The organism is Mesobacillus sp. AQ2, from assembly GCF_030122805.1.
Taxonomy (GTDB): Bacteria; Bacillota; Bacilli; order Bacillales; family Cytobacillaceae; genus Mesobacillus; species Mesobacillus oceanisediminis_A.
Genome location: NZ_CP126080.1, coordinates 252,501 through 305,000, shown reverse-complemented (window position 1 = coordinate 305,000; position 52,500 = coordinate 252,501). Strand labels below are relative to the sequence as shown.

Genomic DNA, 52,500 nt, shown 5'->3' with positions numbered 1-52,500 from the left:
GGCGGTGTGTACAAGGCCCGGGAACGTATTCACCGCGGCATGCTGATCCGCGATTACTAGCGATTCCGGCTTCATGCAGGCGAGTTGCAGCCTGCAATCCGAACTGAGAATGGATTTATGGGATTGGCTTCACCTCGCGGCTTCGCGACCCTTTGTTCCATCCATTGTAGCACGTGTGTAGCCCAGGTCATAAGGGGCATGATGATTTGACGTCATCCCCACCTTCCTCCGGTTTGTCACCGGCAGTCACCTTAGAGTGCCCAACTGAATGCTGGCAACTAAGATCAAGGGTTGCGCTCGTTGCGGGACTTAACCCAACATCTCACGACACGAGCTGACGACAACCATGCACCACCTGTCACTCTGTCCCCCGAAGGGGAACGCCCTATCTCTAGGGTTGTCAGAGGATGTCAAGACCTGGTAAGGTTCTTCGCGTTGCTTCGAATTAAACCACATGCTCCACCGCTTGTGCGGGCCCCCGTCAATTCCTTTGAGTTTCAGCCTTGCGGCCGTACTCCCCAGGCGGAGTGCTTAATGCGTTTGCTGCAGCACTAAAGGGCGGAAACCCTCTAACACTTAGCACTCATCGTTTACGGCGTGGACTACCAGGGTATCTAATCCTGTTCGCTCCCCACGCTTTCGCGCCTCAGCGTCAGTTACAGACCAGAGAGCCGCCTTCGCCACTGGTGTTCCTCCACATCTCTACGCATTTCACCGCTACACGTGGAATTCCGCTCTCCTCTTCTGCACTCAAGTTCCCCAGTTTCCAATGACCCTCCCCGGTTGAGCCGGGGGCTTTCACATCAGACTTAAGGAACCGCCTGCGCGCGCTTTACGCCCAATAATTCCGGACAACGCTTGCCACCTACGTATTACCGCGGCTGCTGGCACGTAGTTAGCCGTGGCTTTCTGGTCAGGTACCGTCAAGGTACCGGCAGTTACTCCGGTACTTGTTCTTCCCTGACAACAGAACTTTACGACCCGAAAGCCTTCATCGTTCACGCGGCGTTGCTCCGTCAGACTTTCGTCCATTGCGGAAGATTCCCTACTGCTGCCTCCCGTAGGAGTCTGGGCCGTGTCTCAGTCCCAGTGTGGCCGATCACCCTCTCAGGTCGGCTACGCATCGTTGCCTTGGTGAGCCGTTACCTCACCAACTAGCTAATGCGCCGCGGGCCCATCTGTAAGCGACAGCCGAAACCGTCTTTCAGCTTTCCCTCATGTGAGGGAAAGGATTATCCGGTATTAGCTCCGGTTTCCCGAAGTTATCCCAGTCTTACAGGCAGGTTGCCCACGTGTTACTCACCCGTCCGCCGCTGATCTTCAAAAGCAAGCTAATGAAGATCCGCTCGACTTGCATGTATTAGGCACGCCGCCAGCGTTCGTCCTGAGCCAGGATCAAACTCTCCAAGAAAGAGTTATGAGTTAGCTCATAAGTTAAAACGTTGGCTCATGTCTTCTATTAATAGAAGCATGATAATTTATTGTTTGTTGACGCTTGTTTGTTTAGTTTTCAAAGAACAATATTGTTGTCGTTCAAATGACAACTTTTAAATCTTACCACCTTTGAACCAGCTCGTCAACACTTTTTTTGAAAGTCTTTTAAACAATCAATCAAGCGGAGCTGAGTTACTATAATAACACCTCAGGTGTTACCTAACAACCAGCAGTAACTGGAAAAGAATGATATGGGGATTAAAAAAGACAGGGATCAAAATCTCTGTCTTTTCGCCCGGCGGCGTCCTACTCTCACAGGGGGAAACCCCCAACTACCATCGGCGCTGAGAAGCTTAACTTCCGTGTTCGGTATGGGAACGGGTGTGACCTTCTCGCCATCGCCACCAGACTATTTGGTTTGAGGATTTGCGCCCTCAAAACTAGATAATGTTGTAAGAAGAAATCAAGAGAATCGAATGATCATTTGGTTAAGTCCTCGAACGATTAGTATCAGTCAGCTCCACACGTCACCGCGCTTCCACCTCTGACCTATCAACCTGATCATCTTTCAGGGTTCTTACTAGCTTGCGCTATGGGAAATCTCATCTTGAGGGGGGCTTCATGCTTAGATGCTTTCAGCACTTATCCCGTCCGCACATAGCTACCCAGCGATGCCTTTGGCAAGACAACTGGTACACCAGCGGTGCGTCCATCCCGGTCCTCTCGTACTAAGGACAGCTCCTCTCAAATTTCCTGCGCCCACGACGGATAGGGACCGAACTGTCTCACGACGTTCTGAACCCAGCTCGCGTACCGCTTTAATGGGCGAACAGCCCAACCCTTGGGACCGACTACAGCCCCAGGATGCGATGAGCCGACATCGAGGTGCCAAACCTCCCCGTCGATGTGGACTCTTGGGGGAGATAAGCCTGTTATCCCCGGGGTAGCTTTTATCCGTTGAGCGATGGCCCTTCCATGCGGAACCACCGGATCACTAAGCCCGACTTTCGTCCCTGCTCGACTTGTAGGTCTCGCAGTCAAGCTCCCTTGTGCCTTTACACTCTGCGAATGATTTCCAACCATTCTGAGGGAACCTTTGGGCGCCTCCGTTACTCTTTAGGAGGCGACCGCCCCAGTCAAACTGCCCACCTGACACTGTCTCCCGCCCCGATCAGGGGCGCGGGTTAGAATTTCAATACAGCCAGGGTAGTATCCCACCGACGCCTCCACCGAAGCTGGCGCTCCGGTTTCTCAGGCTCCTACCTATCCTGTACAAGCTGTACCAAAATTCAATATCAGGCTACAGTAAAGCTCCACGGGGTCTTTCCGTCCTGTCGCGGGTAACCTGCATCTTCACAGGTACTATAATTTCACCGAGTCTCTCGTTGAGACAGTGCCCAGATCGTTACGCCTTTCGTGCGGGTCGGAACTTACCCGACAAGGAATTTCGCTACCTTAGGACCGTTATAGTTACGGCCGCCGTTTACTGGGGCTTCGATTCAGAGCTTCGCGTGAGCTAACCCCTCCTCTTAACCTTCCAGCACCGGGCAGGCGTCAGCCCCTATACTTCGCCTTGCGGCTTCGCAGAGACCTGTGTTTTTGCTAAACAGTCGCCTGGGCCTATTCACTGCGGCTCATCCGGGCTATTCACCCAAATGAGCACCCCTTCTCCCGAAGTTACGGGGTCATTTTGCCGAGTTCCTTAACGAGAGTTCTCTCGCTCACCTTAGGATTCTCTCCTCGCCTACCTGTGTCGGTTTGCGGTACGGGCACCATTTATCTCGCTAGAGGCTTTTCTTGGCAGTGTGGAATCAGGAACTTCGGTACTATATTTCCCTCGCTGTCACAGCTCAGCCTTCACGCAAGCGGGATTTGCCTCACTTGCAGCCTAACTGCTTAGACGCGCATATCCAACAGCGCGCTTACCCTATCCTCCTGCGTCCCCCCGTCGCTCAAACGATAAAGAGGTGGTACAGGAATATCAACCTGTTGTCCATCGCCTACGCCTTTCGGCCTCGGCTTAGGTCCCGACTAACCCTGAGAGGACGAGCCTTCCTCAGGAAACCTTAGGCATTCGGTGGATGGGATTCTCACCCATCTTTCGCTACTCATACCGGCATTCTCACTTCTAAGCGCTCCACCAGTCCTTACGGTCTGACTTCAACGCCCTTAGAACGCTCTCCTACCACTGACATCTAAGATGTCAATCCACAGCTTCGGTGATACGTTTAGCCCCGGTACATTTTCGGCGCAGAGTCACTCGACCAGTGAGCTATTACGCACTCTTTAAATGGTGGCTGCTTCTAAGCCAACATCCTGGTTGTCTAAGCAACTCCACATCCTTTTCCACTTAACGTATACTTTGGGACCTTAGCTGGTGGTCTGGGCTGTTTCCCTTTTGACTACGGATCTTATCACTCGCAGTCTGACTCCCACGGATAAGTCTTTGGCATTCGGAGTTTGTCTGAATTCGGTAACCCGATGAGGGCCCCTAGTCCAAACAGTGCTCTACCTCCAAGACTCTTACAACGTGAGGCTAGCCCTAAAGCTATTTCGGAGAGAACCAGCTATCTCCAAGTTCGATTGGAATTTCTCCGCTACCCACACCTCATCCCCGCACTTTTCAACGTGCGTGGGTTCGGGCCTCCAGTTGGTGTTACCCAACCTTCACCCTGGACATGGGTAGATCACCTGGTTTCGGGTCTACGACCACATACTCATTCGCCCTATTCAGACTCGCTTTCGCTGCGGCTCCGTCTTCTCAACTTAACCTTGCATGTAATCGTAACTCGCCGGTTCATTCTACAAAAGGCACGCCATCACCCATGAACGGGCTCTGACTACTTGTAGGCACACGGTTTCAGGATCTCTTTCACTCCCCTTCCGGGGTGCTTTTCACCTTTCCCTCACGGTACTGGTTCACTATCGGTCACTAGGGAGTATTTAGCCTTGGGAGATGGTCCTCCCAGCTTCCGACGGGATTTCTCGTGTCCCGCCGTACTCAGGATCCACTCAGGAGGGAACGAAGTTTCAACTACAGGGTTTTTACCTTCTCTGACGGGCCTTTCCAGACCACTTCATCTACCCCGTTCCTTTGTAACTCCATGTAGAGTGTCCTACAACCCCAAGAGGCAAGCCTCTTGGTTTGGGCTATGTCCCGTTTCGCTCGCCGCTACTCAGGGAATCGCGTTTGCTTTCTCTTCCTCCGGGTACTTAGATGTTTCAGTTCCCCGGGTCTGCCTTCAATACCCTATGTATTCAGGTAAAGATACTGTTCCATTACGAACAGTGGGTTTCCCCATTCGGAAATCTCCGGATCAAAGCTTACTTACAGCTCCCCGAAGCATATCGGTGTTAGTCCCGTCCTTCATCGGCTCCTAGTGCCAAGGCATCCACCGTGCGCCCTTTCTAACTTAACCTAAAAGGTCATTTCTCTAATTGAATAGAGAGAAAACTAAAATGGCGATCACTCGGTTTTCTTCTTGGTTCTTCTTACTTACGATTATCTAGTTTTCAAGGAACAAAAAAGCTTTGAGAGAATTGCTCCCTCAAAACTAAACAAACAAGCGTACAACTATGTGGATTACATCCACAGTACGAATCGAAAGATTCGCATTCCGATTGCCCTTAGGCAATATCCTTAGAAAGGAGGTGATCCAGCCGCACCTTCCGATACGGCTACCTTGTTACGACTTCACCCCAATCATCTGTCCCACCTTAGGCGGCTGGCTCCAAAAGGTTACCCCACCGACTTCGGGTGTTACAAACTCTCGTGGTGTGACGGGCGGTGTGTACAAGGCCCGGGAACGTATTCACCGCGGCATGCTGATCCGCGATTACTAGCGATTCCGGCTTCATGCAGGCGAGTTGCAGCCTGCAATCCGAACTGAGAATGGATTTATGGGATTGGCTTCACCTCGCGGCTTCGCGACCCTTTGTTCCATCCATTGTAGCACGTGTGTAGCCCAGGTCATAAGGGGCATGATGATTTGACGTCATCCCCACCTTCCTCCGGTTTGTCACCGGCAGTCACCTTAGAGTGCCCAACTGAATGCTGGCAACTAAGATCAAGGGTTGCGCTCGTTGCGGGACTTAACCCAACATCTCACGACACGAGCTGACGACAACCATGCACCACCTGTCACTCTGTCCCCCGAAGGGGAACGCCCTATCTCTAGGGTTGTCAGAGGATGTCAAGACCTGGTAAGGTTCTTCGCGTTGCTTCGAATTAAACCACATGCTCCACCGCTTGTGCGGGCCCCCGTCAATTCCTTTGAGTTTCAGCCTTGCGGCCGTACTCCCCAGGCGGAGTGCTTAATGCGTTTGCTGCAGCACTAAAGGGCGGAAACCCTCTAACACTTAGCACTCATCGTTTACGGCGTGGACTACCAGGGTATCTAATCCTGTTCGCTCCCCACGCTTTCGCGCCTCAGCGTCAGTTACAGACCAGAGAGCCGCCTTCGCCACTGGTGTTCCTCCACATCTCTACGCATTTCACCGCTACACGTGGAATTCCGCTCTCCTCTTCTGCACTCAAGTTCCCCAGTTTCCAATGACCCTCCCCGGTTGAGCCGGGGGCTTTCACATCAGACTTAAGGAACCGCCTGCGCGCGCTTTACGCCCAATAATTCCGGACAACGCTTGCCACCTACGTATTACCGCGGCTGCTGGCACGTAGTTAGCCGTGGCTTTCTGGTCAGGTACCGTCAAGGTACCGGCAGTTACTCCGGTACTTGTTCTTCCCTGACAACAGAACTTTACGACCCGAAAGCCTTCATCGTTCACGCGGCGTTGCTCCGTCAGACTTTCGTCCATTGCGGAAGATTCCCTACTGCTGCCTCCCGTAGGAGTCTGGGCCGTGTCTCAGTCCCAGTGTGGCCGATCACCCTCTCAGGTCGGCTACGCATCGTGGCCTTGGTGAGCCGTTACCTCACCAACTAGCTAATGCGCCGCGGGCCCATCTGTAAGTGACAGCCGAAACCGTCTTTCAGCTTTCCCTCATGTGAGGGAAAGGATTATCCGGTATTAGCTCCGGTTTCCCGAAGTTATCCCAGTCTTACAGGCAGGTTGCCCACGTGTTACTCACCCGTCCGCCGCTGATCTTCAAAAGCAAGCTAATGAAGATCCGCTCGACTTGCATGTATTAGGCACGCCGCCAGCGTTCGTCCTGAGCCAGGATCAAACTCTCCAAGAAAGAGTTATGAGTTAGCTCATAAGTTAAAACGTTGGCTCATGTCTTCTATTAATAGAAGCATGATAATTTATTGTTTGTTGACGCTTGTTTGTTTAGTTTTCAAAGAGCAAATTGTGTGCGCCGCTCAGAAGCGACTTTAATAATTTATCACATCACAGCGTTGAATGTCAACAGCTTTTTGATTTTATTTTTTCATCACCAAAATGTTGTTAACCTGTTCGCGACTGTTTCTATATACTATCACCCGACATGCACAGAGTCAATACGATTATACCTTGAAATAATTGGGAAAAGTTTCGATTGTTCACTTTCCTTCTGTATATAAAAACAGCCGATCTCCATCCGGGAGACCAGCTGTTTATTTACCTTATTTAGATATCGTAATGATATTCTCGTCTTTCACATCCACATTGCCCTCTTTGTTGATGACAATGCTTTCGCCTTCAGATAGATTAGTGAATACGATTGGAGTAATGATAGACGTTGCGTGTTCCTTGATGTAATCAAGATCCACCTTCAATAACGGCTGTCCTTTTGTGACAGTGTCATTTTCAGAAACAAGTGTTTCGAACCCTTGTCCCTTCAGATTAACCGTATCGATACCCACATGAATAAGGATCTCCCGTCCAGAGTCAGAGAGGATTCCGATTGCATGCTTTGTTGGGAAAAGGTTTACGATCTTTCCGTCGACCGGTGAAACAATTGTACCTTCAGCAGGTACGATTGCAAAACCGTCACCCATCATTTTTCCAGAGAATACCTGGTCTGGGACTTCTGTAATTGGTTTAATCTCCCCTTTAATAGGAGAAACGAATGTTTCAGCTGCGGAATCTGCATCATGATGAGTCTGCAATGCTTCCGGATTCACTTCTTCAATTTGCTGCTCAACCTCTGTTGCCTGGTTCGTTTCTACAGGACGAGGTCTTTTACCGCTCATGATGTCCTTCATCTGACCTTTAATAGTCTCTGAACGCGGTCCGAAAATTGCCTGGATGTTGTTGCCGACTTCAAGGACTCCAGCAGCACCCAGCTTTTTCAAGCGATCTTTATCGACGCTGCCAATATCATTAACTGATACACGAAGTCGTGTGATACATGCATCAAGGTGAGCGATGTTTTCTTTACCGCCCATTGCATCAAGGACTTCATATGGAAGGTCACTAGCTTGTCCCTTCACTCCGCCTTCTTCCCCATCTTCTTCAACTGCTTCACGGCCTGGTGTCATCAGGTTGAACTTACGAATTGCGAAACGGAACCCGAAGTAGTAGATGACCGCGAAGACTAGGCCTACAGGGATTACAATCCATGCGTTTGTCTGCGGGTTGATCAATCCAAACAGAATGTAGTCAATAAGACCACCAGAGAAAGTCATACCGATTTTTACATTTAATAGATGCATTGTCATGAATGATAGACCAGCAAAAATGGCGTGTACTCCGAAAAGCACTGGTGCTACGAACAAGAATGAGAACTCAAGTGGTTCTGTAATACCTGTTAAGAATGAAGTCAGGGCAGCAGAAACCATTAGACCGCCGACTACCACTTTTCTTTCAGGACGTGCTTCATGATAAATAGCCAATGCTGCAGCTGGAAGACCGAACATCATGAACGGGAATTTACCTGTCATGAATGTACCTGCAGTAAGATTTTGTACGTTATCTGCAATTTGGGCCATGAAGATACGCTGATCCCCGCGAACAACTTCTCCAGCCTGAGTAGTGTACTGACCAAATTCATACCAGAATGGTGAATAGAAGATATGGTGCAGACCGAAAGGAATTAATGAACGTTCAACCACACCAAAGATAAATGCTGATAAAGTCAAGTTTGCGTGAACCATGTTTTGCGAGAATGCATTCAGGCCGTTTTGGATTGGAGGCCAGATAACCATCATTACCAATCCAAGCAGGATGGCTGTTCCCGCAGTGATAATCGGAACGAAACGCTTTCCTGCGAAGAATCCAAGATAGGATGGCAATTCGATTTCAAAAAACTTATTGTAAAGAGCTGCGGCAATTATACCCACGATGATACCGCCAAATACCCCTGTCTGAAGCGTTGGGACACCTAAGATATTTGCGTAGTTCAGTCCGTTGACATCTTCTGGAGTAATACCTAAAACAGTACCCATTGTCACGTTCATGATCAGGTATCCGATAATGGCAGCAAGACCGGCAACACCCTCACCGCCCGCTAAACCAACAGCTACACCAACCGCGAATAACAGCGGAAGGTTTCCGAAGACAATATCTCCGGCTTTTTGCATAACAGCAGCAACCAGATCGACGCCGCCGTTATTTAAAAATGGAGCAAGCTCTAACAAAGCAGGGTTTCTAAGCGCAGCACCAAGTGCAAGCAGAATACCAGCTGCCGGGAGAAGTGCAACCGGAAGCATCAGCGCTTTACCTACTTTTTGAAGAACACCAAAAGCTTTCTTAAACATAGGAAGACCTCCTGAAATTTTTTCTCTTAAAGCGGTTACAAACATTAAAAAAACAAATAAAAAAGGCATGAGTAAGGTGTATCGAAAAGAAGCATACGGATATAGTACCCATAAAACTCCAATTCAATTACATTCTTTACTCATGCCTGATCGAATCAGTAACACGTAAGATATAACTGCTTATTTAACTTTTTTTCTGAAGCCTTTGCAGATGCATCGTCAGATACACGGCTTCGGCATCGAATACTTGTTTTTTCAAGGTCTGCTGCATCACTTTAATGAGTTTCCACGAAAGATTGTAACACAGAGGGTATTCCTCTTTCAAGAGGGTTGCAAATTTTTCCGGTTCTTCTACTTTTTCTCCGTTATTGACCCTCTCGATGGTAAAACGTATGTGGCGGACAAGCCTCGTATAGTCTATTCCTTCTTTATCGATTTCGACATCCAGGTTTTCTTCAATCATTTGTACCAGTTTTGTCACAAGCTGTGAGTGTTTGTTCACATCAGACAGATTGCGATTCATGATGGCGCTATGGATATGGAGGGCAACAAAACCGATTTCTCCATCAGGAAGTTCAATTCCGGATCGATCCTTGATAAGCTGAACCACTTCTTTAGCAATCTCAAATTCCATTGGATACAGTGTCTTTGTTTCCACCAAAAATGGATTTTTGAACTCCATCCCCTTTGAAATCCTTGTTACTGCAAACATCAAGTGGTCCGTCAAGGCGACATGGATGTGTTCATTCAGCTGGCCAGCTGTCCGTTTCTTGATTAATTCAATGGAAGATATGATTGCTTCGTGCAGGTCATTTTCAACAAAAGGCAAAAGCTTGATGTAGTTTGCCTGCTCTTTTTCATCCTTGAGGACAAACATTTTCTCCGCCTGGCCCTCTTCGATCAGGTCTCCCTTTTTCCGGTTGAAGCCAATTCCCTTGCCAATCATGATGACTTCCCCGAATGTTGGATGGTCAGCAATCAATACATTATTGTTCAAGCCTTTTTTCACTTCGATTCTGTCCATGCCGTTTCCCCGTTTCAGCTTGTTCTATGGGAATATCGTATATAAGGAGAATTTAGAAGTCAATCTGAAGTGTTTACCTGGCAGTCTTCAAATTTTGCCAAAAAAAGATCCAGCGGCATCCGCTGGACCGAAATGTCTATTCTGTTAAAAACACAAAGTATAGAACGAAGATGACGAAGAACAGGTACATAATCGGATGGACATCTTTTGATTTCCCCTTCACGAGCATGGTGATTGGATAAAAGATGAATCCTGCCGCAATCCCAGTTGCGATGCTGGATGACAATGGCATCGCAATCATTGTAAGGAATGATGGTACTGCGATTTCAAAGCGGCCCCATTCGATTTTCCCAAGTGAAGAAACCATCAGTACACCAACGATGATCAATGCTGGTGCTGTTACGGCTGAAGTGACCACTGAAAGCAGCGGGAAAAAGAATAGCGATAACAGGAAGAATCCTGCTGTTACTAAAGAAGCAAATCCGCTTCGCGCTCCTGAAGCTACACCTGCAGATGATTCAATATACGATGTTGTTGTCGATGTTCCGAAGATGGAACCAACAAGGGATGCGATTGAATCTGCAAATAGCGCACGTCCTGCGCGAGGCAGCTTGTTTTCTTTCATTAAGCCTGCCTGATTGGCAACTGCAACCAGTGTACCTGCATTATCAAAGAAATCGACGAACAGGAAAGTCAAAATGATACCGAGCATCGTTGATGTGTAGAAAGATGGATCGCCGAATGCCGTGAAAACTGCTCCAAAGGTTGGCGCTACGCTTGGTACTGCACCAACTACTTTTTCAGGTGTTTCAATAAGATTAAAAACCATACCAACGATGACGCTGATGATAATTCCGAAGAATACCGCACCGTGAATGCCTCTTGTCAGCATGATGACGGTGATTAACAATCCGAAAAGCGCAAGCAATGTGTTGGCGTTTGTCAGGTCGCCTAACCCAACAAGCGTTGCCGGATTATCGACGATGATACCTGCATTCTTCAATCCGATAAAGGTGATGAACAATCCAATCCCTGCTCCGACTGCGTGCTTTAGTTCAACTGGGATGGCATTGATCAATTTTTCACGCCAGCCTGTAATCGTCAGCAGCAGGAAGAACACACTGGAGATAAACACTGCTGCAAGCGCATGCTGCCATGGTGCACCGTGGCTTAGAACAACTGTGTAAGCAAAGAAGGCATTCAAGCCCATACCCGGCGCCAGGGCAATTGGGTATTTTCCGATCAAACCCATAATGATGGAGCCAATCGCCGCTGCAAGAGCTGTTGCCACGAATACAGCACCAGCATCCATTCTCAATGCTTCCGGAAGATCCTTTATGTCTGACAGTGTGAGTACATTAGGATTTACAATCAGGATATACGCCATTGCAAGGAACGTGGTCATTCCGCCAATGAATTCGCGGCGATAATTCGTGCCAAGCTTATCAAACTCGAAATATTTCTTCATTTTTTCTTTTCCCCCTGAATAGTTTCAGGAAATAAGGCCAAAAAGAAAACGCCACGGGTTACCGGGCGTTGACTAAAGGCAATAGCAGAAATGATGGCCAGGCAATACATTGAAAGTATGACAGATTGCCAGCCATGATTTATATACCTCGTAGTCAAGCCATTTACGGTAGCTCGGTAGAAACTTCTGGGCCATATCCCCAAGATTATACGACGAATTATGACAAATTATTAAGTTCAGTTTCATTCTAACAGGACTTTTGCCCTGAGTCAATAAAAAACGAACATTTTCATGTCCGTTTTTAATAATTGTTCGTATTTTATTCCCATTCGATAGTTGCAGGCGGTTTGCTGGTGATATCATAAACGACGCGGTTGACGTGATCGACTTCGTTGACGATCCTTGTGGAGATAATCTCAAGGACATCCCACGGAATCCTTGCCCAATCAGATGTCATTCCATCAATGGATGTTACTGCACGGATGCCAATTGTGTAATCATATGTCCTCGCATCCCCCATGACACCTACGCTGCGAATATCCGGAAGAACGGTGAAATACTGCCAGATTTCACGATCAAGGCCCGCCTTCTTGATTTCGTCCCGAAGAATGGCGTCCGACTCACGGACAATCTCCAATTTTTCTTCAGAAATGGCCCCAAGAACACGGATGCCGAGTCCAGGTCCAGGGAATGGCTGACGCCAGACGATTTCATCAGGAATGCCAAGCTCGGTGCCAAGCGCACGGACTTCATCCTTGAACAATGTATTCAACGGCTCGATCAAACTGAACTGCATATCCTCGGGAAGACCGCCGACATTGTGGTGGGACTTGATTGTCTGTGCCGTTGCAGTGCCGCTTTCGATAATATCGGTATACAATGTTCCCTGTGCCAGGAATTCAATGCCCTTAAGCTTTTCCGCTTCATCATCGAAAACATAGATGAACTCGTTTCCGATGATTTTACGCTTCTGCTCCGGATCGGATACACCCTCGAGCTTACTGAGGAAACGATCCTTGGCATCCACCTTTATAACGTTCATGTTGAAGCCATCAGCAAAAGTCTTCATGACACCTTCTGCTTCATCTTTGCGCAATAATCCATGATCAACGAAAATACATGTCAGCTGATCGCCAATCGCCTTATGGATCAATACGGCCACAACTGAGGAATCAACACCGCCGCTCAATGCGCATAGAATCTTCTTGTCTCCTACCTGCTGGCGGATTTTCTCCATTTCGATTTCAATGAAGTTTTCCATCGACCAGTTGCCTTCGCATCCGCACACCTTGAAGACAAAGTTCTTCAACAGGTCATTCCCATACATGGAGTGGCGAACCTCAGGGTGGAATTGGACCGCGTAAAGCTTACGGCTCTCGTCACTCATTGCTGCAATCGGGCAGGATGGATTGACTCCATCTACAGAAAATCCTGGCGGTGACATGGTGACGAGGTCGCCATGGCTCATCCAGACAACCTGTTCACCCGGAGTCCCTTCGAATAATGTGTTCTGGTTATGGAGAGTCAGCAGGGCTTTTCCGTATTCACGGTTCTTTGCCTTCTCGACCTTCCCGCCGAAATGCATTGTCATAAGCTGCATTCCGTAGCAGATGCCCAAAATCGGCAAGCCCAGCTCGAAAATCTCTTCATCACATCGGAAGGCTCCCTCATCATAAACAGAGTTCGGCCCTCCTGAAAAAATGATTCCCTTTGGGTTCATTTCCTTGATTTCAGCCGCTGTAATCGTGTGCGGATGAAGCTCACTGTAGACGCCAAACTCCCTGATCCGTCTTGTGATCAGCTGGTTATACTGGCTGCCAAAGTCTAATACTATAATCATTTCCTGGTCTTGCAGCTCGTTTTTCATAAATTCACCTCATTTAAAATAGACGCGGTACTTCCATTAGATGGTTATGTAAGTAGTATGGCTTGTTACGCATAAAAAAAGCCAGAATCCTGCCATCCAAAAATAATAGGAAAGCAGAATTCCAGCCCGTTACGAACAAAAAGAAGCCTGCCTTCATAGTCAAATCATTTCCGGTGATTTGGTAGATACTTTCGATCCATATTATCGAGGATATATGAAGGTTGATTCTATATAGTTGCACACATTGTATCAGTATAATATTTTAACGGTCAAGCCCCAGATTTCCGAATCATGTTTTCCCAGTGCTTTTTCACGTCTTGCCACATCTCTTCATTCAATTCGCCGCGATAGAGATATTCTTCATACTTGGAGGTGAGTCTTCTCATATCGCTTGTCGAGAAAAATGAATCCACATAATAGGCGTAATCACGCAATGTCTGGCCATCCTCCCGCCTAAGCCCGTATCGTCCAAGCTGCTTCAACAGGGCAATATAGGCTTTCTCCAGGTACTTGTTTTGCTTTTTATACTTATAGAGAAGGATATACAGTGCCGGAAGCCATTTCCCGCGAAGCCTGTACATGATCGCAACGAACATAGCAAGAACCAGCATTGTCAGCAGAATTTTCCAGAAATTATCCTTCAGGAACGCACCGGCATTTTTCAGACCTTCTGAAAAGGAAACCTCAGGCTTGCCAACCTGTGCCTGTTCTTCCGGCAGTTCCGGCTTCTTTGGCGCCTCTGGTGCCGTTACGTTTTCATCCTTTTCCTCTGTAGTGGATTCAGTGTTGTTGTCGTTGTTGTATTCGAACTGGACATTATTTGAAAATCCTTGAGTCGGTTCGAATGGAACCCAGCCGACACCGGGAAAATATCCCTCCACCCAGGAGTGGGCGTTATTATTTGTGACCTCGTAAAGCCGGCGGCCGCTATCAAGAGTATCGATATAATCCCCTTCGGTATAGCCTTTTACCCAGCGGGCTGGAATGCCAACAGAACGCATCATGACAACCATCGATGTGGAAAAATTGTCGCAATAGCCCCGCTGTGTATCGAACAGGAACTGATCGACATAGTCCTGGTCATCAGCCGGGACAGCAACATCCGTTTGATCGTAGACAAATTCGTTCGAACGGAAGTATTTTTCAATTGCCTGGGCTTTTTCAAGCCACGTCTGTTTATCCTTCGTAATTTCCTCAGCCAGGTTCACAACCCGCTCTGGAAGCCCTTCTGGCACCTGTGTGTATTTTGCCAGGAAAGCCGCATTCTCCTCTCCTGCAATATCCTCTTTCCCAGCCGCCTTGAGCTTGTCGACACTGTAGACAGGATAATCGAATGTGAGTGAGTACGGGCCGAATGACCCTGATTGTCCCTCAGGAAGGGAAGTAATTTTCTCTGTCTCGGGATCGAGCATGAACTGCAATGACGAGTAACCTGCAGAAGCCTTCACTTGTTTTACCCCGAGCGGATAGACAAGGTGTGGGTACCCGATTTTCGGAATGACCCTGCTGTTACGCTCTTCTCTTTTCACACCTGCATCGAAAGGCTGCATCGGAATTGCCTGTTCTGGTAAAAATTCAACCGGTGTTGCCGCTTCGGATTTTTCTGTGATCCATCCTTTTCCCGTATAGACATCTTTCGTTTCAATCCTCCAGTAATGCCGTCCATCTGCTTCGGAGGTAAAAACAACCCGGTCGTCACCGATGAATGGTCCGCCAAGAGACGAATCATCTGTTCCATAGCCAACCTTCTTAACCCCGCCGCTGCCTTCCCCGGAATCCTGGTTATAGGAGGTAATGAATGGGACAGGGTCCGGCCAGATCGGGTTAGCTTTAGGAGCAGCATAGCCAATCCCCACACTTAAAACAATCATGGCCACCAAAGGCACCATCCATTTTTTCACGCTGTTGAGGTTCTTCTTCACTGCTTCCTTGTCAGCAATCCTGTGGTACGACAGCATTCCCAGCACGGCAAAACCGGCAATGACTGTCCGGACAATCGCCGCATCTGCTTCATATGGAGTGAACGTGTCAAGAACCGTAATGTAAACTAGCGTCATGAAGAAAAACACAAAAATCTGTTTTCGGTTGATCAGCCAATATTGAATCAGATAAGCCATCAGCCAGAGCAGAGTAAAGAATAACAATGTCCGAAACACATTAGAAATCTCTGTCCAGTCCGCATTCACTATATAAATGGCATTCGACATCGCCTCGGTGAAAAGCTCGGTGAACCATTTCAAACTGAAAAATGTTCCTTCATAATACATGAAGTGGACTGAGTATAAGATGATGATGATTTTCACGAGTGCTCCCGGAATCACCGGCATGTTGAAGTACGACATCATCAGCGAGACAAATACAAAGCCAAGGAAGACACTCAAATGGCCTGTATCAGTCAGTTCCTTTAATGGCCTCAGCCATTCCCATAAAAGCAAAAAGCTGAAGATATACAGCAAGAAGAAGGCTGCATCTTTTTTCGGCTTAGCGATTGTCATCCCTTATTCACCTCCGAGAAGGCTTCCGGGAACTGGCCGTCATGTACCATGACAAGCCGGATTCCCCTTGCATTTGCCGATGACCTTAAGTTTATTTCTGTTTTTGACGGTGATTCCTGGCTATTTTTAATCAGGAAAATACTGACCGCTCCGTTTCTTTGATTGTAGAACGCCGCTTTTTCAATCAACTCTTTCGTGAGTTGGGCGGTAACCAGCATGATTGAATTGTTCTGCTGCGCTAGGAAGGTTTCTGCTTCCAGAACTCGGTCGAATGGGACCGGACTGCCATCCTGGATTTTGGCAAGATGGTAGAGAAGCTGCTGCTGCTGGCTCTCCCCGCCGCGGGCAGGAAAAGCCACACGCTCATTGCTCGATGTCAGCAGTCCGACCTGGGCCCCTTTGCGCAAAATCGCCCTGAGGACGGAAGCGGTAAACGAAACGATCACTTCAAATCGCGGGTCCGGCGCACAGTCCATCAAAAGTGTCACATCATGTGATTGCCTTTGTTCGAATTCCTTTGTCATGATATCATTTCGCCTTGCTGTCGCTTTCCAGTTGATCCAGGAAAACCGATCCCCCGGCTGGTACTCACGAACACCAATGGCCATCGATGTATCTCGCTGGACACGCTCCTTCGAGGCAGTCATGCCCTGGTCAAAATGGTGTGCGACCGGGCGGTAAACCAAATCCTGATAAGCAGGATAGACAAGAATCCGGTTTTCAGCCGGCAGGATTTTTTCTTTTTCAATCAAGCCGAGCAAATCTCCCGTCTTCAGCTTGATACCTGTCAGGACATGTTCGCCCCGGGGCAGGTTCTCGATCGAGTAGTCGAAGCTGAATACCCGATTGAATCCCGGGAATACCATGGTATTCGCCTGTTGCAGATCCCGGTTCCCGGCAAGCGTCTCTCCTGCCTGTTCTTCGGCGATTGCGTAAAACAGCGGGAATGGGATATTTCTTTCAAGGACGATGCTCGCCCTGAACTTTTCGCCAGCGTTGTACTCCTGTTTTGTGTATACTCTCTCCGCCTTTATTTCTTTTAAAGAATATAAAGCAAGACTCAGTGCATACAGCCCGAATGGCACGAAGCTGTAAAAAAGGAACCAGCTGACAAAACCGCCCTGGAACATCGCATACGAAAAAGTAAGCAGAATCAAGAACAGCAAAACGATCAGCTTCCATATTTCTTTGAACTTTTGAAAATATAGTTTCATACTATTTCACGAGCCTTTGGATCGGCACAGGCACTCTCGCCATCACCCTGTTGACGACATCCTCAGCGGTGACCCCTTCAAACCTTGCCTCTGATTTCAAAATGATCCTGTGGGCGAAGACATAGGGTGCCAGATACTGGACATCATCCGGAATGACATAATCCCTTCCGTATATGAAAGCGTACGCCTGGGCCGCCTTCATCAAGGCAATCGATCCACGTGGGCTTACACCAAGATAGACACTTGAATGGCCGCGTGTCCGGCTTGCCAGTTCTACAATATATCGCTTGAGCGTTTCGTCGACGATGACTTCTTTTATGCTCTGCTGCAGGTCGCGTAAATCTTCAAGCGAGACCACCGGCTGCAAATCCTCGATTGGAAGATTGCGCTGCGCCCTGTCAAGCACTTCCATTTCCTCATCAAGCGCCGGGTAGCCCATTTTCATTTTCAGGAGGAAACGGTCCAACTGGGCTTCAGGCAGCGGATACGTTCCCTCATAATCAATCGGGTTCTGTGTCGCCATGACAAAAAACGGCTTGTCGAGAATATGCGTTACGCCATCGACCGTAACGCTATGCTCTTCCATTCCTTCAAGCAGAGCTGATTGAGTTTTCGGAGACGTCCTGTTGATTTCATCAGCCAGGATGATGTTGCCCATGATTGGTCCCGGCCTGAACTCAAATTCCATTTCTTTTGGATTATAAATCGAAACGCCTGTCACATCTGAAGGCAGCAGGTCAGGAGTGAACTGGATCCTTCTGAACTTGGCACTGACAGACTTCGCCAGCGCGCGGACCATCATCGTCTTGCCGACACCCGGCACGTCCTCAAGCAGCACATGTCCTCCAGCGAGCAGCGCAATAAGGCTTAACTCCGCCACGTTCCGCTTGCCTGTCATCACCTTATCGATATTACCCAGAATTCGATCAACCGTTGGATTCATCTGGTCCCTCATTGAAATTTCCCCCTTATATCTATTTATCTACGAAAATACGTTTTATTTTTATTTCCAATAAGTCTATATTCTCTATTTTTCTGTCAAAATCCTGTAATTGCTGTTATGAAAATATTTCTGCTTTGCGATAGACGTGAATTCGTAAAAGAAAGTTTCATAAAAAGAGAAAACGGCCTTCAATTGAGAGGCCGTCAACATTTCATCTATTTATCTATTTAGCTTGCAGCCTTTGGAATCGCACCCATGCCCTCGAGAATGATCCTCGCGTCTGTGTTCAAATACGATTCGATATCGCTCCGCAAAAACAGCAGCGAGTGATCCTTGATGACTACCTTCAAACCTCGCAAGTCAAATTTGGATGCATAGTTGTTCACAGCATTAATGACTGCCATGTCCTTCCTGGTTAGCGGCTGTTGGCCGGCTTCCATGCGTTTTGTCAAAAATTCAAGCAACTCTCTGGCATTCGACTTTAAATGGCTGCGGTTCTCATTAAGGATTTCAATGTTCTCTTCCATATACAATCTCGCAGCAGCAAAATCCAATTCCTCGACACGATTGTTGATCCTGGCAATCAAATCCAAAACGTGCATCACTTTCTCCTCCTGATGTTAAAAACTCTGCTTATCTTCTATATCGGACGGCAACTCCGCCACTCCATCATTTATGTGAAAATTAGTCATTAAGACACAGCATAGATAATGGCAGTAGGCAGAACAGGCTATTAAAAGAATTTCATTCCTGTAAATAAGAAACAGCTGGCCCATGCCAGCCGCCCCCTTTGTTTATCTGTGAATCTTTCCATTTTCGTCAACATAGATCGATTCAACGATCGTCCGTTCGAATGGTTTCCCTTTACTGTCAACTCCGGTGACTTCTGTTGTCAGGTTGTAAACGCCAGGCTGGTCAAAATCCCCATCGGCGATTTTGCCTGCTTTAACACCTTTACCTGCTTCTTTGAGTTTCTTTTCATTGTCATGGTCAAATTTGATCCAGTTTGTTTTATAAGAAGCTTTCATCTTCTGGCTTTGGTCTTTTTTCAATTCAATACTAAGCGGGCTATTGATACCAACTACCATCAAGTAGGCAGCGCCCGGCCCGTTTACCTTCCACATCCCAGCCTTTGGCCGATCGACTTCAAACAGGTGGACCCATGCTCCTTTGAAGAAATCACTGCTGTCCTGCTCGATTTTCATCACGCTGTATTCTTTGCCATCAGGACCTTTCAGCTTGAGTGATGGCAGCTTTTTTTCACTCAGAAAAGCCATCTGGAAACGCTCTGCCCCTTCCTCAATGATGAAGCGGTCATTGATGGCTTTTTCCGATTTCCCGCCTCGGACAATCTGGGTTGTATCAGGCTCCGCCACTGCTTCTTCTGGTGAAAATGTACCGGCAGCGGCTGGCTGTGCTGACATTGTATATGGTTTGAATACTGAAAATGTATATGAGCCTTCCCGGACTGTTGTATGGTTCCAGGCTCCTTCCCGGACGATGGTTCCGCCTGGCAAGCGGGAGCTGGAGACTGTCACAACACCATCATTCGAGCCATAACTGCTTAAATAAAGCCCACCCCAGTACAATGCACTGCCAAAAGAGCCCCATTTATAGCCGCCCAGTGTGTAATAACGGTTCTTGGCTGCATTCGCGTGATTATCGGTAATGCTGTGGAAATAACTCATATTTCCAGTCTGCAGTGACCGTGTAGCATCATTATTGCTTCCAAGCAATGCCGCAAGCCACCAGGCAGAACTGCTGTGAGCCAGGTCTGACAGCTGGGTGCCATGATGCGGCGCGGAGAGGGTGATGACATTTGAAACATACTGGTGGGCGCCATAGTGGACGAGCGCAGTCTGTGTGTCAACCCCGCCTTTACTGTGGCCGACCACGACCAGCTTCTTATTGCCGAAATGCTCATAAATTTGCTTTAGCTTTCCGGCCAGCATCGCTCCATTTTCCCACATGTCCTTTTCGGGGTATAAATCGATAAATGCTGTCTGATAGCCATTGGCCAGTGCAGTCTCATACATATCATTGCCGTCCCACCACACGGAGGCCGAACTGTTATATCCATGAATGAAGACGATCGGCGATTTAGCCGGATCAATCCAGGAAGGATCTGCCCCCAGATACCATGTGCCTGGAACCCCGGAGGAACCCCCGCCCAGATCACCTGCTTTAGCGGCAACAGGAACCATCAACAATAAAACCATTAATAATGACATAATCCTTTTGCTCCTTCTCAAACTTTACCCCTCCTCCTTTTTACACACATCATTTAAAAATATTAAAAAGCATGTTGGATTAGAAGGGTACTTTGCTTCATTTTGATTGGGAAGATAGTATTATCTCACTTCTTGAACAAGAAGAACCCGCCAACCCGGCAGGCTCTCAGACTATTATTCTCCTACAACTTTTGCGTCCTTCAGCAACTCATCTGTCAGCGTGATTCCTTCTTCTTCAGCTGCCTTTTTATTAACGACCAGCTCAAGCTTTTCAGGGTAACCAACCGGGATGTCAGCCGGCTTTTTGCCTTCAAGGATCTCCACTGCCATTTTTCCAGTGGTATAGCCAAGGTCATGATAATCCAGCCCATAGGATGCGAATGCTCCCCGTTTCACTGAATCACCTTCCCCCGCGAACATAGGAATATCTTTATCATTCGCAACAGTGATTACCGACTCAAGCGCCGCAACGACGGTATTATCCTTTGGAATATACAGGACATCTACACGTCCAACCATCGACTCGGCTGCCTGCTTCACTTCAGAACTTGTCGAAATCGTCGATTCAACGGCTTCCAGTCCTTCAGCCTCCAAAGCTTCCTTAGCGTTTTTAACATTCACCACCGAATTGGGTTCACCATTGTTGTAAATAATTCCGACCTTCTTCGCTCCCGGGACGAACTTTTTGATGGCAGCAATGGTATTCTTGATGGCATCAGGATGTGTGTCAGAGGTTCCAGTCGCATTTCCGCCCGGCTTCTCCATTGACTGGACGAGTTCAGCGCCGACAGGATCCGTGATCGCAGTGAACAGAATCGGGATTTCCTTCGTCGCCTGGACTGCTGCCTGGGCACTCGGTGTCGCAATCGCTAAAATCAGGTCACTTTTATCTGAAACAAACTTTTGGGCAATCGACGCATTGTTATTCATGTCACCCTGGGCATTCTGGTAATCGATCTCCAGGTTCTTGCCTTCTTCATAACCGGCATCCTTAAGGGCAGCGATAAATCCTTCCCTCGCAGCATCAAGAGAAGGGTGCTCCACAATCTGGGTAATCCCGATTTTCACCGTCTTTTCCTTCTTCTCTCCGCTCGCCTGGTTACCACCCCCGCCGCACGCGGCAAGCATCAGCATCGCACCACTCAATAAAACAGCCAAACTCTTTTTCATCCTTCATCCTCCCCAAATTCATAAAAATAGTTATGTATCTTCTTGGTGAATGAAAAAGCTGCCAATCCTCCTTAGGAATGTTTTTCTTATTATTTTTAATATTCTGATATTAACACGTGCTAAAATGTCAGACAATAGTAAATTTAAACTTTATTATTATATAAGCAATAATTTTCGGAAGCAATACAAATTCACTTAACTAAAAGGACCCTCATTGATGAGAGTCCTCCTAATATAAAAAGTTATTAATGATCAAGACTGCATATAAATCCAGCCCTGTCGCTGTTTGCGAATCACTTCTGCTGCTCCTGATGGCACTTGGATTGCTCCCTCGACCATATCTTCCATAACATAGCCGTTTTTCGCCATTGAGTTTGCGCAGGCTGCAAATACCACGCCTCGTTCTTGAAGTTTCCGGATACGCTCTTGAAGCTCTGGAGAACTTTTTTCCTTGCTAAGCATATGGATGCCTGCTCCGAAAGCTACCACTTCAATCTCCATTTTGTCCTCACCGATTTCAGAAAGTGAATTTTCAATATTGTTCAAAACTCCAGCCCAAGTGCTTTCATTTGTTCCAGCAGGATCAGAGACCTGCCAGACAACCTGATAATGTCCCTGCGGCGTCGTACTTGGCCGTCCCGTTTCTCCGTCTGTTTTGGCTGCAGCCCAGGAAAGGCCTGTAGTTAAAAGCAATGCTGTCATTACAATAAAGACTATCTTCTCTCGCATGTTGATCTCTCCTATCTAGTAATGGGTATGAATCTTAGTTTTGAATTGTACCGACTCTTTCAGGCACTCCATTCAGTGGCTGGATTTCCCTATTTCCAAAGGCTGGTTCAGGCAGCTTATGAAGTAGCTTAACTCGCCCCAATTCAGGATCCGCCTGATTTTTAGATAAGTATCTTGCCACTACTTCGGTCGCGTCCAGCGGATTGCCGTCAGGACCATTTACTGTCTGAGCATTATCATTGATCTTAAGTCCAGTTCCAATGTCATCCGGCCGGCCTGGATACCAATACCCGGCAACAGTGTACTGTTTGTCCATATCAAGAGGCTGCCAGATTCTTTTCTTTTGATCAAATATCTCAATATTACTTGCTTTACCGAAGGCAGGAGCATATGGATCAAGTTCATAACGAACACCGCTGTATGCCTGGACCCATCCTCCTGTCCATTTGAATGGATCCGGATTTAGTGAGCCGTTCAGGCTCCTCTCTATCTGGTCGTGAAGCTGGCTCCCTGTTATCGTTCCCTTCGCAATGAAAGGGGCCACCGGGATAAAGTGATAAATATCCTCCAGACGGATATCGCCAGTTGCAACGTGGGTCCCATAACGAAAACCCCGGATTGTGCCAATGTCGGCTCCAGCTTCTTTCCGGAACACATCTGCCAGGAAGTTATGAGAAGAACCCTCCACTACACCCGGCATTTCATGATCAGAAAAATTCCCTCGATAGAGAGGTTTTTTTGCCTCACCAATAACTGTATCAATAGGTTTATACAAAATTGTCTTATTTATTGGATTTTTCGTGTGAGTGAAACCCTTTGCCTTTCACAAACATGGCTCGTTCCTTTTCGACTAGTTTTGAAGTGCCTTCATCCTCTTTTATGCTTTCGTCGATTTTATGTAATTCATAGCGCCAGCCTGTAATGCCCTCTTCTCCTACCTGGAGATCAAGCTGCCCGACAGCTATTCCATCATGGCTCACCTCGGAAACAAGGGTGCCTGACTTTGTCTCAATCAGCCTAGGAGTCTCTTCATGCATATCCGCTGACAGAAGAACGTCTACCCCAGGATAGCGGTTTGCCAGCTGAAGATTCTTGGCCAGACCGAGCTCAGAAATCATGATGATTAAGTCTACCTTTTCTTTTTCACGCAATTCATGAATCATTTCAGGCAATTCTTCACCTTCCCCAGTAAACCGGAAACCTTTTGTCGTGCTTGTTCCAACAGTTGGTCCGCGTTCACTTGTAAAACCTACAATTCCCACACTAAGACCAGCCCGCTTGATTACCCGGTAAGGCGGAAGGACCCGCTCACCAGCCTTGTCGGCGTATGGCTCGCCCTCGTAATATAGATTTGCCGCGACAGCTCCCCAGCGCCCATTCTCGAAAAGATCAAGATAGCGTTCGGTTCCATAAAGAAAATCCCAGTTTCCAGAAGCATACCCATCAATCCGCCATTTATCTAAAATATCTGTCATTGCCTTGCCCTCAGTATAAAGTGCCTCTGCTCCGCCATGGAGTGTGTCCCCTATGTTAAACAACAGGTTTTGGGAAGATTCTTTTCTAATTTCCTTGATTACCGTTGCAATTCGGGCAAGCCCGCCCACAGTCCCTTCAAAGTTTTCGGTATTAAGGTTTTTCCTGGGTATAAGATGCCCATGAAGGTCTCCAAGCTGCATAAGTGTCACCGATTTGTCAGCGCTTTCATCCCAGCCCGACTGTTGAATATGCTCTTCCCCCTCCAAAGGATTTGCATGTCTATTCTCTTTTAATTCGGTCAGGTTTGCATAAGCTGTATACCCAGTGGTTAAAAAAGCGACTGTTATAATACTTGCAGCCACTTTACGATAAATGGAAGTCTTCAACTTTGTATTTCCCCCTCAAAAATTTAAATATATCAAGCAATCTTCAAGTCGCCATCTCAATTCCCCTTTCAACTTGCTTGTCAGTTCAGGATACTATCAGCGGTATTTAATAAAGTCAACGACGATTCTTAATATTCAGTCTTTTTACCTAATAATTCAGTTATCATTAATTTTATAAAAAAGGCTTTATTTATCAATGTTTTGGTGGTCATTACATTCCTGAAAATAGTTATATTTATCCAGAATAGTTATTAACATGAATATCAGTTTGTAATTGTAAGTTATTCCTGCGAAAAACTTGCTGACTTTACTCCAAAACTAAACGGCCTGCCTGCTATTATCTGGCAGCAAATGAAAATCGGGGCTTTACTGATACAAACGTACATTTTACATTTTTAAAAACCAATTAGTTTGTTTGTCCATTCAAAAAAAAGAAACGAAAATATAATGCTAAGGAATCTAGTAAAAAGGAGTGAATGAAATGTATAGAGAGTACAAGAAGTATCCAATGCCACAGTGGGATTATCCCGAAAAAGACCGCAAAAAATCCAAAAAGAAAGACAAATGCGACAAGAAAGAGGATAAAAAGTGGTATAAGCAGGAGCAGGAACCAGAGCAGATCGCGATTGGCTACATCACTAATGGGGCCATTGCCATCGATGACAGTAATGCATCAGATAACCCAACCAATAGTGCCGTTGCACAGGATTACAGTAATGCTTCTGGCAATCCAGATGACAGTGCTGTTGCACAGGGCCAAAGCAATTCATTGGATGACGGAACGAATAGTTCTGTTTCCCAGGATAAGAGCAGCTCTGCAAACGACACTGATAACAGTGCCCTGGCTCAGGATGACAGCAACGCTTCTGACGATCCATTCGACAGCGCTGTTGCACTGGATGACAGCAAGGCCAAAGAGATTTTTTAAAATGGTTCATTACTAGTAAAAAAAAGGAGTGAATTTAGATGTACAAAGATGAAAAAAACAAGTCCCAAAGCTGCAAGCAATTTGCTATTGGCTACATTGAAAATGGAGCCGTTGCATTAAAAGGCAGCAGCGCATCCGACAACCCCGATACAAGTGCCGTTGCTCAAAGGTTCAGTAATGCTTCAGATAACCCGGTAAGCAGTTCTGTTGCTCAAGGAAAGAGCAATGCAGCTGAAAATCCTGTTGATTCTTCAGTTGCACAGGGTAAGAGCAATTCTGCGGATAATACTCTCGATAGTGCTCTTGCTCAAGACGACAGCAATGCATCCGACAATCCTTTCGACAGCTCTGTCGCCCTCGACGACAGCAAGTCCACGGAAGTTTTTTAAAATAAGAAATAACAATCGATCCCCCACAGCCCATGTGCAGTGGGGATCGATTGTGTCATTTCCAGCCGCTGAGAAGTATTAGAAAAAGAGGTGAATTTTATGGATAAATGGACTAAGGAACAAATGAAGAAAGAAATCCTGGAGGAGCTGTCTGGTGAATTAACGAAGAAAATCAGGAAAGAATTCAAAAAGATGATGGCTGAATATCTGGAGCCAAGACTGAAGAAGGAAATCAACAAGAACCTTTCGACTCTCATAGAAACGCATTCAGGTCGGGATTTTAACAGCAAGCTGCAGAACATCTTACAGAACTATCCTCTTCAGCTCAATCTCCATCTTAATTTAAGCCAGCATCAAAACCCTGAACAAATCTCCATCGGCCATGTAGACCATTCTGCGGTTGCTGTAAAACACAGTAACGCAGTCGATGACCCGGTTAATAGCGCTGTTGCTCAGGATCACAGTAACGCTGCAGATGACCCTACTAACAGCAGCATTGCACAGGGCGGGAGCAGTTCAGCAAATGCTCCTACGGATAGTGCACTCGCGCAAAATGACAGCAGTGCCATTGATAATGCGACTGACAGCTCTCTTTCCGAGGAAAACAGCAACTCATCTGATGATCCGGTTGATAGTCAAATTTCTCAGGACCATAGTAAATCTTCCGAAAAAGATGCTGATGCTCCAACTTGTTGAGATTATAGAGTCATTATCACTCTGCGGCATTTTGTTTTTCTTCCATCCCGCTCCATTCATATTCAAGAGCATCCATTGGGTGCTTTTTTGTTTGTAATCTGGATTTCTTAAGATACATATCTTTTTCAAAAAAACATACATCTCTTGAATGGCAAAATTCGTATATATGCGTTGTTTTAAAACATCCTTTGACCGATTTATACGTTTTTCCGAATTAAAGTTATGGTGCCCGTCATGTGTACGTTCAATGAGTCATAAAAGCGAAATAAATCTTCTAAATCAAAACAAAAGCTTACTTTAAATTTTCAAATATTCGGTATGTGTGTATATTTTTAAGTATTTATTAACTTCCCAATAAGGAGTATGATAGTAATTAAAATAATATTTTCGTATAGAAGGGCATCTTGCGAAAAGGACATCATAAGGAAAGAGGTAATTATATGAATGCAGCATACTCTACATCTACAAGCATGTCTAAAACAAAGACTCTTGTGATTAATGCTCTTTTTATCGCGTTGACCGTGGTAGCAACCATGTTTATCAACATCAAGCTTCCAATCATGGGAAATGGCGGTTTGATCCACCTTGGTAACGTTCCTCTATTCATCGCCGCGTTTGTTTTCGGCAGAAAAACAGGAGCAATTGCAGGAGCTTTCGGAATGGGATTGTTCGACTTGATCTCCGGCTGGGCTGTATGGGCTCCATTCACATTCATCATCGTTGGTTTGATGGGTTATCTGGCAGGCTTGATGGCTGAAAAAATGCCAGGCAAAAAGGTAGTTGTTTATTCGCTCGCAGTGATCGTCGCGATGCTGATCAAGATTGTTGGTTACTATTTTGCAGAAGTCGTCCTTTACGGCAACTGGATCCAGCCATTCGGCTCCATCCCGGGCAACATCATGCAGGTGGTACTCGCAGGATTGATTGTGATTCCTCTTGCAGGACGAATCAAGAAGTTGTTCTAATCAGTAAGATCAGAGTAATAAAGAAATCCCCTATGATTTCATAGGGGATTTCTATTATGTATAAGGTCATGGTATGATGCTGATTTTGTCGATACCACTTTAAAAATTTGTAGATATTTCTCGGGAAATTGTTGAATTTTGAAAGTGGATCAAACATTTTCGACTTTATTTGCCATAGCGTATCGTCTGGCGATATACAGACAGACACCAGTCCCAATGCTTTTTGTACATTGCTTTATATCGGCTGGCAATATGCGCTTGTGTTTAATAGCATTCTCTTATACTTATAAATACCGCTAATTTATTTCTTGAACAACGAAAATAGCCAGCTCCATTTTCTGTTCCGGATTTCCTCTTCTAAACGTTTGTTAAAATCAATTTGAGAATTCCACTCATTCTTTTGTTCCTCGCGCATTTTCTGCAGCTCTTTTTGCAGGAGTTCACTTCGCTCCCTTTCCTGTTCCAACAAGTCTTCGTATTGGGCATTTTGCTGTTCCAGGATCCTCTCGATTTTCGCATTGGTTCTTTGGGCTGAATTCCCAATACTCGAACTGATCACATGATGATCCTGCTGAAGCTGTGAGACATTCGTTTTCAGCTGGGCCATATCGTTTTTCAGCTGCACATTCATTTCACGCGCCGCTGCCAATTCATTGACAACAAAAAGTAAAACCTCTTTTAACTGATTCGGGTCCTGAGGCAGATTTTCGTATGTATCGTTAAGAGCGATTTCTGTACCGCCCGCTCCTTCCAGCTTCTCTCTTTGCTGTGCCACAAGGTCCTTGGCTGTTTCATCCAGCGGCTTGTCCGTATCGCGTAACGCTACAAGTGCTTGGATATCGGATTGCACGAAGATCCGGCGGTCACCATCTTTCAAAAACTCGTAACCATTTCTCTCCAAAATCTGGCCATACTTTCGGACAGTAGGCGTCGCAATCCCAATCTCCTCTGCCACTTCCTTCGTTGAGAATGCCTGTTCATTCGCTTGTATATCGTGTCGCATATCGCACATGCACCTCCTATTTACCAATATGCTAGGTTTTAACCGTAATTGCAATAGTCATATCGTCTATATTTATATTCTATCAGAAATACCGCTGTCTGCCATATCGGTTAGTAAGTAATTTTCACCCTATCCATGGCGAATAATGTCGAAAGCCCGGCTCAACAGAAGTTGAAGCCGGGCTTTTAAGCGATATACAACTGGTCACACCCTGATACACTCAATTCTTTCCTATCAATTCGTCTATAGTTTGTGTTACATCCTCCAATATTCTTTCCCATTGATCTTGTAAGGTTTTGCTTAATCCGATATGAAACCTGATTTCATCAGGCTCCACGCCCAAGAGGTATCCCCTGATGGATTCTTTTTGCCCATATAATAGATTAAACAGGTGGAAATCATGCGGGGAAAAAGCCAACTCGCAGTGTTCATGCAAATCAGCAAGCTCATAAACCGTAAGACTGCCTGGTGTCTTCCCTGAAACGGCAGCATCAATAATAATCACTATTGGAGCGCCCATTATTTGCTCCAGGCAATAATCAATATCCGATTCACCAATCAAAAACAAAACATCCGGGTCACAATTCGTCCTGGATAGCTCCTCTACCAAGTAAATACCGATCCCATCATCCATCATCAGCATATTCCCAATGCCTAAAACGATGACCTTCTCCATTAGAACACCTTTATTGTTTTCACTTGTTTTCCCGGAGTGTATACATGAGTCGCACAGGACATGCATGGATCGAAAGAACGCAGGATTCTTCCGATTTCGGCAGGCTTATCCGGATTCTGGATGGGTGTCCCGATCAGCGCTTGTTCAGCGGTCCCTCTGTAGCCATTATCATCCCTTGTTGAAAAATCCCATGTTGAAGGAGTGATGATTTGATAGAATGAGATCTTCTTATCTTTTATCTTAAGCCAGTGTCCCAGGGCTCCTCTTGTTGTATCGACCAATCCCCTTCCAGAAGCTGATTCTGGAAGTTCATATTTTTTCTGCACATCCACTCCCGGGATGATCTGCTGGAGCAATAACTTCATGATCTCAGCGATTTTTTTCGTTTCAAGCGCCCTGGCAATGGTCCGGTCCATAGCGGAGATGTCATTATCATAATTCCCGCTTAGTATCAGTCTTGCCAGCGGCCCCACCTCAAATGGAAGCCCGTTATATCTTGGCGCTTTTACCCAGGAATACGCATTCTTCTTATCCATATCAGGTTCCGGGACGACTTCACCAGGTGAATACGTTTGTTCTGTTGATGTAAAGTAAGAGTAATCAATTTTCTCCAGGATCTTACTTTCGTCAAAAGCCTGCATACCTTCCCCAGTCAATACAAGTGGATCAACATATAAAGTCCCGAGCTCTTTATAGCTATTAAAAGAGCCATATGACAGCAAATTCCCGTATCCGCTGCCCAACTGGTAGTATTCTTGATAATATCGGGCGATATCATATACATCCGGAATCATTTTTTCATCAATGAACGCAGATATCTTCTGTAAAATCGAATCCAGGTGGACCACCTTTTCTGCGGTTGCCTGGGTCGTGATCCCGCCAATGAAAACCCCATGGTTATGTGGGGCTTTTCCTCCGAGGACCGCGAGCATCTGGTGGCCAAGCCTGCTGATTGTGAGAGACTCAAAGTAATGCTTGGATATCCGGTCATTGATTTCAGTTGGCAGCCGGAAGTCATCATGATCGGCTTGGAACAGCGAATTTTGTTCTATTTTCACAAAATCGGGGACTGTATATTGATAAAAGTGGCGTATATGATTTTGCAGAAATTCACAGCAATGAATGATATCCCTTAAGTACTTCCCCTGTTCCATCGGCTCAATCTTCAGGGCATCCTCCAACGCCAAAGAAGAAGCCATCGAATGTGCAGCCGAGCAAATCCCGCAGATCCGCTGGGTAAAATAAACGGAATCAAATGGACTTCTCCCGATCAGCATTTGCTCAAACCCTCTGAATAAATTGCCTTTTGTTTTTGCCTCGACCACCTGATTGTTTTCTACCGTTACATCAATTTCCATAAAGCCGCTGATCCGTGTTAGTGGGTTAATGACAATTCGCTTACTCATCCTTCACCACCCTTGTCGTGTCATAGCTGATAAACGGGGCCATCGCATCCGGAAAACCAAATTGCGCACAGCCGATGCATGGGGTATCGTCCCTTATCGGCCAGTTCACATGTCCGTTCCATTGCCTGGTCGGGCAATCAATCCTTGTCACCGGCCCGCGGCATCCAAGCTTGAAAAGACATGTTTTATCTCCCAATTTCTCTGCAAATATCCCCCTGTCAAAAAACGGCCTCCTCGGGCAGCGATCATGGATGAGGGTGCTGTAAAACATCAGCGGGCGGCCAAGATTATCCGTTTCTGGTTCTCCATAAAGGAGCATATGGGCAAGTGTTCCCAAAAACCAGTCTGGATGGACAGGGCACCCTGGCAGTTTAATCATCTTCTTTTCTGGAAGAACAGTTTGCAGGCCCATTGACTCAGATGGATTCGGCCTGGCAGCAGAAACACCGCCATGTGTCGCGCATGCACCAACAGCGAGGATGCTCTCCGCTTTGTCTCCAAGCATCCGGGCAGCCTCAAGACCCGTAAGCGGCTTTCCTTGCCGGCTGCCGATAATATTGTAAAGACCGTTATTTTTTAGAGCGACTGCTCCCTCAACAGCCAATATGAAATCATCATTCATTACCTCCATCAGTTTTGCAATTGCCTGTTCTCCTTCAGCTGCCATAAGGCTGTTGCTGTACCGCAAATCGACCATTGAATTTAACGCATATTCGAAATCAGGATTTTGCCCATTCAATAACGAAATAATATTCCCTGAGCATCCGTTCAATTCCAGGTATACTAAGTTTCTTTTCTTGATCAAACCCCGATCAAGTTGTTTGATAGCTGTATTTGTAAGTCTCTCAGCAATCGCCTCATTCGTTAACGGTTCTGGCGGTAAAATAAACTGGCTCATTGCATTAACCTCCCCACCACTGGCAGCATCGCAAGGATGGATTGCTGTCCGGCATGACAGGAGGCAAATTCCCGGGAATATTCCCTTCCCGAAACCAGACCGAAATGGGTCGCTGCCGCCCAGGCACGATTGTTCGTCACATCATAGACGATGCCATTCACTGCAACATAAGCAGGCATTCCGTTTTTGCCATCGAATGCTGCTAACTCTTGTATCGTAAAAGATCGTTGATTGTTTGTTGTGTTATTTGGATTTGGCAGGGGAGTGATGGGCGGTATTTGCGGCTGGTTTGTAGTAGCAGGCTGCGGAATCGAATTCTGTATTGGCCCAGAGTTTTTACTTGCCTGATTAGCAAGGAGTTCACTTAAAAAATGAATAGAAGACAGCGAGTCCCATATGCGCTGCAGAATTTGCTGGTTTTTATAGTAATCACTCGTTCTCGAAAGTGAATACAAGTCTTGCCGTGCCTGGGTGATAAGGTGATTCAGCTGTAATCTGATTAACTGGATGTTGTTCATAACTTCCTCTCCTTAAGGCAGCTTTCCTCCTATCCTATGCGGTAGCCCAGGAATAATTAACATATTCTTGGCAGGAGCATGCCAGAGAGACGCTGCAGCCTGCGTGTTGTACCAAAAGGAGTCCTCAACAACAGTTTACCGGACTCCAGCGATGATACCTGGCCAATCACTTCAGCATCCCTGCCGAATTCGTTTTGTTTCATTATTTTCATCGCATTCTCTGCCAAACTCGATTCTACTATCAGCACAATTTTCCCCTCATTGGCTAAATAAAGTGGATCGAATCCTAAAATATCACATGCTCCCTGGACATCCTTCCGTATTGGAATCGAGCCTTCTTCAAGCTCGATCGTCACCTGAAAGTCTTCACATATCTCGACAAGGGTAGTGGCCAGTCCGCCCCTTGTGGGATCCCGCATGATTCGAACCCCTCGTATTTCATCTATGAGTTTTTGAATAAGATGATTCAATGATGAACAATCACTCGTGACATCTGTCATCAGTCCCAGTTCATTTCGGGCGGCAAGAATTGAGACGCCATGATCCCCTATTGTACCGCTTACGATTACCGCGTCCCCTTTTTTCATTTCTTCCGGATTTGGACGGTGCATCTCCTGCAGTTCCCCAATGCCGGTTATATTGATGAAAAGACCATCCGCACTTCCCTTTTCGACAACCTTTGTATCACCGGCAAAAATATGGACACCCGCCCGTTCCGCTTCTTCTGCCATACTCTGGACAATCTTCTTCAGGTCCTTTACCGGAAACCCTTCTTCAAGAATGAAGCCTGCAGTAATAAACCGCGGGATTGCTCCGCAAACAGCTAAATCATTTACGGTCCCTGTTATCGCCAGCTTTCCAATATTGCCTCCAGGGAAAAAGATCGGATTCACGACAAAGCTATCGGTCGTCACAGCCATATTATTGATCATCCCAGGCAGAATAGCGGAATCCAGTTTCGTCAGGACTCCATGGCCAAATGACTTAACAAACACATCCTGAATCAGCAGGTGGGTAAGTTCACCGCCCTCCCCATGCGCTAAACCAATTTTCTGGACCAAGTCTATTCCCCTCTCATATATTGATAATGTGCCGCACAAGTGCCTTCCGTTGAAACCATACAAGGCCCAATCGGATGCGCTGGTGTACACCCTTTATTAAACAAAACACAGCTTTCGGGATTGATTAATCCCCTGATGATTTCACCGCAGCGGCATTTTGTTTTCCTCGGCTCTCCTACAGATACTTCATACCGCTTTTTTGCATCAAATTGTGCGTACTCGTTCTTAAGGACAAGACCGCTTTCTGGAATCGTGCCCATTCCACGCCAATCTTCATCATGGAGCTGCAGATATTGCTTAAGCAATTTTTGTGCGTGAAGATTGCCCTCATCTTTTACAACAGAAGGATAGTCATTTAATACATCCTGCTTATTCTCGAGAAGGAGCTCCAGCAATTTATAGATGCCGCTTAAAAGCTGCACGGGTTCGAATCCGGTTATTACGCCAGAGACCTGGTAATCCTCCACTAAAAAATCAAAGCTCTTTTTTCCTAAGACGACTGAAACATGTCCTGGTAAAATAAAGCCATCCAGCTTGACCTCTCCTGAATCCAGAAGAGCTCTCATAACCGGTTCCACCAATTTCGTTGTCATCCATACACTATAATTCTTCAACTCTTTTCTTTCTGCTTCGCAAATGGCAAGAGTCAAAATAGGGATCGTAGTCTCAAAGCCAATCCCGAGGAGAATGACTTCCTTATTGGGATTTTCCTCGGCGATCTTCACACTGTCCAATGGTGAATAGATCACCCGGATATCCTTGCCGTCCGTTTTTGACTTCATCAGGCTCACCCGGGAACCAGGCACGCGCATCATATCGCCAAACGTACACAGGATCCTGTTGGAACCTTCAGCCAATTGAATCATTGCATCAATTGATTTCTGGTCTGTCACACACACCGGACATCCGGGACCGGCAATCAGCCTGACATGATCCTTCAACCTGGTTTTTAACCCCGATTTGGCAAAAGCCATTGTATGTGAGCCGCATACTTCCATCAATACTGGCACTCTTCCAAATTTCTTTTTAAACTCTCCAGCCAGTTCAATCACGGCCTCCAGTGACTGACGGGCCAGAGCTGGATCAGAGAGCGTCTCCAAACTTTCCATTTATAATATTCCTCCATTCCTCGATGCTTTCGCGTGCAAAGGTCTCGTCTACTACGGTCATCGCCTGTCCGGCATGAAGCAATACATAGTCTCCTTTTTTTACTTCTGGGACAAACAGGATCCCGACATGCATCCTTGACCCCATCACATCCACCAGAGCTTTCTGCTCCTCAATCTCCATCACCTTTGCGGGTACTCCCAGGCACACATTGATCCACCACCTTACTTTTAATAGCATGAGAAGCTATGATGATTTGCCCTAATGATAAGCCGCCATCATGACAGGGAACGTTTTTATGCGTCTTAACGGCAAACCCTTTTGCCTCCAGCCTCGCTTTTATTTCTTTCGTTAAAAATAAATTCTGGAATGAGCCCCCTGACAACATGACCGTCCTGTTCAGGTGCGGGTTTCTTTCTGCTAATCTTTCAATCATCTCCTCACAGCAGGAAACAATAGTTGAATGAAAAGTGTGAATGATTTTGGCCGTACTGACGCTGTTGGATTGATCCTGGATGATTTGAGAGAGCATTGGGGAAAGGTCTAGTTGAAGTTGATTTGCCTGGTTTGTTTTTAGATGGAATGGATAAGTGTCAGCTGGATGGTCCATCTCTTTCATCATGTAATCTGATAATCTGATTGCCGCTTCCCCTTCATATGAGGAAGTTAAACAAGTTCCCAGAATCGCACTGACTGCATCAAATATTCTTCCGCAAGTACCTGCCATCGGGGTGTGAATTTGATTCAAGATCATCTTTTTTAGAATGTTGATTTCATTGGCTTTGTCAGGGAATAGCTTCATTGCTATCTCTATTCCGTCTTCTTGCCAGTATTGATAGAGCATTCCGACTGCATTTCTCCATGTTTCTTTCACGGCTTTCTCCCCGCCTGGAAGCGGGGTATATTCCAGATGGCCAAGACGTTCAAAGGAATCGGCATCGCCGTAGAGAAACTCAAATCCCCAGATATTCCCGTCATCGCCATAGCCGGTTCCATCAAGGATGATCCCGAAACAAGGTTCCTCGATGCCGTTATCCTCCATACAGGAAACATGATGGGCATGGTGATGCTGAATGGGTATGATGTTGCAATCATATTCTTTTGCCAGTTCCGTTGATGCGTACAGTGGATGCTGATCAATTGCTATATGCTTCACTTCAACATCCAGCCATTTTTGATAGTGATAGATCTGGTCCTTAAAAAAACGAATCATTTCTTCGTTGTCCAAATCGCCAATATAGGAACTGACCACGATGTCCTTTTCCTTCCCAAGCGCAAAGGTATTTTTTTGATTTCCGCCAAAAGCAAGAATTCCATCAACTTCTGATTGAGTGTGAAAAGGGTCCGGCACAAATCCTCGTGCCCTCCTGTGAAAGAGCATATGCTCACCGTCAAACTGTACGACAGAATCATCAATCGGAAGGTGAATGTCCCGGTTGTGGGTTAATAGAAAATCATATAAATAGCCGTCGATAGTTTCTTCTCTGTAAGGAATCGGCAGTCCTGAAGGGTTGGCACTGGTCATGACCATACTTTCGAGTCCGCTTGTTTCAAATATCCTGTGATGCAAGGGAGTATACGGCAGCATGATTCCAATCGTGGACAATCCTGGTGACAGCACTTCCGGAAGGGTGCTTTCCTTTCTTTTCCGCAACACCACGATAGGCATGACTGTACTGGTGAGCATTTCCTCTTCTTCTTTCGAAAGATGACAATGCTTTTTAACAACTTCCAAATCCCTTGCCATAATCGCCAGAGGCCGGCGGGGACGGTTCTTTCTTTTTCTTATTTCAGCTATTGCCCTCTCTTGATGGGCATCACATGCGAGATGATAACCGCCGATTCCCTTTATCCCAACAATATGGCCGCTTCTTAAAAGTTCACCTGTCTCAAAAAGTGCCTCCTCATCCTGTGCTGCCAATTCCCCGCTTTGATGAAAAAGTCGTATGTCAGGCCCACAAGCAGAACAGCATATAGGCTGGGCATGATGCCGCCGGTTCAACCGATCATCATATTCTTCCTGACATTGCTCACACATCGTAAATTCACTCATTGTTGTATTGGGACGATCATAAGGCAGGACCTGGATGATCGTGTAGCGCGGGCCGCATTGTGTGCAGTTGATGAATGGATATTGATATCGCCGATCGGTTGGATCTTTCATTTCTTGCAAGCAATCCTCGCAAATCGCCGCATCCGCAGAAATCCATGGTAAGGAATAGGAATCAATTTTTTTGCTTGGAATAATCGTAAATTCTTGAAAATAGACAGGGGGAATTGGAGTTGCGGTAATTCTATCGATCTTTGCCAGAGGTGGCGGCGAATTTTTTAGTTCTGCTACGGCTTTTTCTAGCTCATCTTCGTTTCCTTCCAGAATCAACATGACATGGTCAAGATTATTCTGGACGGTTCCCGTCAATTGAAATTTTTTCGCAAGGGAATAAACGAATGGCCGAAACCCAACTCCCTGCACCCTTCCCGTCACCCTGATGCTCACTGCTCCGTACATTGCCTGTACGCTTCCTTGATCCAGTTGACCCAGCCTTCAAGACCTTCACCAGTCTTCGCGGACAAAACCATCAGCTCTGCCGCAGGATTAATAGTCTCTAAGTCTCTTTCAGCTTCCTCAACACTGAATGAGACATATGGAAGGAGATCGACCTTATTGATAATCGTCAGATCCGTACGCCTGAACATCACAGGATACTTCGGGATTTTATCATTGCCTTCCGGTACGCTTAATACGACGACTTTATAATCTTGTCCTAAATCATAGCCTGAAGGACAAACCAGGTTCCCTATATTTTCGATGAAGAGAATATCAATGTCTTCCAGGTCAAATTCCGGAAGTGTTTTGGCAATCATCCTCGCATCAAGATGGCAGCCTCCCACTGTGTTAATCTGAATTGTTTTTACCCCTAAAGACCGCAAGCGCTCCGCATCACGGTCCGTGGCCAGATCTCCTTCAATTACGGCCACAGTAAAATCGTGGCGCAATGACTTGATTGTTTCTTCCAGCAGGGTCGTTTTACCGGCACCAGGTGAACTCATGAGATTGATGACAAGTGTTTTGTGATCTTTAAATAGTTTTCTATTATAAACGGCAGCTAGATTGTTATCCTTTAACACATCTGCGCCAAGCTCAATTTTCATCGCCTTCATCCCTTCCTTCATAAGATTCAACCCTGAACGTTTCACCGCTCACCAGCAGGCTGCCGGGAATGCCACACTCCGGACAAAGCGCAATCCTGTAATCAGGCTGAAAATTACACCGGCATTCCGGGCACCAGGCTTTTGCTTCTTCCCGAATAATATGCAGCCTGCTATCTTCGTCAATCAAACTGCCTTCCTGTCTCTGAAAAAAGAGAAACGCCAGCTCAAGGGCATCGGGCAGGACATTGGATAAATCCCCCACTATGACATCAATCTGATCCAGCTTTTTAAAACCTCTTGCAGCAGCGTCCTCTGAAACGATTTCAATGATTTCTGACATAAGTGACATTTCATGCATCCTAACACCACCCAAGATATCCCTCATCTTATTTTTATGCCTGTCTTTTTGGAAAAGACCTGTGAGCCTCCGATAGGAGCTGGAACATAAAAAACTCCCCAACCTCAAGATGGCTGGGGAGTTCACATCTATTGTTAAAAATTAAACTTGAACCGTTTCCGCCGACTTTTCTAACATTGTACCCTTGCTGGCAAAACTGGTATGCCATGATAGAGCTTTTTCCAAAACATGCGGTGTCTGCCCGCCTCTTTGCAGTGCTTCCTGGTAATAGGCGCGCAGCTGCTCGCGGTACATTGGGTGCGCACAGTTTTCAATAATCAGTTGTACTCTTTCCCTTGGTGCGAGGCCTCTCAAGTCTGCATACCCTTGTTCGGTGACAATCACGTCGACATCATGCTCTGTATGGTCCACATGTGAGACGAAAGGCACGATGCTTGAGATATTCCCTCCTTTGGCAATCGATTTAGTGACAAAGATGGCCAGGCGCGCGTTTCTGGCAAAATCGCCGGAACCGCCGATTCCATTCATCATTTTCGTGCCGAGGACATGAGTCGAATTCACATTTCCGTAGATGTCTAATTCCAAAGCTGTATTGATGGAAATCAACCCGAGACGGCGGATGATTTCAGGGTGGTTGGAAATCTCCTGAGGCCGCATCATCAACTTCTCGCGATATTTTTCAAAATTCGAGAACACCTGCTGCATTTTTCCCTCGGAAAGCGTGATTGAACAGCAGGAAGCAAATTTGACCTTCCCCGCATCGATCAGGTCAAACACCGCATCCTGAAGCACCTCTGAATAGACCTCCAAGTTCTCAAACTCTGAATCCAGCATTCCATGCAGAACAGCATTGGCAACAGAACCAATCCCTGATTGTAATGGGGCCAGGTTTTCCGTAAGCCGGCCGCTCTGAACTTCATTTCGAAGTAATTCGATTAAATGCTGCGCCATCACGACCGTTTCTTCATCCGGAGGAACAATCGTTGAAGGTGAGTCCAGCTGATTCGTGAACACAATCCCTTTAATCTTGTCTACATCGACCGGGATCCCGATGGTTCCAATCCGATCGTCTGGTTTAGTAAGCGGGATAGGCTGCCTTTCACCCTGTTTTCCTGGTTCGTATAAATCGTGCAGTCCCTCGAGTTCTGTTGACTGGGCCGTATTGATCTCAATGATAATCGACTTCGCATTCTGGGCGAATGCCATGGAATTCCCTATTGAAGTCGTCGGAATGACCATGCCGTCTTCACTGATTGCAACCGCTTCCAAAATTGCGACGTCTACTTCCATGACATCCGCGCGAATCAGCTCGGCTGTATGCGATAAATGCTGGTCCACAAATAGAAAGTCTCCCTGATTGATGCCGCGGCGCATTGTCGGATCTGCCTGGAATGGCAATCTTTTGCCGAGGATGCCTGCCTCAGCGAACAGCTTATCTACATCTGAGCCCAGTGAAGCTCCGGTATATACATTAACCTTAAAATTTTCATCTTCATTCACCCTATTAACCAGGGCAAATGGTACCGCTTTCACATCACCCGCACGCGTGAATCCACTTAAGCCTAAAGTCATTCCATTTTCAATGAAGGAAGCTGCCTGTTCAGGAGTCACAACTTTGTCCTTCAGACGCTGATCTCTAATTCGGTCTAATTGCTGTTCCATATCTCGATCCCTCGCTTAATGAATAGTTATAACCATTTTACCCATTAGCACTATCAAGAAATGGTTTTTAGAACACTAGACAAAAGATTCCGACAAAACAGCAAATTTAGGTACCAAAGCAGAAAAACTCAGAATCCCAGCAGTTTTCTAAAATAACTGGAGTAGGATTGGCTGACCGGCACATGCTCACCATTATCCATCGACAACAGAAAAGTGGAATGAGTATCGGGATAAATCGTCTTGATATGGTTCACATTCACAATGAATGAACGATGGCATCGGATAAAGGAATCCTTCGGAAGCAAATATTCAAACTCCTGCAGGGAGTATTTATGTGTTCCCGATATTTCATCAGTATAGACATGGGTCTTCTTATCTTTTGCCTCAATATGGATCACTTTCGAAAAAGGAACCGGGATCCAGCCATCCTGGGTTTTCAGGGTGACAACTGACTTCCCATCGGTCAGCGCCGGATAAATCGCCGTCACACAGCCCTCAAGCTCGCCATTATGTAAAAACGGAACCGCCATGCCATGATAAGGAATGCCAAAAACATCCCGGTTAATAAACTCAGAAACCTTCTGCTTCGACTTCAGCGCCTTATAGGCAATCGTCCCTTCCTTCACAGGATCGCCAGCAGCAATCTTCAAATCCACCCTCTTGCTTGGACGATAATAAATATATTCATTCGTATTCGAAACCGCAATCGAGATTTCATCAGAAAATAACTCCCCGATGACATCCAGCAATGAGCTTAAGGTTATATCCTTCATGCTTTTATCACCTCGATATTATTATACTACTATTATGAAAATTCTTAAGCTGTGCTTTTAAGGAAATACCTTTGCTAACTACTACATTCGTCCACTCAAGTAAGGTGTTATATGCATATCCATATTAAAGAATAAACATAAGGGGTGTTAATAAAATGCCAAAAGAATTTATTAACGAGAAGGGTGAGGTTAAAAACCAGCTCCCACCACTGCCTAAACAGGATGCTGCTGAGAGTTTGGATTTTAATCCAGTTACTCCTGATCAATCTGGTGACCCTCAGTGTGGACCAGTTAATCGAAACGTCAGTTTTTGCTGTGAGGCAGAAATTCCTGAAGGGTTTATGGGCGTGGTTGACGATATAAGGTTAATTTATAATACGAATCAATTAAGAACCTATATAGAGGAATGCGACAAGACTGTTGATACTGACTGTGGTCCTGTAACAGTACCATTATATCAAGTAAGGGTTACAGGATGCATCCCGTTCATTGGAAGCGTATCAGTAATAGGTGATTGCGGAGGATTAGAAACAACAGGAAATGACCCTGCTTGTCAGCCAGCCTTAGATAATTCCGGACTTGGACGTATAAGTTGTTCAGGTAAAGTATGTGTAGACCATGTTATTGGTTGTTCGGCAACTCCACCAACCACTCTCCCTGATTTGAACTGTGACACGATTTCAGTTGCAGCATATGGTGTGTTTAATAATAATCGGCCGGGTGCAGTTTGTGGACTTCAAATTATATGCAGAAGCATAATCTTTGCAGGTGCCTTCCAACTTCCCGCTATTTCCTCCACATAGAATTTAAATCGTGATATGAAAATGGATGCATCTTATTATGAATTTTAATTTGTTATATAAGAGTACGAGCTGCTTACACATAAAACACAGGTTCAATACGAACGATTCTGATAGATGAAAGGCTTAAATTGAAAATGTTTTATGATTGCTTACATGGAAAAAAGGCCACCCATCAGTTTAATGAACTAAGAATGGCCTTATAACAGGTTTATTTTAAATCTATTTTTTATTGTTGTGAACTGAACAAGTGTCTGCGTATTGATAACTTATTGTCTAACGAACAATAATGAAAAAATCCTGCCTGATGCGGTTATTTTTCATGTTGACGGTCTGCCACTTTTACAAGCAGCTTTCCGGTATTATTACCTTTAAAGAGATCAAGGAATGCATTCGGAATATTTTCAAACCCTTCATCAATCGTTTCTTGATATTTGAGCTTGCCTTCCTGCAGCCATTTCCCAAGCTGAGTTGCACCCTCATGGAACCTATTTGAAAAATTACCTACCGTAAAACCTTGCATGAGCGCGCTTTTCTTAATAAGCGTGGTTTGCACACGAGGCCCTAAATCCACACTTTCCAGGTTATAAGAAGAAATCGCTCCGCAAACAGGTATGCGTGCATATCGGTTCAGTTTCGTCAGAACTGCATCCGATACCTCTCCGCCAACATTATCAAAATAAACATCAACTCCATCGGGACATGCCTGGCCGATTGCTTCCTTCAAATCCGCAGCTGTTTTATAATTAACCGCTTCATCAAATTGCAGTTGATCCTTCAAGAATGAAATCTTGTCCTCCGCCCCCGCGATTCCAACTACTCTGGCGCCTTTTATTTTGGCAATTTGTCCTACAACAGAGCCGACTGCTCCTGCTGCTCCAGAGACAACAACCGTTTCTCCTTCTTTGGGCTTCCCAATATCCAATAATCCAAAATAAGCGGTTAGCCCCGTCATTCCCAATATCCCTAAATGCGTCGTAATCGGTGCTAACGACGGATCGATTTTTCTGATTTCCTTCTCTTTTGCAACATAATGCGTTTGCCAGCCAAACATCCCAATTGCGATATCACCCTGTTGAAAGTTTTCAGACTTGGATTCTATCACTTCTCCAATTGAACCGCCTTCGATCACTTTACCAAGCTGAAAAGGTTCAATATACGATTCTGCATCTTGCATTCTTCCTCTCATATATGGATCAACAGACACATAAAGCGTACGAAGTAAAACTTCCCCTTCCTCAAGCTCTTTCGTGTCCTGTTCTATAAAATGAAAAGTCTCCTCATCGGGCATGCCTTTAGGTCTGTTAGCTAATACAATTTGCCGGTTTTTTTCCTTCATAGCAAAGCTCCTTTCGTTTTTGATGGATCTTGCTTAATTAGACAATTAGTCTTTTCCGTCGAGATAGGATCATTAAGAGTTGTTTTCTTTTTATTGTGGGGGAATCCATATTCTTTTTCAAATAATTCAATTTCAACAAGAAAAAAAGAAGCTTCCCAAAAGTTCAATGAACTAATGAGAAGCCTCTTATAGGATGTTAGCATTTTGTTATCAAACCACTTCAAAGCCCATATATAGGGGTTCGAGGGCAGATTACATCATGCCGCCCATTCCGCCCATGCCGCTCATGTCAGGCATTCCAGCACCAGCTGGTTCTGGGATGTCAGCAACTACTGCTTCAGTAGTCAGGAACATTGCAGATACTGATGCAGCGTTTTGAAGTGCAGAACGTGTAACCTTAGTTGGGTCAACGATACCAGCTTCGATCATGTTTACCCACTCGCCAGTTGCTGCGTTGAAGCCTGTGCCGACTTCTTCGCGCTTCAGGCGCTCAACGATGACTGAGCCTTCAAGGCCAGCGTTGTGAGCGATTTGGCGAACTGGTTCTTCCATAGCACGAAGGACGATGTTCACGCCAGTAGCTTCGTCGCCTTCAGCCTGGATTCCAGCAACTTTGTTGTATACGTTCAGAAGCGCTACGCCACCGCCTGATACGATACCTTCTTCAACTGCAGCGCGAGTTGAGTTAAGAGCATCTTCAATGCGAAGCTTGCGTTCTTTCAATTCAGTTTCAGTAGCAGCACCAACCTTGATGACTGCAACACCGCCAGCTAGCTTAGCAAGGCGCTCTTGCAGCTTTTCACGGTCAAATTCAGAAGTTGTTTCTTCCATTTGAACACGGATCTGGTTTACGCGGCTTTCGATTTGAGCGCTGTCTCCAGCACCTTCAACGATTGTTGTGTTTTCTTTTGTAACCACAACTTTAGAAGCGCGTCCAAGAGATGTGATTGTAGCAGACTTAAGGTCGCGTCCAAGCTCTTCAGTGATTACTTCACCGCCAGTCAATGCAGCGATGTCTTCAAGCATAGCCTTACGGCGGTCACCGAAACCAGGTGCTTTAACAGCCACTGCGTTGAATGTTCCGCGAAGCTTGTTGACTACCAATGTAGCAAGTGCTTCACCTTCAACATCTTCAGCAACAAGCAATAATGGCTTGCCTTGCTGTACAACCTGCTCAAGGACAGGAAGGATTTCCTGGATGCTGCCGATTTTCTTGTCAGTGATCAGGATATATGGATTTTCAAGAACTGCTTCCATCTTGTCAGAATCAGTTACCATGTAAGGAGATGCATATCCGCGGTCGAACTGCATACCTTCAACAACATCCAATTCTGTAGTGAAGCCTTTTGATTCTTCGATCGTGATAACACCGTCGTTGCCAACGCGCTCCATTGCTTCAGCGATCAATTGACCAACTTCTTCGTCAGCAGAAGAGATTGCCGCAACTTGTGCGATAGAAGCTTTGCCTTCGATTGGCTTAGAGATAGCCTTAAGCTCTTCAACAGCTGTAATAACAGCCTTTTCCATACCTTTGCGGATGCCCATTGGGTTAGCGCCGGCAGTTACGTTCTTAAGACCCTCACGGATCATCGCTTGAGCAAGAACTGTTGCAGTAGTCGTACCGTCACCAGCAACGTCATTTGTCTTACTTGCTACTTCAGCAACAAGCTTAGCACCCATGTTTTCGAATGCATCTTCAAGTTCGATTTCTTTTGCGATTGTTACACCATCGTTTGTGATAAGAGGTGAACCGAATTTCTTCTCAAGAACCACGTTGCGTCCTTTTGGTCCAAGAGTTACTTTTACTGCATTTGCAAGAGAATCTACTCCGCGAAGCATCGCGCGGCGTGCTTCTTCACTGAACTTAATTTCTTTTGCCATTGTAGAAAAACCTCCTCAGAATTTTAATTTATAGCGTTCTGTCTATAATCGCAGTGATTATTCAACTACAGCAAGAATGTCGTTTTCACGTAGGATCAGGTACTCAGTCCCCTGGTACTTCACTTCTGTGCCTGCGTATTTTGAGAAGATAATGCGGTTTCCGACTTCAACTTCAAGAGCAACGCGCTCACCGTTTTCAAGTACACGGCCAGTTCCAACAGCTACGACTTTACCTTCTTGAGGTTTTTCTTTCGCTGTGTCGGGTAAAACGATACCGCTTGCAGTTTTTTCTTCAGACTCAACAAGCTCGATAATAATGCGATCTCCTAGTGGCTTGATCAAGTGAAACAACCTCCTCAAATTATATGTAGATTTTTTTATTAGCACTCGCCTCAATAGAGTGCTAACACAATTTATATAATAATGAATCTCTATTTTTTTTGCAAGCGTGAAGCTAAAATTTTTCATGAAAATTTACGAGGGTCCTGATGGTGTCGAATGCTGGTGAAATCTCTGCTGACCGCGTCATTTCCTGGTTTGGTAGAGGACGTGCTTCTTCAGCGGACTATCCTGATCCACTCTTGGGTGAAGAAATGTTTTAACAGGTTTCATGCCGATTTTTTTCATGACATTGACAGAGGGTTTATTGATTTCTGCTGTAAAACTGACGACCTCGCTAAAGCCCAGGTTCTTGAATCCATATTCCAAACAGGCCCTGGCACCTTCTGTTGCATAACCTTGGCCCCAGGCATTTTTCTTCAGCCTCCAGCCAATTTCGATGCACGGGGTAAAATCTGATTCGAATGTTGCCCTGTGAAACCCTATGAATCCAATGAACTCTTTTGTTCTCTTCTCTTCAACCGCATATAACCCAAAGCCGTATTCTTTGAACTCGGCAAGAATCACCTGATAAAATCTCTCAGTTTCTGCCGAGGATAAAACACGAGGAAAATAATTCATCACATCCGGGTCTGCATTCATTTTGCAAAAGTGCTCTAAATCTGCGCTTAACCAGTCGCGCAAAATCAGTCGGGATGTTTCCAAATAAACCATTTGGACCTCCAATCATTTTTAATTCACCTTAACAAGTATCTGGTAGTCAGGGAATACTAAGTTCGAACAACCAACTTTTTCATCCTGGCCCTACAATTTGAACTTTCAAATCATTTACTAGTAGAATATAGAGAGTGTATAGATAAGCAAAGCTATCCCCGTATTTTATTTTACAGGCCAGCATATTATTACGTAAAATTTCAGAACATACATTTCTGCATTATTAAGGAGTTTTTTCGATTGAAAAAAGAATACTGGTACGTCATTATTGCCTATATTGTTATGCAGCTTTCAAGCCTGGTCGGGGTCCCAATCATTGCTTTCATCGGTGCTGCGATGGGAAAAAGCCTTGATGAAATGCAAACCCTTGCGATTCCATACTGGCTTGTGATCAGCTTTTCACTGACTCTCCTGATCATCCTGCTGATTTTAAGGAAGGAAAGAACCATAAATGCTGATTTGCGTGAAGTTTCTTCGCCGGCAAGTTCGGCTGCCTGGGCTTTCGCCGGGGTATTCCTGGCCTTGTTCGCGCAGTCGATTGCAGGCAGCATCGAAAGCATGCTTGGAATTGAGATGGGCTCGGAGAATACTCAGGAAATCATCAAACTGATTGAAAGGTTTCCGGTTGTGATTCTCGTCAGCTCGATCATCGGTCCGATTTTGGAGGAAATCGTCTTCAGGAAGATTATTTTTGGCAGTCTGCACAGGAAAATGAACTTTTTCTTAGCAGCCTTGATCAGTTCCGTCATATTCGCACTGGCCCATATGGAGCCGGAGCATGTGATCCTATACTCTGCGATGGGCTTTACGTTTGCCTTCCTTTATGTAAAAACAAAGCGGATCATCGTGCCGATCATCGCCCATGTTACAATGAATACAATGGTTGTACTGCTTCAATCCGTATTCAGGGAAGACATTGAGAGAATGATAAAAGAAGCAGAGAAAATACAAAGCTTTATTGGGGGATTTTAAGTCATGAAGCAATCGCCTATGTTTTCAGGCATTGTCTACATCTTGTTAGGCAGCTTATTCACCTATTTCGCCATCCAAAATGTCAACGATACTGGCTGGGGATTTTTCAGTTATTTGCTCGTCCTGCTCGCAACGTTCGATTTCGGTTCCGGCATCAGAATGATCCTGTTCCATTTCAAACTGAAACAAATGGATAAAAAATAGCTCCTTCATCGAAGGAGCCATTTTTTATTCTTCAGAATCACTGTCTGTCGGATAATGCTTCAAGAAATAAATCAATGATTGCAATTCTACTGCCAGATCAATATGATGGATCCTGATTGAAGACGGTACATTCAGCCTCGCGGGCGTAAAATTCAGGATCCCCTTCACATTCGCCTGTACCAGTCTGTCCGTAATCGGCTGTGCTACCGCTGACGGCACGGTCAGGATCGCCACCTGGATGCCTTCCTCGACAACAACTTTATCGAGGTCATCCATGTGATAGACAGGCACATCGCCAATCTGCGTCCCAACCTTATCCAGGTCGACATCGAAGGCAATTTGAATTTTTGTATTATTGTTTTTGGAAAAATTATAATTCAAAAACGCCGTTCCTAAATTACCAACACCGATCAGCGCAACCTTCGTGAGTTCATCCTGGTCGAGCGTCTTTCGGAAAAAAGTCAGCAGGTAATTCACATTGTAGCCGTAACCCTTTTTACCCAAAGCCCCGAAATAGGAAAAGTCCCTTCTGATCGTAGCCGAATCCACTTTTACCGCTTCACTCAGTTCCGCGGACGATACCCTCTGCTTGCCTGAAGAATGCAAGTTCAATAAAAATCGGTAATACAGCGGCAAGCGTTTTGCAGTTGCCTGCGGAATCTTCATAGCATCATTCGTCATTCTCCATCCTCCACCTGTTCGTATTCTATTTTAACTTCTCATCTCTCTTAAAATCGCCGTTTTTCCCGCCAGTTTTCTCCACAAGATAGGTTTTGCCGATCACCATGCCTTTGTCAACGGCCTTGCACATATCATAAACAGTCAGCGCGCATGCAGATGCTGCTGTTAACGCTTCCATTTCTACCCCTGTATTCCCTTTTGTTTTAACTGCTGCAGCGATATTTAAAATATAATCATTTCCATTTTGCTCCCATTCAAACGAAAGGTCAATTCCTGTTAATGGAATCGGATGGCACATCGGAATGATTTCGGACGTCTTCTTGGCTGCCATGATGCCAGCAACCTGCGCGACTGCCAGGACATCACCTTTTTTCATCTTATTTTCAGTAATCCTTACATATATATCTTCATTAACGGTAATGCTTGAATGGGCGACTGCCGTACGGACCGTCTCAGGTTTTTCACTGACATCGACCATCTTCGCTCTTCCCTCTTCATTAAAATGCGTAAATTCTGCCATCTTCAAGCTCCTTTCAACCAAATAATACACTATTTTCACAAACTTGTGTGTGAACTTTGTTTCTATCTTCACATATAGAAGATGAAATTTTTCTGCCTTACCGCCTGTAGCAGGCCGCACATATTGCCGAGCCCATAGGATTGGGTTACACTATCCCTAAGGCATTAGAGGTGAAAAATAATGATTCTATTACAAGTCAATCAGCTATCAAAATATTTTGCGGCTGATCTTATTTTATCGAATATCAAGTTTGAAATACAGACCAATGATCGTGTTGCTCTTGTCGGCCGGAACGGGGCTGGGAAATCAACCCTCCTGAAAATCATTGCCGGCTATGAATCCCATGACGGCGGCGAGATCATCCGCCCGAAAGGAACATCAATCGGCTATCTTGCCCAGAATACCGGGCTGGAATCCGAGAAAAGTATTTGGGATGAAATGCTGGCCGTTTTTGATCATCTGCACAGCATGGAAAAAGACCTGCGCCGGCTTGAGGAAAAAATGTCTGATCCAAGCATCCTGTCGAACGAGTCCGAGTATGAAAGAGTATTGAAGGATTATGACGTTTTGCAGGTCCAGTTCAAAGAAAAAGGCGGCTATCAGTATGAAGCTGACATCCGCTCGGTCCTGCACGGCCTGAACTTCCAGTCTTTTGATTATTCCACAAAAATCTCCACTTTAAGCGGAGGACAGAAAACAAGGCTTGCGCTCGCCAAGCTGTTATTGACACGTCCAGATATTTTGATTCTTGACGAACCAACCAACCATCTGGACATTGACACACTTTCCTGGCTAGAGCAGTATCTACAGGGCTATGATGGTGCGATTCTGATTGTTTCACACGACCGTTATTTCCTTGATAAGGTTGTGAACCAAGTATACGAAATCTCCCGTCACCAGCTGACGAAGTTCCCGGGCAATTACAGCTTATATTTAGAACAAAAAGCAGCAAATTACGAGCGCGACCTGAAGTTATATGAAAAGCAGCAGGATGAAATCTCCAAGCTGCAGGATTTTATCCAGCGGAACCTTGCCAGGGCCTCGACAACGAAACGGGCCCAGAGCCGCCGGAAACAACTCGAGAAAATCGATCGGATGGACAGGCCGATGGGAGATGAAAAGTCAGCTTCCTTCAGCTTCCAGATCGAACGCCAGAGCGGGAATGACGTCCTGAAGGTAAATACACTTGCTGTCGGCTATCAGAATGAAGCCGTATCCGAAAATATCTCTTTTAACCTTTCGCGTGGCGACAGTACTGCACTTGTTGGGCCAAACGGCGTCGGAAAATCGACCTTACTAAAAACAATCGTCGAAAAACTGCCTTCGATTACCGGCAATATTCAGTACGGCTCAAATGTCTCAATCGGCTATTACGATCAGGAACAGGCAGAGCTGAGCTCGAATAAAAAAGTTTTAAATGAACTGTGGGACGAGTATCCACTGAAATCGGAAAAGGAAATCCGCACCGTATTGGGCAATTTCCTTTTTTCAGGCGATGATGTGTTAAAAATCGTCTACACCCTGAGCGGCGGTGAAAAAGCACGGTTGGCACTAGCCAAGCTGATGCTGCAAAAGTCCAATTTCCTAATTTTGGATGAACCGACAAACCATCTGGACCTGGACAGCAAGGAAGTGCTTGAGAACGCCTTGATCGATTATCCAGGCACCATCCTGTTCGTCTCCCACGACCGTTACTTTATCAACAGGATCGCTACCAAGGTCCTTGAGCTCGATCGTAGTGGGGCAACAGAATATCTAGGTGATTATGATTATTATGTCGAGAAGAAGTTAGAGCAGGAAGAACTTGAGGAACTGGCCAGACAGGCGGCCATAGCAGCTGGCATAGTCACCGAATCAGTCAAACAGGACAAGACCTCCTATCAGCAGGATAAAGAGGCAAAGAAGCTCGAGCGCCAGCGCAAACGGCGTATGGAAGAGGTCGAAGCGTTGATCGATAAGCTCGAGACAGAAGTTGCAGAATATGAAGAATTGCTTTGTGACCCCGAAGTATTCCAGGATCATGAAAAAGCAGGAGAAATCAATTCCAAAATTGAAACCGCCAAGGAAAAACTCGACGAACTGATGGAAGAGTGGACAGAATTGGCGTAAGTTTGGAAAAACCGGGCATGAATGTGTCCGGTTTTTTTGTATGTGAAAACTTATTGATGATGGTTATCCACAGAAAGTTGTGGATTGTTTACTAATGATTTGGTTTGTGCGCAAAAACGGTGTATTTAATCGCAAAAATGCTGTTTTTATTCGCAAAACCAGCCTTTTTATTCGCAAACTGGAAAAAAACAAATATTATTTCCATTTTAAAAACCCAGAATTCTACTTTTTATCCAACAAAAAAGTCCCGATTGGCAACCGGGACTTTTTGTTCACATAGTTATTCACATAATGAAGATTGATTTATAGGTTATCCAGAGACTTTTCCACATTATCCACAAAACAAGCATTTCTTATCCACATTATACACAATCTAACACTGTTTTCGTTTACATATCCACAGAAGAGTCTGACAAAAATACTTTTTAACTGCGACTTTAGTTGTGGATAGTTATCTCCAGACCAGGGTTTCCGTTCAATGTCAGTGCTGCTCTTTGCCCTTTATCATACATGACACTACCTGCAGCGGCAATCATCGCTGCGTTGTCAGTGCATAAAGACAGCGGAGGAATGACAATTTCCACATCTGAACCTGCAAATTCTGTGGATAATTTTTCTCTCAGGCCTTTATTGGCTGCAACTCCTCCGGCAAGCAAAACTTGTTTCACACCATATTCCTTTACAGCCTTTTGGGTCTTCGTGACGAGTACATCAATGACACTCTCCTGGAAGCTTGCCGCAAGCTCTTCAGGAGCAATTTCTTCTCCCCGCTGCTGTGCGTTATGCACAACATTGATCACAGCCGACTTCAGCCCGCTAAAGCTAAAATCATAAGACCCTTCCTCCAGCCATGCCCTCGGCAGGTCAATGGTTGCTTGTCCTTCATGAGCCAGCCTGTCGATATGCGGACCACCAGGATACGGAAGATTGAGAGTACGCGCTACCTTATCATAAGCCTCGCCTGCGGCGTCATCCCTTGTCTCGCCAATCACTTCGAAATGGCCATGCTCCTTCATATAAATAAGTTCCGTATGTCCTCCAGACACAACGAGCGAAAGCAGCGGAAACTTCATCTCGGCAACAAGTCTGTTAGCATATATATGACCTGCGATATGATGGACTCCAACAAGAGGGATTCCATTTGCAAACGCTAAGGCTTTCGCAGCGTTGACACCAATCAATAAAGCACCAACGAGGCCAGGACCTTCAGTCACGGCTATCGCATCCAAATCCTTAACATCCACATTAGCCTGAGCTAGCGCTTCCTCCAACACAAGCGTAATCTGTTCCACATGGTGCCTAGATGCGATCTCAGGTACCACTCCGCCGAACCGCTTATGGCTCTCGATCTGAGAGGCCACGACATTCGCGAGGATTTCCTGTCCATTTTTAACGATTGCGACTGCAGTCTCATCACAGCTCGTCTCTATTCCCATGATTAATTGGTCTTTTTTCATTATAAATTCACCCACATTACTAAAGCATCTTCCATATTGTCTGTATAATATTGCTTCCTGATGGCTCCTTCTTCGAATCCAAACTTTCGATAGAGATTTTGGGCCCTATTATTGCTTACCCTCACTTCGAGCGTCATCCTCAATGCTCCCATTTCGCGTGCAAGCTCCATTACCTTTGCCATCAGTGCCTCGCCCAGCTTCATTCCCCTGTATTCCGGCAGCAAAGCGATGTTCGTGATATGTGCCTCATCCACAATGATCCACACACCACAGTACCCCACAACCTTCTGATCCACTTCCACCACTAGATACTGAGCAAACTGATTCTTCGTCAACTCATTGAAAAAAGCTTCCCTGCTCCATGGAACAGTAAACGAATTGACCTCAACCTCCATCACATCATCTAGATCATCAACCGTCATATTCCGGAACGTTATCGTTTTATTCATATTCGCTTCCCACTTATTTTTTAGTCTCTTGCGCTTTCAGCCAATTTGCCTCTGCTTCAGCCAGGCGGATATAGTTAGGGACGAAGGTATGAAGGTCAACAGCCTCTTTATCCCTTCCTAACAAAGCAAGTTCTGCAGGCCTTGGGTTCAACTCGGTGATCTCTGCAAAAACAGCCTTATCCCCAAGCTCCTGCTTAATGAGCTCCTCATGCAGACCAAAATCATTGCTCGTAAACAAAACCCTGCTATCCATATCATTCAAAGCCTTTACCCATTCAGCTGACATCTCAAGCTGGTCTTCTTTCACAATTTCCAACCTTTGATTTTCGAATTTATATAAACCGGTATAAATCTGGCCTCTCCTCGCATCAAAAAAAGGAGACACATAGCCGTCAAAATAACGTCCTGCTGATGCTGCAGCCACCTGAAGGCTTGAGACACCTGATAATGGAATCTTCAGTGTCCAGGCCATCGTCTTGGCAATCGTCACACCGATTCGGACACCCGTGTACGATCCAGGTCCTTCAGCCACAACAATCTTCGATAAATCACCCGGTTTGACATTGCACTCCTCCATCAGTGTCTGGATCGCCGGCATCACCCGAACGGAGTGATTTTTTTTAATGTTGGAGATATACTCGCCCAAAACCGTTTCGCCATCCAGCAGACCAATACCCAAAACATAATTGGACGTATCTATCGATAATACCTTCATTTAAAAAATCTCCTTACACAATTCTTGATACCGCTCGCCCTTTGGCTCGGCGACAATTCTTCTTGCACCATTATCATCAAGGTACAACTGAAGCAGCAATAGTTCCTGCGGCAGCTGTGCTTCAATTAAATGTGCCCATTCCACAACTGTTACACCATTACCTTCAAAGTATTCTTCAAAACCAAGATCTTCAAACGCATCTTCCACGCGATACACATCCATATGATATAAAGGAAGCCGTCCCTGATATTCCTTAATGATCGTAAAAGTAGGGCTATTCACATTCCTGGTAATACCAAGCCCTTCAGCAAGCCCTTTGGTAAAAGTCGTCTTTCCCGCACCTAAATCACCTTCAAGGGCAATCACGTCACCCTCTTTCAAAAGAGCAGCCAGCCTCTTCGCAAAATCCTTTGTCTCTTCGGGCTGCGTGGAAATGAATTGATAAGTCGCCATATATCTATCACCAACTAACAATCAATTTTATAATACAAAAAAACCTTAGGATGCCTCCTAAGGATGACGATTCTATATGTAGTTTACACGATTTATCCAGTCCGGGCAAAAAAACCGGCCATTTCCCCTTTTGAATAAGGCAGACCGGTAATAAAAAGCCAAAAAAAAAAAACGAAACCCTGTTTCGCTGTGCGATTCTA

At 45.7% G+C, this 52,500-nt stretch carries 44 protein-coding genes, 4 rRNA genes and 2 riboswitches (1 of these 50 cut by a window edge); of the genes, 8 read left to right on the top strand and 40 right to left on the bottom strand.

What is annotated here, in order from left to right; genetic code table 11:
• From QNH36_RS01655 to QNH36_RS01575, 17 genes are all read right to left on the bottom strand, one after another.
• Window positions 1–1,411, bottom strand: a 16S ribosomal RNA gene (locus QNH36_RS01655); it reaches 139 nt to the left of the window's first position.
• Window positions 1,412–1,727: 316 nt separating this feature from the next.
• A 5S ribosomal RNA gene (gene rrf, locus QNH36_RS01650) occupies window positions 1,728–1,843 on the bottom strand.
• Between the two features lie 75 nt (window positions 1,844–1,918).
• Window positions 1,919–4,853: ribosomal RNA gene (locus QNH36_RS01645) — 23S ribosomal RNA — on the bottom strand.
• Window positions 4,854–5,078: 225 nt separating this feature from the next.
• Window positions 5,079–6,628 (bottom strand): 16S ribosomal RNA (locus QNH36_RS01640).
• The 16S, 23S and 5S rRNA genes sit together here, the layout of an rRNA operon.
• A 367-nt stretch (window positions 6,629–6,995) precedes the next feature.
• Window positions 6,996–9,071 (bottom strand): glucose-specific PTS transporter subunit IIBC, encoded by a 2,076-nt coding sequence (ptsG, locus tag QNH36_RS01635; RefSeq protein WP_283904514.1) that lies wholly within the window; start codon window positions 9,069–9,071, stop codon window positions 6,996–6,998.
• Window positions 9,072–9,255: 184 nt separating this feature from the next.
• Window positions 9,256–10,095, bottom strand: a complete 840-nt coding sequence (glcT, locus tag QNH36_RS01630; protein ID WP_283904513.1) for a glucose PTS transporter transcription antiterminator GlcT — start codon at window positions 10,093–10,095, stop codon at window positions 9,256–9,258.
• 136 nt (window positions 10,096–10,231) lie between these two features.
• Window positions 10,232–11,563, bottom strand: coding sequence for an NCS2 family permease (locus tag QNH36_RS01625; RefSeq protein WP_144481320.1), 1,332 nt, complete (start codon window positions 11,561–11,563; stop codon window positions 10,232–10,234).
• A 131-nt stretch (window positions 11,564–11,694) separates the two neighbouring features.
• Window positions 11,695–11,796, bottom strand: a riboswitch (purine riboswitch).
• A gap of 86 nt (window positions 11,797–11,882) precedes the next feature.
• A complete protein-coding gene (gene guaA / locus QNH36_RS01620) occupies window positions 11,883–13,430 on the bottom strand; it encodes a glutamine-hydrolyzing GMP synthase (protein WP_283904512.1) in 1,548 nt (515 codons plus the stop codon).
• 136 nt (window positions 13,431–13,566) lie between these two features.
• Window positions 13,567–13,668: riboswitch (purine riboswitch) on the bottom strand.
• Window positions 13,669–13,699: 31 nt separating this feature from the next.
• Window positions 13,700–15,925 carry a transglutaminaseTgpA domain-containing protein gene (locus QNH36_RS01615; protein ID WP_283904511.1) on the bottom strand — a complete coding sequence of 742 codons (2,226 nt, stop codon included), beginning with the start codon at window positions 15,923–15,925 and terminating at the stop codon, window positions 13,700–13,702.
• Window positions 15,922–17,139 carry a DUF58 domain-containing protein gene (locus QNH36_RS01610; protein ID WP_251544850.1) on the bottom strand — a complete coding sequence of 406 codons (1,218 nt, stop codon included), beginning with the start codon at window positions 17,137–17,139 and terminating at the stop codon, window positions 15,922–15,924. The genes QNH36_RS01615 and QNH36_RS01610 overlap by 4 nt, the downstream gene beginning before the upstream one ends.
• A 1-nt stretch (window position 17,140) precedes the next feature.
• The gene (locus QNH36_RS01605) at window positions 17,141–18,094 is read right to left on the bottom strand and encodes an AAA family ATPase (protein WP_251544851.1); all 954 of its coding nucleotides are present in this window, start codon (window positions 18,092–18,094) and stop codon (window positions 17,141–17,143) included.
• Between the two features lie 215 nt (window positions 18,095–18,309).
• The gene (locus tag QNH36_RS01600) at window positions 18,310–18,684 is read right to left on the bottom strand and encodes a hypothetical protein (protein WP_144481325.1); all 375 of its coding nucleotides are present in this window, start codon (window positions 18,682–18,684) and stop codon (window positions 18,310–18,312) included.
• 192 nt (window positions 18,685–18,876) lie between these two features.
• Complete coding sequence (locus QNH36_RS01595) at window positions 18,877–20,313, bottom strand: esterase/lipase family protein (protein ID WP_283904510.1); 1,437 nt, start codon at window positions 20,311–20,313, stop codon at window positions 18,877–18,879.
• A gap of 174 nt (window positions 20,314–20,487) precedes the next feature.
• Window positions 20,488–21,483 carry an ABC transporter substrate-binding protein gene (locus tag QNH36_RS01590; protein ID WP_144481314.1) on the bottom strand — a complete coding sequence of 332 codons (996 nt, stop codon included), beginning with the start codon at window positions 21,481–21,483 and terminating at the stop codon, window positions 20,488–20,490.
• A 252-nt stretch (window positions 21,484–21,735) separates the two neighbouring features.
• Complete coding sequence (locus QNH36_RS01585) at window positions 21,736–22,212, bottom strand: DsrE family protein (protein WP_144481313.1); 477 nt, start codon at window positions 22,210–22,212, stop codon at window positions 21,736–21,738.
• 34 nt (window positions 22,213–22,246) lie between these two features.
• A complete protein-coding gene (locus QNH36_RS01580; protein WP_283904509.1) occupies window positions 22,247–22,987 on the bottom strand; it encodes a 5'-nucleotidase in 741 nt (246 codons plus the stop codon).
• A 7-nt stretch (window positions 22,988–22,994) separates the two neighbouring features.
• Entirely contained in the window at window positions 22,995–24,074 is a 1,080-nt protein-coding gene (locus QNH36_RS01575) for a bifunctional metallophosphatase/5'-nucleotidase (RefSeq protein ID WP_283904508.1), read from the bottom strand.
• A 481-nt stretch (window positions 24,075–24,555) separates the two neighbouring features.
• On the opposite strand from QNH36_RS01575, the gene QNH36_RS01570 reads away from it, so the two are divergent.
• From QNH36_RS01570 to QNH36_RS01555, 4 genes are all read left to right on the top strand, one after another.
• The gene (locus tag QNH36_RS01570; RefSeq protein ID WP_251544855.1) at window positions 24,556–25,002 is read left to right on the top strand and encodes a hypothetical protein; all 447 of its coding nucleotides are present in this window, start codon (window positions 24,556–24,558) and stop codon (window positions 25,000–25,002) included.
• A gap of 38 nt (window positions 25,003–25,040) precedes the next feature.
• Entirely contained in the window at window positions 25,041–25,391 is a 351-nt protein-coding gene (locus QNH36_RS01565; protein ID WP_144481311.1) for a hypothetical protein, read from the top strand.
• A gap of 99 nt (window positions 25,392–25,490) precedes the next feature.
• Window positions 25,491–26,087, top strand: coding sequence for a hypothetical protein (locus tag QNH36_RS01560; RefSeq protein ID WP_283904507.1), 597 nt, complete (start codon window positions 25,491–25,493; stop codon window positions 26,085–26,087).
• A 440-nt stretch (window positions 26,088–26,527) separates the two neighbouring features.
• Window positions 26,528–27,052 carry an ECF transporter S component gene (locus QNH36_RS01555; protein ID WP_144481309.1) on the top strand — a complete coding sequence of 175 codons (525 nt, stop codon included), beginning with the start codon at window positions 26,528–26,530 and terminating at the stop codon, window positions 27,050–27,052.
• A 301-nt stretch (window positions 27,053–27,353) separates the two neighbouring features.
• Here the strand turns inward: QNH36_RS01555 and QNH36_RS01550 are convergent, their stop codons facing one another.
• The 13 genes from QNH36_RS01550 to QNH36_RS01490 all read right to left on the bottom strand — a co-directional run bounded on the left by QNH36_RS01550 (window position 27,354) and on the right by QNH36_RS01490 (window position 39,667).
• Window positions 27,354–28,055: an SH3 domain-containing protein gene (locus QNH36_RS01550; protein WP_251544857.1), complete on the bottom strand. Its 702-nt coding sequence runs from the start codon at window positions 28,053–28,055 to the stop codon at window positions 27,354–27,356.
• A gap of 220 nt (window positions 28,056–28,275) precedes the next feature.
• On the bottom strand, window positions 28,276–28,731 hold the full coding sequence (locus QNH36_RS01545; protein ID WP_144481307.1) for a hydrogenase maturation protease: 456 nt from the start codon (window positions 28,729–28,731) through the stop codon (window positions 28,276–28,278).
• A complete protein-coding gene (locus QNH36_RS01540) occupies window positions 28,731–30,137 on the bottom strand; it encodes a nickel-dependent hydrogenase large subunit (RefSeq protein WP_283904506.1) in 1,407 nt (468 codons plus the stop codon). Before QNH36_RS01540 ends, QNH36_RS01545 begins: the two co-directional genes overlap by 1 nt.
• Window positions 30,130–31,035 carry a hydrogenase small subunit gene (locus QNH36_RS01535; RefSeq protein WP_283904505.1) on the bottom strand — a complete coding sequence of 302 codons (906 nt, stop codon included), beginning with the start codon at window positions 31,033–31,035 and terminating at the stop codon, window positions 30,130–30,132. Before QNH36_RS01535 ends, QNH36_RS01540 begins: the two co-directional genes overlap by 8 nt.
• Window positions 31,032–31,553, bottom strand: coding sequence for a cytochrome b5 domain-containing protein (locus QNH36_RS01530; RefSeq protein WP_144481304.1), 522 nt, complete (start codon window positions 31,551–31,553; stop codon window positions 31,032–31,034). Before QNH36_RS01530 ends, QNH36_RS01535 begins: the two co-directional genes overlap by 4 nt.
• Before the next feature lie 56 nt (window positions 31,554–31,609).
• Complete coding sequence (gene hypE / locus QNH36_RS01525; RefSeq protein WP_283904504.1) at window positions 31,610–32,614, bottom strand: hydrogenase expression/formation protein HypE; 1,005 nt, start codon at window positions 32,612–32,614, stop codon at window positions 31,610–31,612.
• A 2-nt stretch (window positions 32,615–32,616) separates the two neighbouring features.
• On the bottom strand, window positions 32,617–33,723 hold the full coding sequence (gene hypD, locus QNH36_RS01520; RefSeq protein ID WP_144481302.1) for a hydrogenase formation protein HypD: 1,107 nt from the start codon (window positions 33,721–33,723) through the stop codon (window positions 32,617–32,619).
• The gene (locus tag QNH36_RS01515; RefSeq protein ID WP_144481301.1) at window positions 33,698–33,931 is read right to left on the bottom strand and encodes a HypC/HybG/HupF family hydrogenase formation chaperone; all 234 of its coding nucleotides are present in this window, start codon (window positions 33,929–33,931) and stop codon (window positions 33,698–33,700) included. Before QNH36_RS01515 ends, hypD begins: the two co-directional genes overlap by 26 nt.
• Complete coding sequence (gene hypF, locus QNH36_RS01510) at window positions 33,894–36,230, bottom strand: carbamoyltransferase HypF (protein WP_283904503.1); 2,337 nt, start codon at window positions 36,228–36,230, stop codon at window positions 33,894–33,896. Before hypF ends, QNH36_RS01515 begins: the two co-directional genes overlap by 38 nt.
• Window positions 36,215–36,874, bottom strand: a complete 660-nt coding sequence (hypB, locus tag QNH36_RS01505) for a hydrogenase nickel incorporation protein HypB (protein ID WP_144481323.1) — start codon at window positions 36,872–36,874, stop codon at window positions 36,215–36,217. Before hypB ends, hypF begins: the two co-directional genes overlap by 16 nt.
• On the bottom strand, window positions 36,864–37,232 hold the full coding sequence (locus QNH36_RS01500) for a hydrogenase maturation nickel metallochaperone HypA/HybF (protein WP_144481299.1): 369 nt from the start codon (window positions 37,230–37,232) through the stop codon (window positions 36,864–36,866). The genes hypB and QNH36_RS01500 overlap by 11 nt, the downstream gene beginning before the upstream one ends.
• A gap of 141 nt (window positions 37,233–37,373) precedes the next feature.
• The gene (locus tag QNH36_RS01495; RefSeq protein WP_283904502.1) at window positions 37,374–38,894 is read right to left on the bottom strand and encodes a succinyl-CoA:acetate CoA-transferase ScpC; all 1,521 of its coding nucleotides are present in this window, start codon (window positions 38,892–38,894) and stop codon (window positions 37,374–37,376) included.
• Between the two features lie 128 nt (window positions 38,895–39,022).
• Window positions 39,023–39,667 carry a LytTR family DNA-binding domain-containing protein gene (locus tag QNH36_RS01490; protein WP_251544865.1) on the bottom strand — a complete coding sequence of 215 codons (645 nt, stop codon included), beginning with the start codon at window positions 39,665–39,667 and terminating at the stop codon, window positions 39,023–39,025.
• A 155-nt stretch (window positions 39,668–39,822) separates the two neighbouring features.
• Between QNH36_RS01490 and QNH36_RS01485 the strand changes: the two genes are divergently transcribed.
• Complete coding sequence (locus QNH36_RS01485) at window positions 39,823–40,470, top strand: hypothetical protein (protein WP_283904501.1); 648 nt, start codon at window positions 39,823–39,825, stop codon at window positions 40,468–40,470.
• Between the two features lie 310 nt (window positions 40,471–40,780).
• On the opposite strand, the gene QNH36_RS01480 is transcribed toward QNH36_RS01485, so the two are convergent.
• The 4 genes from QNH36_RS01480 to QNH36_RS01465 all read right to left on the bottom strand — a co-directional run bounded on the left by QNH36_RS01480 (window position 40,781) and on the right by QNH36_RS01465 (window position 44,740).
• Complete coding sequence (locus QNH36_RS01480; RefSeq protein WP_283904500.1) at window positions 40,781–41,806, bottom strand: NADP-dependent oxidoreductase; 1,026 nt, start codon at window positions 41,804–41,806, stop codon at window positions 40,781–40,783.
• A 252-nt stretch (window positions 41,807–42,058) separates the two neighbouring features.
• Entirely contained in the window at window positions 42,059–43,687 is a 1,629-nt protein-coding gene (groL, locus tag QNH36_RS01475; RefSeq protein WP_144481294.1) for a chaperonin GroEL, read from the bottom strand.
• 57 nt (window positions 43,688–43,744) lie between these two features.
• On the bottom strand, window positions 43,745–44,029 hold the full coding sequence (gene groES / locus QNH36_RS01470; protein ID WP_041967795.1) for a co-chaperone GroES: 285 nt from the start codon (window positions 44,027–44,029) through the stop codon (window positions 43,745–43,747).
• A 183-nt stretch (window positions 44,030–44,212) separates the two neighbouring features.
• Window positions 44,213–44,740: a GNAT family N-acetyltransferase gene (locus QNH36_RS01465; protein WP_283904499.1), complete on the bottom strand. Its 528-nt coding sequence runs from the start codon at window positions 44,738–44,740 to the stop codon at window positions 44,213–44,215.
• A gap of 240 nt (window positions 44,741–44,980) precedes the next feature.
• On the opposite strand from QNH36_RS01465, the gene QNH36_RS01460 reads away from it, so the two are divergent.
• Together QNH36_RS01460 and QNH36_RS01455 are read left to right on the top strand one after the other, a co-directional pair.
• Window positions 44,981–45,712, top strand: a complete 732-nt coding sequence (locus QNH36_RS01460) for a CPBP family intramembrane glutamic endopeptidase (protein WP_144481292.1) — start codon at window positions 44,981–44,983, stop codon at window positions 45,710–45,712.
• A 3-nt stretch (window positions 45,713–45,715) separates the two neighbouring features.
• Complete coding sequence (locus QNH36_RS01455) at window positions 45,716–45,916, top strand: YdiK family protein (RefSeq protein WP_144481291.1); 201 nt, start codon at window positions 45,716–45,718, stop codon at window positions 45,914–45,916.
• A gap of 24 nt (window positions 45,917–45,940) precedes the next feature.
• Here QNH36_RS01455 and QNH36_RS01450 read toward each other — a convergent pair whose 3' ends face one another.
• On the bottom strand, window positions 45,941–46,597 hold the full coding sequence (locus tag QNH36_RS01450; RefSeq protein WP_144481509.1) for a redox-sensing transcriptional repressor Rex: 657 nt from the start codon (window positions 46,595–46,597) through the stop codon (window positions 45,941–45,943).
• A gap of 25 nt (window positions 46,598–46,622) precedes the next feature.
• Window positions 46,623–47,117, bottom strand: coding sequence for a cyclic pyranopterin monophosphate synthase MoaC (gene moaC, locus QNH36_RS01445; protein ID WP_251544883.1), 495 nt, complete (start codon window positions 47,115–47,117; stop codon window positions 46,623–46,625).
• 180 nt (window positions 47,118–47,297) lie between these two features.
• On the opposite strand from moaC, the gene QNH36_RS01440 reads away from it, so the two are divergent.
• A complete protein-coding gene (locus QNH36_RS01440; RefSeq protein WP_283904498.1) occupies window positions 47,298–49,226 on the top strand; it encodes an ABC-F family ATP-binding cassette domain-containing protein in 1,929 nt (642 codons plus the stop codon).
• A gap of 437 nt (window positions 49,227–49,663) precedes the next feature.
• On the opposite strand, the gene tsaD is transcribed toward QNH36_RS01440, so the two are convergent.
• Genes tsaD through tsaE form a run of 4 tightly spaced genes read right to left on the bottom strand, consistent with a single transcriptional unit; the run spans window position 49,664 to window position 52,300 of the window.
• On the bottom strand, window positions 49,664–50,683 hold the full coding sequence (gene tsaD / locus QNH36_RS01435; RefSeq protein WP_144481506.1) for a tRNA (adenosine(37)-N6)-threonylcarbamoyltransferase complex transferase subunit TsaD: 1,020 nt from the start codon (window positions 50,681–50,683) through the stop codon (window positions 49,664–49,666).
• Complete coding sequence (gene rimI, locus QNH36_RS01430; protein ID WP_144481505.1) at window positions 50,683–51,132, bottom strand: ribosomal protein S18-alanine N-acetyltransferase; 450 nt, start codon at window positions 51,130–51,132, stop codon at window positions 50,683–50,685. The genes tsaD and rimI overlap by 1 nt, the downstream gene beginning before the upstream one ends.
• A gap of 13 nt (window positions 51,133–51,145) precedes the next feature.
• Window positions 51,146–51,847, bottom strand: coding sequence for a tRNA (adenosine(37)-N6)-threonylcarbamoyltransferase complex dimerization subunit type 1 TsaB (gene tsaB, locus QNH36_RS01425; RefSeq protein ID WP_283904497.1), 702 nt, complete (start codon window positions 51,845–51,847; stop codon window positions 51,146–51,148).
• On the bottom strand, window positions 51,848–52,300 hold the full coding sequence (gene tsaE / locus QNH36_RS01420) for a tRNA (adenosine(37)-N6)-threonylcarbamoyltransferase complex ATPase subunit type 1 TsaE (protein WP_144481503.1): 453 nt from the start codon (window positions 52,298–52,300) through the stop codon (window positions 51,848–51,850). It lies immediately after the preceding gene.
• Between the last annotated feature and the right edge of the window lie 200 nt (window positions 52,301–52,500).

Excerpts from the sequence above, each read along its gene's own strand:
- QNH36_RS01535 (WP_283904505.1), bottom strand. The coding sequence starts at position 31,035 with ATGAGCCAGTTTATTTTACCGCCAGAACCGTTAACGAATGAGGCGATT.
- QNH36_RS01440 (WP_283904498.1), top strand. The coding sequence starts at position 47,298 with ATGATTCTATTACAAGTCAATCAGCTATCAAAATATTTTGCGGCTGAT.
- QNH36_RS01560 (WP_283904507.1), top strand. The coding sequence starts at position 25,491 with ATGGATAAATGGACTAAGGAACAAATGAAGAAAGAAATCCTGGAGGAG.
- QNH36_RS01595 (WP_283904510.1), bottom strand. The coding sequence starts at position 20,313 with ATGTCATTATTAATGGTTTTATTGTTGATGGTTCCTGTTGCCGCTAAA.
- tsaE (WP_144481503.1), bottom strand. The coding sequence starts at position 52,300 with ATGGCGACTTATCAATTCATTTCCACGCAGCCCGAAGAGACAAAGGAT.
- QNH36_RS01450 (WP_144481509.1), bottom strand. The coding sequence starts at position 46,597 with ATGACGAATGATGCTATGAAGATTCCGCAGGCAACTGCAAAACGCTTG.
- tsaB (WP_283904497.1), bottom strand. The coding sequence starts at position 51,847 with ATGAAGGTATTATCGATAGATACGTCCAATTATGTTTTGGGTATTGGT.
- QNH36_RS01585 (WP_144481313.1), bottom strand. The coding sequence starts at position 22,212 with ATGCGAGAGAAGATAGTCTTTATTGTAATGACAGCATTGCTTTTAACT.
- QNH36_RS01495 (WP_283904502.1), bottom strand. The coding sequence starts at position 38,894 with ATGGAACAGCAATTAGACCGAATTAGAGATCAGCGTCTGAAGGACAAA.
- guaA (WP_283904512.1), bottom strand. The coding sequence starts at position 13,430 with ATGAAAAACGAGCTGCAAGACCAGGAAATGATTATAGTATTAGACTTT.
- QNH36_RS01615 (WP_283904511.1), bottom strand. The coding sequence starts at position 15,925 with ATGACAATCGCTAAGCCGAAAAAAGATGCAGCCTTCTTCTTGCTGTAT.
- QNH36_RS01600 (WP_144481325.1), bottom strand. The coding sequence starts at position 18,684 with ATGCACGTTTTGGATTTGATTGCCAGGATCAACAATCGTGTCGAGGAA.
- QNH36_RS01565 (WP_144481311.1), top strand. The coding sequence starts at position 25,041 with ATGTACAAAGATGAAAAAAACAAGTCCCAAAGCTGCAAGCAATTTGCT.
- QNH36_RS01550 (WP_251544857.1), bottom strand. The coding sequence starts at position 28,055 with ATGCGACACGATATACAAGCGAATGAACAGGCATTCTCAACGAAGGAA.
- QNH36_RS01555 (WP_144481309.1), top strand. The coding sequence starts at position 26,528 with ATGAATGCAGCATACTCTACATCTACAAGCATGTCTAAAACAAAGACT.
- QNH36_RS01490 (WP_251544865.1), bottom strand. The coding sequence starts at position 39,667 with ATGAAGGATATAACCTTAAGCTCATTGCTGGATGTCATCGGGGAGTTA.
- rimI (WP_144481505.1), bottom strand. The coding sequence starts at position 51,132 with ATGAATAAAACGATAACGTTCCGGAATATGACGGTTGATGATCTAGAT.
- QNH36_RS01465 (WP_283904499.1), bottom strand. The coding sequence starts at position 44,740 with ATGGTTTATTTGGAAACATCCCGACTGATTTTGCGCGACTGGTTAAGC.
- QNH36_RS01570 (WP_251544855.1), top strand. The coding sequence starts at position 24,556 with ATGTATAGAGAGTACAAGAAGTATCCAATGCCACAGTGGGATTATCCC.
- glcT (WP_283904513.1), bottom strand. The coding sequence starts at position 10,095 with ATGGACAGAATCGAAGTGAAAAAAGGCTTGAACAATAATGTATTGATT.
- tsaD (WP_144481506.1), bottom strand. The coding sequence starts at position 50,683 with ATGAAAAAAGACCAATTAATCATGGGAATAGAGACGAGCTGTGATGAG.
- QNH36_RS01540 (WP_283904506.1), bottom strand. The coding sequence starts at position 30,137 with ATGAGTAAGCGAATTGTCATTAACCCACTAACACGGATCAGCGGCTTT.
- groL (WP_144481294.1), bottom strand. The coding sequence starts at position 43,687 with ATGGCAAAAGAAATTAAGTTCAGTGAAGAAGCACGCCGCGCGATGCTT.
- QNH36_RS01605 (WP_251544851.1), bottom strand. The coding sequence starts at position 18,094 with ATGAGGGACCAGATGAATCCAACGGTTGATCGAATTCTGGGTAATATC.
- moaC (WP_251544883.1), bottom strand. The coding sequence starts at position 47,117 with ATGGCAGAATTTACGCATTTTAATGAAGAGGGAAGAGCGAAGATGGTC.
- QNH36_RS01455 (WP_144481291.1), top strand. The coding sequence starts at position 45,716 with ATGAAGCAATCGCCTATGTTTTCAGGCATTGTCTACATCTTGTTAGGC.
- QNH36_RS01530 (WP_144481304.1), bottom strand. The coding sequence starts at position 31,553 with ATGAACAACATCCAGTTAATCAGATTACAGCTGAATCACCTTATCACC.
- QNH36_RS01500 (WP_144481299.1), bottom strand. The coding sequence starts at position 37,232 with ATGCATGAAATGTCACTTATGTCAGAAATCATTGAAATCGTTTCAGAG.
- ptsG (WP_283904514.1), bottom strand. The coding sequence starts at position 9,071 with ATGTTTAAGAAAGCTTTTGGTGTTCTTCAAAAAGTAGGTAAAGCGCTG.
- QNH36_RS01625 (WP_144481320.1), bottom strand. The coding sequence starts at position 11,563 with ATGAAGAAATATTTCGAGTTTGATAAGCTTGGCACGAATTATCGCCGC.
- QNH36_RS01610 (WP_251544850.1), bottom strand. The coding sequence starts at position 17,139 with ATGAAACTATATTTTCAAAAGTTCAAAGAAATATGGAAGCTGATCGTT.
- hypB (WP_144481323.1), bottom strand. The coding sequence starts at position 36,874 with ATGAAAATTGAGCTTGGCGCAGATGTGTTAAAGGATAACAATCTAGCT.
- QNH36_RS01485 (WP_283904501.1), top strand. The coding sequence starts at position 39,823 with ATGCCAAAAGAATTTATTAACGAGAAGGGTGAGGTTAAAAACCAGCTC.
- QNH36_RS01480 (WP_283904500.1), bottom strand. The coding sequence starts at position 41,806 with ATGAAGGAAAAAAACCGGCAAATTGTATTAGCTAACAGACCTAAAGGC.
- QNH36_RS01590 (WP_144481314.1), bottom strand. The coding sequence starts at position 21,483 with ATGAAAAAGAGTTTGGCTGTTTTATTGAGTGGTGCGATGCTGATGCTT.
- hypD (WP_144481302.1), bottom strand. The coding sequence starts at position 33,723 with ATGGAAAGTTTGGAGACGCTCTCTGATCCAGCTCTGGCCCGTCAGTCA.
- QNH36_RS01545 (WP_144481307.1), bottom strand. The coding sequence starts at position 28,731 with ATGGAGAAGGTCATCGTTTTAGGCATTGGGAATATGCTGATGATGGAT.
- hypF (WP_283904503.1), bottom strand. The coding sequence starts at position 36,230 with ATGTACGGAGCAGTGAGCATCAGGGTGACGGGAAGGGTGCAGGGAGTT.